The organism is Arthrobacter sp. cf158 (assembly GCF_900106835.1).
GTDB lineage: Bacteria > Actinomycetota > Actinomycetes > Actinomycetales > Micrococcaceae > Arthrobacter.
This window is the reverse complement of sequence record NZ_FNNR01000010.1, coordinates 1-55943: the sequence shown is the minus strand read 5'-3', so window position 1 is coordinate 55943 and position 55943 is coordinate 1. Positions and strand designations below refer to the sequence as shown.

Sequence of the window (55943 nt, the reverse complement as noted above, 5' to 3'; positions counted from 1 at the left end):
GTTGATGCCCCCCGGCACTCCCCGCCCGGACAAGCCCCCGATACTCCTCCAACTCGAACGACGGGAACACTTCCCCACCAATCTCCAACAACCGCCCACCCATCTTGAGTGAAGCCTCCCGAACCTCCCTGGCCAACAATTGCGCAGACAACACCCCATCCAACAAACCAACATCCACGCCCTCATACAGGAACCGCAGGGCCAACCCATCGGAATAAACCAACTGCTGCCCCACAAAAGCCCCCAACCACTCCCCAAAAGACCCCTCATCCCGAACAAGCCCACGCTCGATGTAGCTCTCAAACCCAAGAGAATGAGCAAAAGCCCCCGTAGGCAACGCGGAGTCGGTCAACTGTTGAAGAGCAAGCTGATAGGAGGTCATGAGTCGCTCCGAAAGGTGAGGTGAAAAGCCGGAGCCGCGCCGGATTTTTGGGCCGCGGTGTGGAGGGCCACGCGGGGGGCCCACTGCGGCGAGGGCCCCGACCTGAGCTTGCGAAGGTTGGGAGCGGCTGGGGACGGGCACGGCCCAAAATCCGGGGCGGCGCCCCAGCCACAGTCGCCCCCGGTACGCGACCTTGCCGCGGTATTAGTGCGAATGCTCAGCATGGCGGAAGGGCACCGGCATGACCCGCTCTTGCCTGTTGTAGGGGACGCCGACGCTCTTCAGATAGTCCTCGACAGTGTGGTCGTACTGGCACACCATGACCTCGGCCCCGTATTCGGATGATGCGTCGAAGAATTGTGCTTGCAGGTGCCGGTTGCCTAGTGAGTGTGCCACGACGCCCATTTCGTGGATGCTCCGCGGCCCTATGACCAGGACGTCGGTGGGCAGCACGGAGATGATGATGACGTTGTTGTCGTTGATGGCGAGGATGTCGCCGTCGCGGAGGTCTCCGGTGCCGGTGGGGAGTCGGATGCCGAGTTCTTTGCCGTGGTCGGTGGTGACTCGTTGGATGCGTTTGACCAGCAGGGAACTGGGGAGCACCACCTTTTCTTTGTGGTGGCCTGCGTAGTCGGCGGGTTGTTCGTGGAGGTTGCCCAGGATTTTTTCGATGATCAAGGTGGCTCCTAGAAGAGGAAGTAGCGCTGCGCCATGGGCAGTACTTCGGAGGGCTGGGAGGTGACTTCGGCGCCGTCGACCGTCACTTTGTACGTTTCGGGGTCGACGGCGATGTCCGGGGTTTCGCCGTTGTATTTCAGGTCCGCTTTGGTGAGGTTGCGAATGCCGGAGACGGGCTTGATGATGCGTTCGAGGCCCAGTTCGGCGGGCACTCCGGCGTCGATGGCGGCCTGGGACAGGAACGTGATGGATGTTTGCTGGAGCGCTTTGCCGTACGTGGCGAACATGGGCCGCATGGTGCGGGGTTGCGGTGTGGGGATGGAGGCGTTGGCGTCGCCCATGAGTGCGTAGGCGATCTGCCCTCCCTTGATGACCAGCTCGGGTTTAACGCCGAAGAAGGCGGGGTCCCAGAGCACCAGGTCGGCGAATTTGCCTTCTTCCACAGAGCCGATCACGTCTGCCATTCCTTGGGCGATGGCGGCATTGATGGTGTATTTGGCTACGTAGCGCTTGAGCCGGAAGTTGTCCGATTCGGCGGATCCGTGGGTGGTTCCGGAGGGATCCTTCAGGACGCCCCGCTGGCGTTTCATGGCGTCGGCAACCTGCCAGGTGCGGGTCACTACTTCGCCAACCCTGCCCATGGCTTGGGAGTCGGAGGACGTGATGGCGAAGATTCCGAGGTCGTGGAGGACGTCTTCCGCGGCGATGGTTTCAGCGCGGATGCGGGAGTCTGCAAAGGCCACGTCTTCGGGGATGTCCGGGTTGAGGTGGTGGCAGACCATGAGCATGTCCAGGTGCTCTTCGATGGTGTTTTTGGTGTACGGCAGCGTGGGGTTGGTGGATGCGGGAAGCACGTTGGGCAGCCCGGCGATCTTGATGATGTCCGGGGCATGGCCTCCGCCTGCGCCTTCGGTGTGGAAGGTGTGGATGACGCGGCCGTCGATCGCGCGGATGGTGTCTTCCACGAAGCCGCACTCGTTGAGGGTGTCGGTGTGGATGGCCACCTGAACGTCGAATTCGTCGGCAACCCGCAGGGACATGTCGATTGAGGAGGTGGTGGATCCCCAGTCCTCATGGACTTTCAGCCCCACCGCACCTGCGCGGATCTGCTCCGCGAGGGGCTCGACGGCGGAGGCGTGGCCTTTGCCGAACAGGCCGATGTTGACGGGGAGTCCCTCGGCGGCCTGGAGCATCCGCGAGATGTGCCAGGCTCCGGGCGTGATGGTGGTGGCTTTGGTTCCTTCGGCAGGGCCGGTGCCGCCGCCAACCATCGTGGTGATGCCATTGCAGAGCGCCGCGGGGACCTGCTCCGGGGAGATGAAGTGGATGTGGGTATCGATGCCGCCGGCTGTGAGGATCTTCCGTTCACCCGCGATGATTTCCGTGCTGGCGCCGATCACGATGTTCACGCCGTCGGTGATCTGCGGGTTGCCTGCCTTACCGATCTTGAAGACGTGGCCGTCCTTTAAGGCAACGTCCGCTTTGTAGATACCGGTGTAGTCCAGGACCACCACGTTGGTGATCACGGTGTCCGGGATGTCTTCCGCGCGGGTGAGTTGACCGTTTTGGCCCATGCCGTCCCGGATGACTTTGCCGCCGCCGAACACCACTTCTTCGCCGTACACCGTGTAGTCCCTCTCGATTTCGAGGAACAGTTCGGTGTCGGCAAGGCGGATGGCGTCACCGGTGGTCGGGCCGTACAGTTCGGCGTACTGCTTGCGGGGAATCTCGAAGCTCACTGGTGGTCCCTTTCCGCTGCGACGCCCGGGCGGGGTTCCCCGGCTACGGCAGTTCCGCCGTCGAGCTTTCCGTTGACTGCGTTACTGAGGCCGAAGACCTCGCGGGAACCCGCAAGGTCGATCAGCTGGACCGTTTTACGGTCGCCGGGTTCAAAGCGCGCAGCCGTGCCAGCGGGAATGTCCAGGCGGCGGCCGAAGGCAGCTTCGCGATCGAATTCCAAGGCCCTGTTGGCCTCGGCAAAGTGATAATGCGAACCAACCTGCACGGGCCGGTCACCGCGGTTCACAACCTCGACGGCGATTGCCTCACGGCCGCTGTTGCACGCGACGGATTCTGGCTGGAGCCTGTATTCACCGGGGATCATGGGGCTCCTATCGAATGGGGTTGTGGACGGTGACGAGCTTGGTGCCGTCAGGAAAAGTGGCCTCGATCTGGACGTCGTGGATCATCTCAGGAACGCCTTCCATCACATCTTCGCGGCGGAGGACGGTGGTTCCGTAGCTCATGAGTTCGGCAACGGACCGGCCGTCGCGGGCACCTTCAATGAGCTCGTAGCTGATGATGGCGACAGCCTCGGGGTAGTTGAGCTTCAGCCCGCGTCCCTGGCGGCGCCGGGCCAAGTCTGCGGCCACCACGATCATGAGTTTCTCCTGCTCGCGGGGCAAAAGATGCATCGATTCTCCTGAGACCTGGGCACATTAAGGACAGATGGTGATCAGCGTAAGGAGCGGAAGTTTCGGCCACGTTTCCACAGCGTCACAGGCGGGGGTCGGATTCCACCGAATTGACCTCAACATAAGTTGAGGTCCTAGCATCTATTCCGGTGTGCGCTCCAAGAACGGCGCCACCACCAGCCAGTCCCATCAGAGGTGTATTAATGACCCGTTCCCAGTCCCTGCCACCCGCACCGGTCGGCGAACTGTTCCGGGCTGCGTTCCGCGCCCATCCAGCGGGGGTTGCCGTTGTGACGGCGAGCGGGCCGGAAGGGGCGGTAGGGCTCACGGCATCCTCAGTGGCATCCGTGGCGGTGGATCCGGCCACCCTCGCATTCTCCGTAACGGGTGGTCGCTCAGCGTCCTTCATTGCAGCCGCGCAGGCAATTGTGGTCCACCTCGTCGGCGCCGATCAGCTGGATCTCGCGCGGGCCTTCGCGGACCCAACAGCCGAGCGCTTCACCGCCGCCATGGACTGGGAACTGCTGCCCACAGGAGAGCCCCTGCTCAGGGAGGCCCAGTGGGCGCTCCGCTGCGAAATCATTCACCGGGCACCGCTGGGCGGCTCAGTGCTACTGGCAGCGAGGGTATTGGACATCCGGCCCAACCCCACCGGTTCAGCTCCGCTGGTTTACCACAACCGGGAGTTCCACACCCTGTTCAACAGCGTGCAAACCGCGGTCTAGCTTCACGTAATGCTCCATGAGGTCCACAAACACCCGCCGGTTGGTTTCGAAAGCAACCTCGGCATGGTGGAGGATTTCCCGCTTCTCATCGTCTGAGAAAGCAGCCTCATCCAAGTGGCTGCGGTATGAGTCCTTATACGGTTTGATCTTCTCAATGCCTTCGAACGCGTAGAAGTTGAGACCTTCAGGACTGAGATCGTAGTGCCGCTGTACAAGTGCCGAGATGATCTGACCACCCGAAAGGTCACCAAGATAACGGACGTAGTGGTGAGCCAGGAGATATGTGGCCGAGCCCGGGCCGAGCGTTGCGAGCTCGGTAGCGTACGCCCTGGCACCAGGCGTCACATGCAGTTCGCCCGCTGCGAGCCTCGCCTCCCAGTCATCGCCGTAGTGCACCGCCAAGTCCTTTTCCAGAGCCTCAACCCGCATGAGGGCAGGGTCAGCGAAGGGTGCGAGGCGAGGGTCCGGATTGGTTTCCAGGGCCGATTCCAGCGCCCGGTAGATAACGTAGTTCTGCAGCAGCATGGCTGCCACCTGACCGGCTTCCAACTTGCCGTTCAGCAACTCCGTGACGAATCCAGCCTGCTCGGCATGCTCATGGGCTGCCGCCGTATGGCTTTTGAGTTCCTCGGAAAAAGCGGTCATGGGGTACTCCAGTCATCAAACGAAACGTACCAAAGGCTGTTTGATGACACTCTGTCACACGGTGTTTATTTGGTAAAGCTTTTGTGTGCTAATTCGGTGAGCGCCGTCCGGGTCTAGTTGTTCCGACCCCGAGCGGCCACGGCCCACTGCTCCACCACGGCCCCGTCTATCACTACCGTGACCTCATCCACCAAGTTCATGGTCAGGCACACATGGTTGGGGATCACCCGCAGCCGTGCGCCCAGGGGCGGCAACTCCGAGGCTTCCGGCCAAACAACCGTGGCGTGGTGCTCGGAGAGCGCAGTCACCGTGGCTTCGGGGTAGTCGGGAAGCCTTCCGTATCCGGTGGCCCAGTCCGGGCGGTCGCTGCCCAGGATCTTGCTGCCGGCATCCACCACGACCCGGCGCACGTTGCCGCCGCGGGCTTCGTGCCGGCTCACCACGGTGGCGGCGACGGTCAGGGCGATGTCCTCCCAGCCGCAGCGCTCCAATTCCAACTGCTGGGCGTCGCCGAACACGTAGACCCCGGGACGCAGTTCGGTTGCTGCGGAATCACCGGAGATCAGGGCAGTGGGCGTGGATCCCCCACTGATGGTCTTCACGTCAAAGCCGGCATGGGTCAAAGCCTCGGCGGCCTGGCCCAACGATTCATTCTCGTTGCCCGCCGCACCTGTGGGCATGCCGGGCTTGTAACTGTGGCCCGGGAACGTGAAAACACCAGAGACGGCCAGTCCCGCCGCGGAGGCTGCCCGGGCAACTTCCACCACCTCGTCCGGCAGGACGCCGCTGCGGTGATGCCCGCTGTCCACTTCGATCAGTACCTCAATACTTCCGGCGTCCGCGCCGAGGTGGCCACCCATCGCCGTCGCACTTTCCGCCGAGTCCACGCCGACCGCGAGCCGGCAATGTGCCGCCAAGGCGCGAAGACGTTCCGCGTGCGGCGCTTCAACCCAGAGCGGGTACGCGATGAAGATGTCTTTCACGCCGTCCGCGGCGAACACCTCGGCCTCGCCAATGGTGGCCACAGTGATGCCCACGGCTCCGGCCGCGAGCTGTTTCCGGGCAATTTCCAGCGTCTTGTGCGTCTTCACGTGCGGGCGAAGCCTGAGTCCCCGGCTGAGCATGCTCGATGCCATGCGTTCGATGTTCCGGTCCAGAACATCAACGTCGATCATGACGGCAGGGGTGACGACTTCAGCGGGAATCACGTTCATTCCTAAAACACTAACGGCCTACGGCGCGGACTGCCTGACCCGGAGTTCGAACGCTGCCTCCGGCTGCTGGACTTTCAGCACGGCATCTTTGCTTTCGATGCGTTCAATGAGGAGTTCGACGGCCCGCTCCGCGATTTCCGTGCGGCCGGGCGCCACAGTAGTCAACGACGGCGACGCGAACCGCGCCTCGTCGATGTCGTCGAAGCCCGCAACCGCCACCTCGCCGGGAACGTCCTTACCGCGCACCAGAAGCTCATGAAGTGCGCCCAAAGCAAGCGCATCGTTGAGCCCGAAGACAGCGTCAAAAGCCACCCCGCTGTCCAGCAAACGGGCGATGGCGTCAGCACCGCCGTCGCGCCGCCAATCGCATCCGACCACCAGCGCCGGGTCATACTCAACACCGGCGGCAGCGAGCGCGGCCCGATACCCGCTGAGGCGAAGGCCGTTGCTGCCGGTGGTATCGCCGTCGTTCGCACCAAGAACAGCTATCCGACGGCGGCCTGCCGCCAGCAGGTGGCTGGTCACCGCTGCAGCCGCTTGGTGGTTTTGGATCAGGACCATGTCCAGCCGCGGGTCCTGCACGAATTCGCCCAGGAGGACCAGCGGTTTGGCGCCCGCAGCCTGGATGATCTGCTCAGCGTCCAGGGCGAGGGGGATGAACAGGAGGCCATCGGTGAGGCTCCGGAATTGGCCCTGGAGTGCTGCGCGTTCATGGTCGGCCTCGTTGCCGGACTGCTCCACCAGCACCCGGTAGCCGCGGGCCCACGCCGCTTTCATGATGTCCGAGGCCAGCTCTGCGTAGAACGGAATGGAGAGGTCCGCCAGGACCAAACCGAGCATGCTGGTCTTGCCGGAGCGGAGGCTGCGGGCCGTCAGGTTTGTCTCGTAACCAAGCTCATCGATGGCGTCCAGGACACGTTGCTTGGTGGTTGGCCGGATGAACTCGTAATTGTTGATGACGTTGGAGACAGTCTTCAATGACACTCCGGCAGCGCGGGCGACGTCGTTCATGGTGACGGCCATCAAAGTGCTCCTTTCATGCGGGTGATGGAATACATCGTTGCAGATGAGGCGGCAGAAGAGGTCTTCCATCATCTCCAGGGGATGATCTCCATTCCTGAGCTTCCACCCGTCACACATCGCTCATCCACTTGCAACGCGCCCGCAACAAACATGCGGAATGCTGGGGCTATCGGACGGCGAGAGCTGAGGGGAGCAAACATGACCATCGCGAACAGGGACCTGTTCCAAGCATTGAAAACACAGGCCAGCCTGGCGCAGGCATTCGGCACGATGCCGGGGACCGCTGAGGCGCCGCATGCGCTGAGCACTGGTGAGTACATCGAGGCGTGGCACAACGGCCGCCTCTATCACCGGGGCACCGTGGTCAAGACCGTAGCGGGGACAGACCTTTTCTGGCTTCAGGACGACACCGGGAGCCGACGCCTCCTGGACATGGAATCCATGGAGATTGTCACCGTGGACCAACCCGCTCCGGCACCTGCCACGCAGACACCGGAGCCCACCCCTACGGCCACAGTCACACAGATCTCGCCGTACCCAATCTTCCGGGACGGTTCGCAGCAGATCGCCTAGTTGCCCCGGGCCTGTCCTAGGATTCCACTGCGAGCCGGATCATGCTCCAGCTCACGGCCGGAAGCTCAGCGGTGAGACCACCGCCGTCGAGCTTTACACTGACGTTTTCGGACGGCAGCACCGACGTCGAATCGTCGGCTGTCGCCTGCCAGTACGGATCCTTGTTCGTGTAGGTGACGGCCTCGATGATCCGCGCCGGGTTCAAGCTTCCGACGGCGGCATCCAGCGTCAGCACGTCGGTCGCCGAGCGGTTCACGGCGAAGACGACGGCCTCCTTGGCTTCTGCATTAAAGGTCGCCACTGCCGACAGAGACGTGAAGCCCGATGTCTTCCTGCTGTCCAAGCGCGGGGATTCGACGGCGAGGTTCAACACCGTGCCCGAGGCATTCTGCGAAGTGAGCGCAAACGGGTGGAACGTGGTCTGCTTCCGTGCCCGGCCGCCCGGCTCGGTCATGATGGGCGCGATCACGTTGACCAATTGGGCAAGGCTCGCTGAGTGCACCCGGTCCGTGTTGCGCAGCAGCGTGATGAGCAGGTCACCCACCACCACCGCGTCGGCCACGGTGTAGCGGTCCTCCAGCAGCACCGGCGCTACCGGCCAGTCATCCCCGGTGGGTGCCTTGGACTCGTCCCGGGACATGTGCCAGACGTTCCACTCATCGAACGAGATGTTGATCTGCTTCTCGGATTTTGTTGCCGACTTCACGTGGTCGATGTGGGACACCAAATCCTTAATGAAGGCCTCCATCCGATGCCCGGCAGACAGGTGCTCCTGGAGGCCGCCAAAGTCCTCGAAGTACTGGTGCGCCGAGATCAGGTCCACCAATTCATAGGTTTCGTGGAGGACCACGCGCTCCCATTCGCCGAATGTGGGCATGGAGGGCGCCGAACTTCCGCACGCCACCAGTTCCAAGTCCGGATTGACCATGCGCATGGCCCGCGCTGTTTCAGCGGCGACCCGCGCGTACTCCCCGGCCTTCTTGTGGCCGATCTGCCAGAAACCGTCCATTTCGTTGCCGAGGCACCACATTTTGATGTTGTGAGGCTCGACGGCGCCATTCGCCTTGCGCTTTTCGGATAGGGCGGTTCCACCCTTGATGTTGGAGTACTCCAGCAGGTCCAGGGCTTCCTGTGTTCCCCGAGTGCCCAGGTTCACGGCCATCATGGGCTCCACGCCGGCCTTCTCCGACCATTTGGCGAACTCGTCCACGCCTACCAGGTTGGGGTCGCTGGAGTGCCAGGCAAGATCCAGCCTTGTTGGGCGGTCTTCTTTGGGTCCCACTCCGTCTTCCCAGCGGTAGCCCGAAACGAAGTTGCCGCCCGGGTATCGGACTGTGGAGACGCCGAGTTCCTTGGTGAGCTCCAAGACGTCGGTGCGGAATCCGTCGTCGTCGGCTTTGGGGTGCCCGGGCTCGAAGATGCCCGTGTAGACGCAGCGGCCGAGGTGCTCAACGAAGGCGCCGAAGGTCTTCCTCCGGACGGGGCCCACGACGAACGCGGGGTCGATGGTGATTTTGGCCGTGGGGTTGTCTTGGTTTCCCAAAGGGTGGGTCCTTGTCTGCTGGTGCTGCCTGGTCTGCTTGCAAATTTACAACGTTATAGAAACCATGCTGGCGTGGTGCGGGTGCGAGAGTCAAGAGATTTCTTGCTGTGGCCAACTGATCCCTAGGCTGAGTTCCATGACGTCCGGAGTTGTGCGAACCGCCTATTCAGCCCGTGCAGCCGAGTACATCTCGCTGTTCGGCTCCATCAGCAGCACGCATCCGGTCGATAGGGAGTTGGTGTTGTCATGGGCTCGGGGATTGTCCGGGAAGGTTATCGACGCCGGCTGTGGGCCCGGACAATGGACAGCCTTCCTGCACTCCGGGGGCGTAGCCATCCAAGGCGTGGACTTGGTGCCGGAGTTCATTGAGACGGCCAAACAAAACTGCCCCGAGGCTCAATTCGCTGTCGGATCAATCGAACAGTTGCCGACGCCGGATCACTCATTGGCGGGAATCCTCGCCTGGTACTCACTGATCCACACTCCCCCGGCTGGGATCAGCCAGGTTTTGGACGAGTTCTCCCGGTGCCTCAAGCCCGACGGTGGCCTCCTGATTGGTTTCTTCGATGGCCCGGCGGGTGAGTCATTCCCGCATGCAGTGACTCCCGCCTACTTTTGGTCAGTGGAGGAAATGTCAGCACGGCTGCAGGATGCCGGCTTCGCCGTGATTGGCACGCACTCCCGCGCCGACCCCGGGGTGCGTCCCCACGCGGCCATCATTGCGCAACGGCTGCTCACTCCCAGTCGCGTTGGCTGAACGTACCTACTCGCATTGATAAATTTGCACCAGCCCAGAGTCAACAAGGGGCCGGGGCTCTTCAGCTCTACTTCGTGATTGGAGAGGGACTCGCGCTTGCTTCCTGCCTGTCCAACTCCTTGTAGATTTCGTGCTGATCCCCGGCGACGCAGGCACTGTCCATCTCCAGGCCGGAGCCTTTGACATTCGCGGTGAAGGATATGAGGTGTCCGCCGTTCTGATTGGCGTAGAGGCGGATGAGACCAGGGTCCAACGGGTTGGATTCGGTGCGGGTGGTGAAGCCCTTGGATTCCCACAACGTTTTGACCACGTCCGTTGAAGCTTCCAAGTCGAGGGTCTCCATGGTTTGGCTCATGACGCTGTAGTTCACACCCTCCCTGCCATCACCTGCATTGCAGGCGCTGTTTCTGAGGCCCTTATCGACCCATTTCTGGGGTCCGATGGCTTGCTGGGTTTCGGTTTTGAACGCGTGGAGATCCTTGAGGGCTTGTTTGAGCTCTTCTACCTGGGCCTTGACGGTCGCGGGATCGCTGGGATTGCTTGAGCCGGTCATGGGGTTCTCCGCGGTGGGCGTGCAGGCGCTCAGCGCAATGCCCGCGCCGACCAACACGGCGAGAATGCGGCTGGACTTTACCCGGGCTCTGGGTTCATAGGACATGGGGTTCACTCTTCCTGAGACTGTTCCACAGCCCACAAGCCAGCACGAGGCGACATAGGCAGCTCCTTTGGCGCGCCAGACAGCCTAGTTAGCAGACGGAGAGGAGCTGGGACTGGAAGGGGTCCCGTAAATTTCGGGATAAAGCTCCTTGTAGATTTCGTGCTGATCTCCGGCGATGCAGGCGCTGTTCATCTCCAGTCCGGAGCCTTTGATGTTTGCGAAGTAGGACACGAGGTGTCCGCCGTTCTCGTTGGCGTAGAGGCGGATGAGGCCCGGTTCCTTGGGGTTGGTTTCGGTACGGGTGGTGAAGCCCTTGGATTCCCAGAACGCTTTGACCACGCTTACTGATGCTTCCAGGTCCACGGGGTCAGGGGTTTGGGTCAGGATGCTGTAGTTCACGCCGTCTTGCCCGTCGGAGGTTCTGCAATCCATGTTACGAGTGCCCTTATCGACCCATTTCTGGGGTCCGATGGCTTGTTGGGTTTCGGTTTTGAACGCGTGGAGATCCTTGAGGGCTTGTTTGAGCTCTTCTACCTGGGCCTTGACGGTTGCGGGATCGCTGGGATTGGCTGTGCCGGTCATGGGGTTCTCCGTGGTGGGTGTGCAGGCGCTCAGTGCAACGGCCGCGCAGACCAACGCTGCGAGAATGCGGCTGGTCTTTAGACGGGCTCTGGGTTCATAGGACATGCGATTCACTCTTCCTGAGACTGTTCCACAGCCCACAAGCCAGCACGAGGCGACATAGGCAGCTCCTTTGGCGCACCAGACAGCCTAATTAACAGACGGAGAGGAGCTGGGACTGGAAGGGGTCCCGTAAATTTCGGGATAAAGCTCCTTGTAGATTTCGTGCTGATCCCCGGCGACGCAGGCACTGTCCATTTCCAGGCTGGAACCCTCGATGTTGGCGAAGTAGGACACGAGGTGTCCGCCGTTCTGATTGGCGTAGAGGCGGATGAGGCCTGGGTCCCTGGGGTTGGTTTCGACTCGGGTGGTAAAGCCCTTCGATTCCCAGAACGCTTTGACCACGCTTACTGACAATTCAAGGTCGACGGGGTCGGACGTGAGGGTGAGGACGCTGTAGTTCACACCCTCCCTGCCATCACCTGCATTGCAGGCGATGTTTCTGAGGCCCTCATCGGCCCATTTCTGGGGTCCGATGGCTTTCTGGGTTTCGGTTTTGAACGCGTGGAGATCTTTGAGGGCTTGTTTGAGTTCTTCGACCTGGGCTTTGACGGTTGCGGGGTCGCTGTTGTTTGAGCCAGTCATGGGGTTCTCCGTGGTGGGTGTGCAGGCGCTCAAGAAAGCTGCCCCGCAGAACAAAGCGATAGTCACGCGCAAGGTTTTCAGTCTCATCCGGAGCTCATGGGTCATGCGGTTCACTCTTTTCTGAAAAAGTTCCACAGGCCCCGCGCCAGCACGAGGCGACATAGGCAGTTCCTTTGGCGCGCCGAACTGCTTACTTCGCTGACGGAGAGGGGCTGGGACTGGAAGGGGGGCCGTAAATTTCGGGATACAGCTCTTTGTAGATTGCGGTTTGGTCTCCGGCGATGCAGACAGTGTCCATTTCCAGGCCGGAGCCTTTGACATTCGCGGTGAAGGATATGAGGTGTCCGCCGTTCTGATTGGCGTAGAGGCGGATGAGACCAGGGTCCAACGGGTTGGATTCGGTGCGGGTGGTGAAGGCCTTGGATTCCCACAACGTTTTGACGACTTTTGTTGAAGCCTCCAAGTCGAGGGTTTCCATGGTTTGGCTCATGACGCTGTAGTTCACGCCCTCCCTGCCATCACCTGCATTGCAGGCGCTGTTTCGAGTGCCCTTATCGACCCATTTCTGGGGCCCGATGGCTTTCTGGGTTTCGGTTTTGAACGCGTGGAGATCCTTGAGGGCTTGTTTGAGTTCTTCGACCTGGGCTTTGACGGTTGCGGGATCGCTGTTGTTTGAGCCGGTCATGGGGTTCTCCGTGGTGGGTGTGCAGGCGCTCAGCGCAACGGCCGCGCAGACTAACGCGGCGAGAATGCGGCTGGTCTTTAGACGGGCCTTGGGTTCATGGGGCATATGGTTCACTCTTTTCTGAAACCGTTCCACAGCCCACACGCCAGCACGAGGCGACATAGGCAGCTCCTTTGGCGCACCAGACAGCCTAATTAACAGACGGAGAGGAGCTGGGACTGGAAGGGGTCCCGTAAATTTCGGGATAAAGCTCTTTGTAGATTTCGTGCTGATCCCCGGCGATGCAGGCACTGTCCATCTCCAGGCCGGAACCCTCGATGTTTGCAAAGTAGGACACGAGGTGTCCGCCGTTCTGATTGGCGTAGAGGCGGATGAGACCAGGGTCCAACGGGTTGGTTTCGGTACGGGTACATTGTCAGCCGTATCGGGATTACCCGCAGAGACCTGCGCTTTCGGTGAGCCGTGGGTGAGGTCGAATCCGAGCAGGACAGCATCGCCCGCCACTCCAGCGTTGACAAGAGCCGCACGGATGCCGTTAAGAGCCTGCTGTTGCGTTTGCAGCTGCGTCCAGGCCGGGTTAGTTATCGACTCTCCGGTGCTGATGCGCAGGAGTTGAGGCGTCCTGGCCAGTTCGGCGTTGATGCGGTCCTGCTCGGTGATGAGACGGTTCCGGTTGGCGAGGTTCCGGGCCGTCGCGGTGACACCGTTCAGGTTCCCGATAACCCCGGGAAGGGCCTCGATCAGGAGCAACTGAGCCCCGCCGGGTTCAATTGCCCGGCCGACCATTTTGTGGCCGAGACCGGCCCACCACTTTGCTATCACGACGGGGTCCAGGCCAGGTTGTTGCAGGAGCCCTTGTAGTCGGTCTTTGTTTGCAGGCACGGCGAGCCACGCTTTTAGTTGATCGACGTTCAGTGCCCCGATGTCGTTCAAACCGACTTGCCCCGGTGGTGCGTACTGTATGAGGGCGCTGTTGAGCATGGTGTCAGCCATGGTGCCAGCGCCGGCTGTTTCGAAGGCCGCGGCGATCTGTTCAAGCCACGTCGCGTCAGCAGAGTTCTCCGTCAGCAGTTGCTCGAGTCCGGACACGAACGTGACACTGCCGCTGTTCACCCATGAACACGCTGAGGTGAAACCGCTCCACGCGTTCCGGATTCTGCCCAGCTCCGCTTCCGGGATGTTCGTGGAGGCGCGGGACTGGGCTACAAATTCGCGCAGCTTTCCAGGATCAGCCGAGCTGGTTGCGCCCCCCGATCCGCCGGCGAACCGGGCCCGGTCTCTCGCCGAGAACACCGCTGAAATCGTCGGCGCAACGACCGACCATTCCATGGGCATCGGATCGCTCGCCACGCTCTGGAAAAGCTGAGAGTGTTGTTCACGGATGTCGGCGCGTTGCTGCCAGGCAGAAAGTTCCTTCAGCCGGGCCTTCTCTTCCCGCGCTTTGAGCTTTGCCTGCCTGACGTCCTCCGCCAACGCCGCGAGGACACCGGCAAGACGGCCCCGGTCATCGGCCCGGACGGCCAAAGCGTTGGCGAACAAGGTCGCATAGCCGCCCTTGAAGTCCTCCATTGCATAATCCGTAGCGACACCCAGGAAGCCACCTTAGGACCGTAGAGTCTGATCGGCGGAATCAGCAGCGCTGATCAGAGCGTCGGCGGCGCTATCGTCGAAGGCAATCCCTGCCATCGCGCCGTCATCAATGAATCCCACGCCCCGAATCCCTTCGCCCATTAGTTAATCCATCGAATAGCATAACCCAGGCATGTCAGGGCGTGTGCCTTGACCGGGAAACAAAAAACAGGCCGGAGACTCAAGGTCTCCGGCCTGTCTTGGAGGGTGGGCCCTGTGGGGATCGAACCCACGACCCACGGATTAAAAGTCCGATGCTCTACCAACTGAGCTAAAGGCCCCTCCAGCTGTAGAAACAGCCATGAATACTGTACCCCAACGTCAACGCAGACAAGGAACTCGACGTGACGTGCGCCGTCGTCACCTTCTTTGGGTGAACGCTCGACGGCGGCGCGCGGCGCCAGCGGCGTGTCGGGTCCAGAGCGGGCGCAAAGCAGGTGCTGAAGGCACGCCGCCAGCAACAGCGCGGCCCGGCAACCGTTACTCGACCCCACCAGAGCACAGGAGTACGGTGAACTCATGAGCGAACAGCCAGGACCACCTGCGTACGGCGGAGCAAACAGACACCACAAGCCCAAGCCCTTCGCGCCCATCGATTTCGAACCGTTCGCAGGCGGGGCAGACCCCGCGCGCGTTTCCGAGGCCGCCCACCTCGCGGCACAGGCCTTGGTGCGCCGTGGCCGCGACAGCGACGACCCCAAGGTCACCCGCCGACTGGTGAAGCTGGCCGATGAACAGGGCCTCGAAGCGATCGCCGAGATGTGGGCCGAAAGCCCCGCCCGAAGCCTCCCCGGAGCGCTCTGGCGGCTTTACGCCCTCCGCGCCGCCACCATCCAGAACCCTGAGCGAATCTCCGTCTACTTCAGGGCCGGCCGCGACACGGCGCAGGTAGCCAACGTGGTTGCCGGTGCTGCCGAGCCGCCGGGAGCCGACGAAATGAAGACCATGGCTGACGCCATTCTGTCGGGAGCGTTCGACGGCGAGTTCGACGTCGCGCTGGAACGTTCCGCTGCTTTCTGCCGCGTCGTGGCGCTCGGCCAAGCTACTCTCGCAGATGGCGCGGAGCACAGCAACGAGGGCCACGCGAGCAAGCTCACGCGCAACTCACATCAGCTGGTGAAGACCGCCGAAGACCTTGAGCACGCCGCCAACGCGTGGCGTCTGGGCGAACTCGACTAAGCAGCAAAAGGGGCGAAACGTACCCACGTCGGCCACGGACTGTCAATGTTGACTTACCCAGCCGGACGGTGAAAACTAAAACTGGTGTCGAACCGCGAAACCCCCGGGCTTCAACTTATAGCCGCTTCGAGCGGCCTACCGCCGAGAGGCGTATCCGGTTCGGCACCATTTTTATGCCCGGACGCAGCAAGCCCGGGCCAGCACTAACGCAGACCCGGGCAACCGCGGGCGGGGAACTACTTCAGCGTGACAGTGGTGTTCGCTGATTGCTTCTTGTCGTGATCCAGCTTTCCATCCGCAGTCGCGGGAGTCATGGTTGCGGAGATCTCGGTTTCCTTACCGGACGCGTAGCCAAAGTTCTCAGCAACATTGAACGACTCACCCGGCTTGAGCACGAACGGGGCCTCTTCCTTAAGCTTGGTACCGGTGCTGCTCAGTCCGTGCTTCTTGTAACCGTCGCTGCTGGAGTCCGAGGGCATGCCGCCCAAGTACTTCCAGTCCGCGTATTTGGCGGAGGGCGTGATCAGCGAGTGGCTCAGCGGGATGTCTGCCGAGGAGGTATTGGTGACCACGTAGTTCAGGTACACGATCGGAGCACCCTTCTTCAACAGGTTCTCCTTGGTTTCCTTGTCCACGAACATGCTGTCCTTCGACGCTACGTCGGTGGCCACCTGGTAGATGTCCACACTGAAGCTTTCGCCCTTGATGGTGCCCAGCTTGTCCCCGGACTCGGAGATCGGCAGCGCCCAAGCGGCCACCGTGTACGAGCCCGACGAAGTACCGGCGCCCTCGGATGAGGTTGACGCCAACGGCGACGCCGAGGCTGACGGCGAGGCAGCCACGGAGGAGGACGACGACGGTTCGGAACCACCCGTCGTCGAGCCCGCCGTGGTTGCGCCGCAGGCGGTCAACGCCAGCAATCCGGCGGCTGCCAGGCCGGTGATTTTCACTACATTGTTGATGCGCACAATTCCCCCATTGATTGGATTAAATCGAAGACTTGCCAAGTCTCGCACGGATGCGCAGCAGCAGCGATGGGGACAACTGCCCGCCACGTTCCGGCAGGCTTCGCAGACGCCGCTCCCTGACCGGTAAAGTTGGGATCGAATGGGGCTGCGTCAAGTCAAGCCGCCCCCGCCCATCCGTCCCCAGCCCGGAAGCGACATGAAGCTGCGCCTTTTCCCCCAGGAACCTGCCGGGCTCGTACTGCTCGCGCAGATGGCCGGCGTCATTGTGGCCGCCACAGGAACGCTCTCCGAAATCCTCGGTGCCCCCGCAAGCGAACACCAGCGCCTGGCCGAAGAGCTGCACGAGCACGAGTCCAAGTCCTTGGACCTGCACTTCGCGCTGCTGACGCACATGCGGACGAGCTTCGTGAATCCACTCCCCCGCGAAGACATGTACACCCTGTCCCGCCACCTCAACGAGGCCATGGAGAAGCTCGATGCCGCCGGCGACCTCGTGGCCCTCTATAAACTTGATCGGCTGCCCAAGCGTGCAGCAGACCAATTGGAAATCATCAGCCGCCAGGCCGAGCTCACGGTGGATGCCATGCGGAAACTTGAGGACCTGGATGAGCTTGAGGACTACTGGATCGAAATCCTGCGGCTCGCCAAACGCGCTGAGCGGACCCATCGAATCTGGGTGGCCGAGATGCTCAAGGACATGAAGTCCACGCAGTACGCGCGGCACCGGGACATCGCCAACCAGTTGGTGGAAGTTACCAAGGACATGCGGAAGGTCGCTACGCAGGTAGGCAGCATCATCGTCAAGGAATCATGACGTGACCATCGCCATCCTGGTCCTGGTGGTTGGCTTGGCCTCGGGATTCGCATTCCTCAACGGCTTCCGCGATGTCTCCAACGCCGTCGCCCTTTCCACGCGCACCCGTGCCCTCACGCCATCCATTGCTGTGCTCCTGGCAGCGATCTTCAACTTTGTCGGCGCCATGCTGAGCGGCACCTTCGTTCTGGCCTTCACGCAGTCGTGGATCACTTTGCCCGATGGCACCAGTGGACTCACCATCCTCGCCTCGGCACTCACGGCATCCATTCTGTGGGGCGTCTACGCGTGGTGGCGGGGCATCCCGTTGTCCTCCACCAACTCACTGGTGGGCGGCCTGATCGGTGCAGGGGCCGCGAGCATCCTGGTGGGCGGAAACGCGGTGGGCGGCATGGACAACATCCTGTTTACCCAGGTGGCGCTGCCGCTGGTTCTTTCGCCCGTCATCGCGTTCGCTGCGGCGTACCTGCTTGTCTGGCCAGTAACGTGGGCCGCCCGGTACACACAGCCAAACGTGGTGAACCGGCGCTTCCGCCGCGCACAGGCCGTATCCACTGCTGCTGTGGCGTTCGGTCACGGCCTTCAGGATGGCCAGCGGACGGCTGCGGTGGTTGTGCTGGCCATGGTGGCCGCGGGGCTGTCCACCGGCGCCGATGTGCCGCTGTGGATCCTGTTACTCACCGCCATCATGCTGACCGCGGGAACCATGTTCGGTGGCTGGCGGATCTCACACACCCTCGGCCACAAACTCATCCGGGTGGACCCATTGAGGGGCTTCGTGGCACAGACCCTGACCTCCGTGATGCTCTTCATCGGCGCCATCGGATTCCACCTGCCGCTCTCCACCACGCACACGTTGACCGCTTCCGTGCTGGGAGCGGGCATCAACCAGCGGTTCCACGCCGTCAACAGGCAGCTGGTCCGGCGGATCCTGCTGTTCTGGGTGGCCACTCCCCTGATCACGGCAGCCATGGCCTTCATCCTGGAACTGGCATTCTCGCCCCTCGCGGACCTGTAACCCCACCCGGGCAACAAAAAACGACGGCGGCCGTACCCCCAAGGCGACGGCCGCCGTCGTTCTGTGCCGACTCCCCCCATAGAAGCCGGAACCTGCAGAACCCTTTATCCGAAGCGGCCGGAGACGTAGTCTTCCGTTGCCTTCTGGCCAGGGTTGTTGAAGATGCTGGTGGTGTCAGCGAACTCGATCAGCTTGCCTGGCTTGCCCGTGCCTGCGATGTTGAAGAACGCGGTCTTGTCGGACACACGAGCGGCCTGCTGCATGTTGTGGGTCACGATCACCACGGTGTACTGGTCCTTGAGCTCGTTGATGAGGTCCTCAACAGCCAGCGTGGAGATGGGGTCCAGGGCGGAGCACGGCTCGTCCATGAGGATCACCTGGGGCTCAACGGCGATGGCGCGGGCGATGCACAGACGCTGCTGCTGGCCACCGGAAAGACCCGAGCCAGGCTTGTCCAGACGGTCCTTGACCTCGTTCCAGAGGTTGGCGCCCACCAGGGACTTCTCCACCAGGGCGTCGGCTGCGCCCTTGGAGATCTTCTTGTTGTTCAGCTTCACGCCGGCCAGCACATTGTCGCGGATGGACATGGTGGGGAACGGGTTGGGGCGCTGGAAGACCATGCCCACCTGGGTGCGGACGGTCACGGGGTCCACGCCGGGGCCGTAAAGGTTGTCGCCGTCCAAGAGGACCTCTCCCTCGACGCGCGCGCCGGGAAGGACCTCGTGCATGCGGTTCAGCGTGCGGAGGAAGGTGGACTTGCCGCAGCCGGACGGGCCGATGAAAGCCGTAACGGACTTGGCCTGGATGTTGATGTTGACGTCCTCGACGGCCAGGAAGTTGCCGTAGTAGACATTCAGGTCTTTGACGTCGATGCGCTTGGACATGGTGTTCCTTTGTTCCTTGGGGGTGTGGAAGTTTGAAGGTGCCGCCGTCACAACCGGCGGCCGGCCCGGCTAGCGTCCCGTTTTGGGCGCGAACAGACGGGCTATGAGGCGGGCTCCGAGGTTCAGGAGCATCACCAGGATGATCAGCACCAGCGCCGCGCCCCAAGCACGCTGATCCGAGGGCTCAGGGTTGGACGGCGACGTCGGGTTGAGGATCTGCGTGTAAATGAACGTGGGCAGCGATGCCATCCAGCCGCCGAAGACGTTGTTGTTGATAGTGGTGGCGAAGCCTGCCGTCACCAGGATCGGCGCGGTTTCGCCAATAACCCGGGCGATCGCCAAGGTGACACCGGACGCGATGCCGGAGATCGCCGTCGGAATAACCACCTTGGTGATGGTCCGCCACTTGCGCACGCCCAGCGCGTACGAGGCCTCGCGGAGCTCGTTGGGGACGATCTTGAGCATTTCCTCGCTGGAGCGGACAACAACAGGGATCATCAGGACGGAAAGCGCGACGGCGGCTACCGCGCCGGTCTTGGTGCCGGGGCCAACGATGGCGAAGAAGAACGCTGCCGCGAAGAGGCCGGCCACGATCGAGGGGATGCCGGTCATGACATCCACGAAGAACGTGATGGCGCGGGCCAGCGGACGGTCGTTGCCGTATTCCACCAGGTAGATGGAGGTCAGGAGGCCCACGGGTACGGAGATGACAGTGGCAAGGAGCGTGATCTGGATGGTGCCCAGCAGTGCGTGGTAGATGCCGCCGAGTACCGGGGCGCCTTCCTCCACTGCCTTGTTGTCGAACGCGCCCGTGACACCGTTCATGGAGGTGCCCAGGAAGCCGGGAGTGATGAGGCCGGGGATGCCGTTGACCAGCACAGTGAAGATCACTGAGATCAGGGGCAGGAGTGCAATCAGGAACGAGCCCACCACCAGGCATGTGGCGAGCTTGTCCTTGGCCTTCCGTGAGCCTTCAACAGCACCGCTCCAGGAAACGAGGCCCACGGCAAACAGGATGGCGGACACGATGCCCCAGCCGAAGGCGTTGAAACCGATGAGCGCCATGATGGCCGCACCCACAATGAGCGCGACGGCCAGGACAATGTAGGGCGCGAACTTGGGCAGCTGGCCCTTGGTGAGCGCTGAGCGCTTGCGGACTACTGTGGCGGACATTTAGTTGGCTCCCGAGAATTCTTTGTGCCGGGTGATGATCCAGCGGGCGATCATGTTCACGCCCAAGGTGATGACGAACAGCACCAGGCCGGCGGCGATCAACGTGTTGACCTTGATACCGCTGGCTTCGGGGAAGTTCAGGGCAATTTCCGCGGCGATAGTCTGGTTGCCGGACTGGATGAGGCTCGCAGTGAGGACACCGGAGGAGAGCACCAGGGCAACGGCCATGGTCTCGCCGAGTGCCCGGCCGAGGCCCAGCATGATGGCGCTGATGATGCCGGGGCGACCGAAGGGCAGCACCGCCATTTTGATCATTTCCCAGCGGGTGGCTCCCAGTGCGAGCGCTGCTTCCTCGTGCAGCTTGGGGGTCTGCAGGAAGATTTCGCGGGACAGGGAGGTGATGATGGGCAGGACCATGACGGACAGGACGATGCCCGCGGTCAGGATGGTTTTTCCGGTGGCGGATGCCGGTCCTTCAAAGATGGGGATCCAGCCGAGGTAGGTGGCCAGCCAGTCGTAGGCGGGTGAGATTTCCTTGGCCAGGAAAGCCGCACCCCAGGCGCCGTAAACAACGGAGGGGATGGCTGCGAGCAGGTCCACCACGTAGCCCAGGCCGGCGGCGAGCCGGCGGGGGGCATAGTGGGAGATGAACAGTGCCACGCCGATTGCCACGGGGGTGGCGATGACGAGGGCGATCACGGCGGCAATCAGGGTTCCCACCACGATGGGGGCGATGTAGGCGAAGAAGCCGTTGCCGCCCTGGATGTCCTCTGCAGGGGCCGTCAGGGCCGGAATTGCCTGCACCACGAGGAACAGCGCGACTCCGAAGAGGACCGCAAGAATCAGGCACCCTGCGGCCATGGCGGCCCCGGAGAAAACCTTGTCCCCGGCGCGTCCTGCGCCTTGGGAGGTTGTCAGGGAGTTGGTGGTCACTTCACGTTCCTTCAGTCTGGAGTGAACTGGTCTTACATGGCTAAGTTCCCTGCCCCGCTCCAGCGGCTCTGCGGCCACTCGGCGCGGGACAGGGAACTTCAGTGTTCAGCCGGGTTCAGAAAACCCGCCGGGAAACCTTAGGACTTGGCCTTGATGGTTTCGATGGCGGCCTTGGCCTTGTCCTGCAGCGTCTTGGAGAGCGGTGCGGACTTCGCGGCGTCAGCTGCGGTCTTCTGTCCTTCGTCGGAAACGACGTACGTTTCGAAGCCCTTGACCAGGTCAGCAACTTCCTTGGTCTCGTAGGTGGTGCACACAACGTGGTAGGAGACGAGGACTACGGGGTAGGCGCCCGACACGGTGGTCTTGCGGTCCAGCTTGATGGCGACGTCGTTTGCGGCGCGGCCGTCAACTGCCTTGCCGGCTTCTACAGCCTTGGCTGCAGCGTCTGCGGAGATCTTGACGAACTCTTCGCCCACCTTGATGGAGGCGGTGCCCAGCTTGCCGGAGACAGCGGAGTCATCAGCGTAGGTCACGGCACCCGGGGTGTCGGTGACGGTCTTGACGACGCCGGAGGTGCCCTTGGCGTTCTCGCCCTTCAGGGTTGCGGGCCAGATGCCGGCAGCCTTGTCGGTCCAGACCTCGGGAGCAGCAGCTGCGAGGTAGTCGGTGAAGTTGGTGGTGGTACCGGAGTCATCGGAGCGGTTCACCGGGGTGACCTTGAGGTCCGGAAGGGTGACGCCGGCGTTGAGGGCGGCGATGGCGGGGTCGTTCCAGTTGGCAATCTCGCCACGGAAGATCTTGGCCACCGTTGCTGCGTCGAGCTTCAGTTCCTTGACGTCAGGAATGTTGAAGGCCACAGCGATCGGGGAGATGTAGACCGGGATGTTGATGGCGCCGTCGGGGCCGCACTTGGCCTTGGAGCTCTCCAGCTCTTCGTCCTTGAGGTAAGCGTCGGAGCCGGCGAACTGTGCCGAACCGTCGATGATGGCCTTGCGGCCTGCGCCGGAACCGTCCGGGGAGTACTGCACGGTGGCGCCCTGGTTGGCGCTGGCGAAGCCGGCCTTCCACGCATCCATGGCTGCGCCGGTGGAGGAGGCGCCGATGCCGGTCAGGGTGCCGGTGACTTTGGTGCCTGCTGCAGCGGACTGGGTGCCGCCAGTGGTGCCCGTTGCGTTGTCTGAACCGCAAGCGGTGAGCGCGAGTGCGCCTGCTGCGATGACCGCGATTGCCGCGTTGCGGCCGAAGCGAGTTGCCTTCACTTGGATGTACCCCTTCCAGGGATTTATCTGATGCGGGCCGAACGGAGATTTCGGCGTGCGCGAGCTATGGACCAATGTGTTCCTTTACTGAAGGTAAGGAGCGCAGGTAACGGGACCTGTTGTGGAAGGTGAACAGAAAGTGAACGACGGCGGACCATTGGGTGATGTGGCGCGCGCCACCTTGAGCGGCACTGCCGTTGCGGTCGGTGCCCTGCGTTGGAACGCACCGTGGGCAAATAGACTGGAAGACATGGCTTCCGCAAAGGGATTTTCTGCAAGCAAGAGGTTCCTGCGCGCCAGAGTCCGGACAGGTTTGGTCCGGAGCAGGAACTCGTTAACCCCTGCCATCCAGATGACTGTGTGCGCGGTGGGTGCCTACGCCTTCGCTGAATATGTGCTGGGCCACCAAGGGCCTCTGTTTGCCGCGACGTCTTCCCTGATCGCACTCGGATTCTCCCGCGATCCGCGCCTGCGCCGGGTCATAGAGGTGGGCCTTGGCTGCACACTGGGCATCGTTGTTGGTGACCTGCTGCTTCACTGGCTGGGCGCCGGGATCTGGCAGGCCGCCGTCGTACTTCTTTTCTCCATCCTCCTGGCCAGGTTCCTGGACAGCGGCACTATTTTCACCACGCAGCTGGGGCTGCAGTCCTTGCTGGTGGTGCTGCTGCCGGCGCCGGCCGGCGGGCCTTTTACGCGCAGCCTGGATGCGGTGGTTGGTGGTGTGTTCGCGTTGCTGGTGACCATCCTGGTGCCGAAGGATCCGCGGCGCGAACCCCGCAAGGACGTCCAGAAGATCCTGCATGAGCTCGCCGAAGTGCTGCGTGAGTGCGCCAAAGCCATGGTGGACAGCGATTCCACGCAGGCCTGGCACGCCCTGATCCGCGGCCGGAACTGTCAGCCTCTGGTGGACCGGATGCGGCAAACGCTGCGGGCTTCCGGTGAGGTGGCAACCCTGGCTCCAGCCCACCGGAGGCATCGCGACGAGCTGGCCGGCCTGGAACATTCCCTGGAGTACATCGACCTCGCGCTGCGTAACAGCCGGGTGTTTGCCCGCCGGCTCACCAGCGCCATCAACCATGCGGCCCTCTCCGATGAAGCGATCGACAGTATCTCCGAGGTCCTGCAGGAAACCGCAGCCGCGATCGATGAGATGACCATTGGCTTGTCCGAGCAGAGCGAAGGCACCCGCCGGGTACACCTGCGCCGCGCCCGGAACGACCTCTCTGACATCGCGGCCCGGCTGCACCCCAAGATGCTGGACGTCCAGAGGTTGGAGGGCGAAACCGTGGTGATGCTGTTCCGCCCGCTCATGGTGGATCTCTTGGAAGCGAGCGGGATGGAGCCGGAGGAAGCGCGGGCTGTGCTGCCGGCACTTTAGTCCTCGCAGACCTTCACAGTTGCCGCAGATGTTCACAGTTCCCGCAGACCTTCACAGAGAAGCTTCAGACCCGCTTGACAGAATGGTCCGATGATCCCTGCCTTTTCCACACGCTTTCGGGCTGCACCGGCGCTCCGGCAACGGCAGCGGCCCTTGTTCCTTTGGGCAGGTGGCTTGCTGGTGGCGGGCGACGCCATCTTCTGGCTGATGTTCGCTGCAGTGCTGTCCCAGACCGGGCTGGCCACCATGGACGGCACGGTCCACAGCTTCATGGTCGATTCACGGGGCCCTGCCCTCACCGCTGTCCTCACGGCCCTGACCACCGTGACCTCGCCTGTGTGGATGACAGGTATTGGTGTTGCGGTGGCAGTCATGTGGACGGTTTGGAAGCGGGAACTCTGGCGCCCGGCGGTGCTGATGGGCGCCATGCTGCTTGCCGTTGTCCTCTCCACTCTGATCAAACAGGATGTGGGCCGCTCCCGGCCGCCGTCGTCCGATTTTTTGCTGGGCCCGGACGACGCCCTCTCCTTCCCGTCCGGCCACACCCTCGGCGCAGGCATCTTCGCGCTGGTCCTCACCTACCTGATCGTGTCGCGTTCCGGCACTCGCACGACGGCGGTGCTCGCGTTTACCGGCGCTGCCTTGCTGACGCTGCTGGTTGGTTACAGCCGGATCTACCTTGGGTACCACTGGCTCACGGACGTCGTCGCTTCGCTCGGTGTCACCCTGGGCGTGACGGGCATAGCGGTGTTTGTGGACGCAGCCCGGCATGGTGGGCGGGCGGTGTAGGCGCCGCGTTGACGCCCGGTCCATTTCGACGACTCGCTGCGGTTTAGACCGTTCCTACCATCGAACGCGAAGCGCGGCATCGAATCGGGCGCCTGCGCACCGCGAACTGATGGTGCAGGTGGACTCTGCCTAATACTGTCAGTCCCCGCGACTAACCTTGAACCCATGGCCACCAAGACTACACGCGCATCCAAGACTCCCGCCTACAAGTGTGCCGAGTGCGGTTGGACCGCCATCAAGTGGGTGGGTCGCTGCGGCGAGTGCCAGGCTTGGGGCACCGTTGAGGAATACGGTGCCACTGTCGCGCGGACGACGGCGGCCGCCACCGTTCTGGAGCCGGCCCGCCGTATCGCTGAGGTGGATGGAACAACTGCGGCATTCCTGCCCACGGGCGTGGACGAGCTGGACCGCGTGCTGGGAGGAGGGCTTGTTCCTGGTGCCGTCATCCTGCTCGCCGGGGAGCCCGGCGTCGGAAAGTCCACGCTCCTGCTGGACGTCGCCGCCAAGTTCGCCCGCACCGGCCAGGACGTTTTGTACATCACGGGCGAGGAGTCTGCGGCCCAGGTGAAGCTGCGCGCTGAACGCATCGACGCCGTCGCACATACTCTCTATCTTTCTGCGGAAACCGATCTTGGGCAGGCACTGGGCCAGGTGGAGAAGCTGGAGCCTAAGTTGCTGATCGTGGATTCCGTCCAGACGCTGAGCAGCGCGGATGTTGAAGGCAGCGCCGGGGGCGTTTCCCAAGTCCGCGAGGTAGCCGCCTCCATCATTGCCGCAGCCAAGCGGCGGAACATGACCACGCTGCTGGTGGGCCACGTGACCAAAGAAGGCACCATCGCCGGTCCGCGGCTGCTGGAGCACCTGGTGGACGTGGTCTGTCAGTTCGAGGGCGAGCGCCACTCCCGGTTGCGTCTGCTCCGGGCCGTCAAGAACCGCTACGGTGCAACGGACGACGTCGGATGCTTTGATCTTAATGAGGCAGGCATCGAAGGCCTTGCGGATCCCAGCGGGCTGTTTGTTTCGCGGACGCGTGAGCCTGTCTCAGGGACCTGCATCACGGTGACCATGGAGGGTCGCAGGCCGTTGCTTGCCGAAGTCCAATCGCTGCTGGCGGAGAGCCCCAACTCGCAGCCACGCCGTGCCACCAGCGGCCTGGAGAGCTCCCGGGTTGCCATGCTCCTCGCGGTCCTTCAGCAGCGGGCCGGGTGCATGCTTCACAAAGACGATTCCTACGTGGCGACCGTGGGCGGCGTGAAGCTCACCGAGCCGGCTACGGACCTGGCGGTTGCGTTGGCTGTGGCATCGGCCAAATCCCGTAAGGCGCTTCCCCAGCGGCTCATTGCGTTTGGCGAGGTGGGCCTGGCAGGTGAAGTCCGTCCGGTTCCCGGTATCAACCAGCGCATCCAGGAAGCCCACCGGCTGGGCTTCACCCACGCGATTGTTCCGGCCAGCCCGGCAGGCGCAGGTGTCATCCCGGAGGGCTTCTCGGTGCGCGAAGTAGGCCACTTGGCGGAGGCCCTGGAACTGCTGATCACTTAACCCTTCCGGGGTGTCGCACACCTTCCGGGCTGCGGGTTCGGCAAGGATTGGCTCATGACCAAAAGAACTGTGCTTATCGGGGGACGCTTTTTCTTCGGCCTCTTGACCTTGGTGGCGGTGGGGACGCAACTGGCTGTCCACATTGGCTTGGGGTTCGACGTCTGGAACTTCTTCAGCTACTTCACCAACCTTTCGAATCTCTTCGCCGCCGCAGTGCTCCTTATCAGTGGCTACCGGGTTCTTATCCGCAAGCGGCCAACCGAAGCGGACGATGTCACCCGTGGCACGGCCACCATTGCCATGGCCATTGTGGGCATTGTCTTCGGCGCGCTCCTCACAGGGCAGGACCTGGGATCCATGGTTCCGTGGGTCAACTTCGTGGTCCACTACCTGATTCCCGTGGTGATGGTTGCCGACTGGCTGTTCCAACCCCCACGGGCGCGCCTTGAAGTCCGGCACATCTGGTACTGGCTCATCTACCCCGTGTTTTACCTGGCTTACAGCCTGATTCGTGGCGCGTTCGTCAACTGGTACCCGTACTGGTTCATCGATCCCGCACGGGCGGGCGGCTGGGGTGGCGTGGTGGTCTTCGCGTTGGCCATCACAGTAGGTTTCGTCGTAGTGAGCTTTGCGATGCTCTGGCTCGGGAATAAGCTCAAGCGCCAGGTGGATTACTAAACGCCGGCATCGCCCGGGTATCTACACCAATTTGTTATATTTGCCCACCTCAGGGGAGAAAGTTCCCAAAGTGCACCTGTAGGACAGGCTCGGGAAATGCACCTTCCAAGGCTCATGGAACATCACGAAATGACCCACTTTGGGGCTTGCTGGTGCGGTTAACAGTGCCCGGAAGCCCTATCATTGTGCTTGTCGTCATGTGGGCATTTTTGTTGAGCGCACTGACGCCGGATTCAGCTTGTCTGTGAGCCGTGGCTTACACCTTCGAAGGGAAACCCTATGGCCCGGAGCCCGGAAGAATCGCTCAAGGCGACTCTGGCCAGAGTCGCACCCGGAACTCCGTTACGCGATGGCCTCGAACGCATCCTCCGTGGGCGCACTGGGGCCTTGATTGTGCTGGGCTATGACCGCACCATCGACTCCATCTGTTCCGGTGGCTTCGATATCGGCATCGACTTCTCCCCCACCCGGCTCCGTGAGTTGGCCAAGATGGACGGCGCCATCATTTGCGACAAGGACGCCAGCAACATCGTGCGCGCGGCAGTCCAGCTGGTTCCGGACTCGAGCATCGAAACCCAGGAATCCGGCACCAGGCACCGCACCGCCGAGCGCGTGGCCATCCAGACCGGCGTTCCCGTCATTTCAGTCAGCCAATCCATGCAGATCATCGCTCTTTACGTGAACGGCCTGCGGCACGTGCTGGAGGGCTCCGAAAAGGTGCTGGCCAGGGCCAACCAGGCCCTGGCAACGCTGGAACGGTACAGCGCACGGTTGGACCAAGTCACCAGTTCCCTTTCTGCCTTGGAAATCGAAGCCCTGGTTACCGTCAGGGACGTCGCCGTGACACTCCAGCGCCAGGAAATGGTTCGCCGCATCTCCGAGGAAATCGCCCAATACGTCCTTGAACTGGGCGAGGACGGCCGGCTCCTTTCCCTCCAGGTGGAGGAGCTCACCATGGGCCGGGGCCCGGGCAGCGACGTCATCATCCGTGACTACTCTGACCCCGACGCCACCCCGGAAGAGATCGAGGAAGCCGTCCAGGCCCTCCTCAACCTGGGCCCGACTGAACTGATCGACCTCAGCCGCATCGCCCACATCATCGGGTTCGCTGGTGGGGTTGAGCAACTGGATGCCGTGGTTCAACCGCGCGGCTACCGGCTGCTGTCCGGTTTGAAGTCCGTCCCGAAGGCAGTGGCCGACCGCCTGGTGGACTACTTCGGAGGGCTCCAGAACCTCATGGCGGCCACCATCGATGACCTCATGACTGTTGACGGCATCGGCGATCAGCGTGCCCGTACAGTCCGCGAGGGCTTGAGCCGCATGGCGGAAGCCAGCTTGCTGGACCGCTTCCTTTAAGCCGGCTGCCGTCGTCGAACGCTGTTGGAGCGGCTAGTTCAGCTGGAAGACTGCCTTGGGGCTGGCTTTGTTTCCAAGGCGTGCCTCGAACGTGTAGTAGGCCCCACCGCCGCCGGGTTTGGCGTTGATGGCACCGCAGCCCTCCAATGTCCGGTTGCGCTGCCACGGGAAGTTCGCAGTTTCGCTCTTGCCCGGCTGGATGGTCTTGATGAGGTCCTCGCCGCCTGTTTGGCAGTCCTTGGATGAGAAGATGCGGTCCGAGCCGCTCATCACCAAGTACTCCATTTGCGACGTCCCCACATTGACCTCGCACGGGGCTGTGCCGCCGTTGGTGATGGTCATGGTGAGCAGAGGTTTCTCTTCACCGCCATAGGCGGCCTTGTCGGTTTTGGCGGCGACGGTCATGAGGTTGAAGTCGCACACAGGCGTGGGCGAGGCGGAGGGTGACGGCGTTCCTGAAGGGGCACTCCCCTGCGTCGGTGCCTGGGAAGCATCCGGCGTGCTGGCCGCCTGTGGTTCAGATTTACCGGTAACCGCACCAGTGATGGCGACGGCCGCTGCCACGAGCAAGACGATCACCAGCAGCAGGCCACCAAAAACAACCTGACGACGACGGCGGTACACGGCCGGGCTGGGCCGCCGCCTCGGGCCTGGGCTGCTTTTGCCCGTGGCTCCGGCGCGGGATGAGCCAAGGGCAGCACCCTTCGCCGGCGCTGTTGAGCGCGCGGTCGACTGCTGCTTACCCTTGTTGGCCATGGTTCTAGGCTAGGCTCGCGGCCGTCGGGCCACCTAACCTACACGCCGCAGCGGCCCAATCCGGGGCTGTGTGACGTCGGCCATGGGGGTGAACAAGCGTGGTTATGGAGAGCCACAAAAGAGCCAGGGAAAACCAAGTGCCGGCCCGTCCCCGGTGAGTATGCTGTGGCTATTGGCATTGAGCCTGTATTTGGGCTGCTTCGGGGGAGAGGGCTGGAGATCATGCAGGACACATCCGTTTTCATGCCATTGGACGATTTCTTTGGCAACATCGGCAGACGTAAGGCCATTTTCCTGTGCCAGCTGCCCCTGACGTTGGCAATGGGCTTGATCATCCTCTTTGTTCTTCTCTTCAGCCCCGAAACAATGGCCGATGCAGCCTTCCAGTTAACGCTGGCGGTTCATGTGCTGATGCTTGTTGCTTGTGTTGCTTTGCCGTGGAACAAACTTCCTCCCTGGAGTTTTGTCCTCATTCCGTTGGCAGACTTCCTGGTCCTCGGTCTGACCCGGGAGCTCGGGGGTCCCGTCCTCAGTGTGGTCACGCTTCTGATGGTTTTCCCGGTGATTTGGCTCGCCGTCAGTGCCAGTGTCACACGCTTGATCCTCGCCATCGCGGGACCTTTGGCCGGGATCATCGCATCTCCTTACACATTGGGACACCTGGTGGAGCGGGCCGAGCTCATTCGGATGATTGTGGTCCCGGTCATCCTGGCAGGGGTTGCCCTGACAGCCCATCTGGTGGCAGGCGTGGTGGTGAGGCACAGGGACATCCAGATCCGGAAAGACAGGGAGCTTGTCCGCCTTCACAAAGCCACCCAGGACCATCAACAGCTTCTTGACGCTGTGCTGGAAACTGTGAACGTCGGAGTGTGGGCAATGGACGCCAACGGCGACGATATTCTGACCAACCACCGTTTTCGAATGGACCGGAAGTCCGCCCAGCAGATCCCGGGCGATAACCCCTTCCTCACGTCGGATGGCATCACGGAACTCTCCGACAGCCCGGCAGGACTTGCCATGTCCGGGCGCAGTTTCACCAACAAACTGATACGCGTAGGCAATAACAACCCGCAGATGATCTTTTCCGTCGCTGCCAGGCAATTTCATGACGGCGACGGCCGGATCAAAGGTTCAGTCCTGGCCTTCACCGACGTCACAGCGTTGGTCACAGCGCTTGAAGCGAAGGACAAGTTCGTGGCAACTGTCTCGCACGAACTTCGAACCCCACTGACGTCCATGCTCGGCTACCTGCAGCTCCTGGACGATGAACCGAACCCCGCGTACCTGCGCGTTATCGAGCGAAACGCGCAACGCCTCCTGACTCTGATCAATGATCTCCTGCTGGTGGCCTCGGAGGACCTGGAAATTCGGCGGAAACCGGCCAATCTCTCCCAGCTGATGGACAGAGCCAGCCGAGCTGCCGAACAGGAGGCGAGCGCCAAAGGCATCGTCATTCATGAGCAGATCGATGCCGGGGTTGAGGCCGAGGTGGATGCGGGTCAGTTCACCCGGGCGGTTGAGCAATTGCTGTCCAATGCCATCAAGTTCTCGCCCCGGGGCAGTGAAGTCACTGTTGCCCTCAGAAGGCAAAACGGCGGGTTCATCTGCTCCATCAGCGATCAAGGCTTGGGTATGACCCCGGAAGAGCAAGAACAGGCATTCACAAAATTCTTCCGATCCGACCAAGCCATGAAGACCGCCATCCCGGGTGCCGGCTTGGGACTGTCCATCAGCAAAGCAATCGTTGAGGCTCACGGCGGACAGATAGACCTTGAAAGCAGCCCGGGAAAGGGCACCACGGTGACGCTGAACATGACGCACTAGCCGCCGGGCAAGGACCACACTCTGTTTTGTAGCCGGGCTGGGCTTTCCACCGATTCCCGCAGTGCCGGAATCCACTACAGTGGAGGGCAGCATGACACTTCCCGATTCAGGCCAACTGACAGGCCTCCATGAAGCCCTTGATCAGTGGTTCGCCGGGGCCGCCCGCGACCTGCCGTGGCGTGAGCCGGACTGTACTCCGTGGGGCATCCTGGTCAGCGAAGTGATGCTCCAACAGACGCCGGTGGTTAGGGTTCTCCCTGTGTGGCGTGACTGGATGGAGCGCTGGCCCACCCCCGCCCACCTTGCCGACGAACCGTCGGGCGCAGCTGTACGCCATTGGGGCCGGTTGGGCTATCCGCGCCGCGCCCTGCGACTGCACGCGGCCGCCGTCGCCATCCGCGAGCAGCACGGCGGCAGGGTTCCTGACAACCGCGCCGAGCTCCTGGGCCTCCCGGGCGTCGGCAGTTACACAGCTGCCGCCGTCGCCGCTTTTGCTTTCGGGCGCCGCGAGACCGTGGTGGACACCAACATCCGGCGCGTCCATGCGCGGCTCATCTCCGGCAGTGCGCTGCCAGCACCGGCCTTGACCGCCGCGGAGATGCGCTTGGCCGAGGCACTCCTGCCCCAGGATCAGGAATTATCCGTGCGGTGGAATGCGTCCGTCATGGAACTCGGCGCCATGATGTGTACGGCCCGCAATCCCAAGTGCGCTGACTGCCCCGTCCGTCCAAGCTGTGCCTGGCTCGCCGCCGGTGAGCCGCCGCCGTCGTACACGCCCAAGGGACAGTCCTGGCACGGCACCGACCGGCAGGTCAGGGGTGCCGTGATGGCCGTCCTGCGCGAGGCCGCCTCCCCCGTGCCCCGCGAGATGTTCGAGCAAGCGCCGGCCGACCTCGGATTCGCTCCGTCCGGCATCGGAATTCCCTTGGCTGCGCTGCACCGCCTCAACTCGGCCCCGGAGCAGCTGGAGCGGGCACTTGACGGCCTGTTGGTGGACGGTTTGGCAGAGATGCACGACGGCGGTTTGCGGCTTCCGGCGTAGTGGCCCCGGGATCGGTATCGGTTCCGCAACGGAGCATCCCGGCCCATAACGATGAAAGGTCCGATTTCGGATTGCCGGAGACACCATGTCCAGGCAGTCTTACCCTGAAGCATGGGCAGAATCGGATTGGCGTTGACCCTTGCCGGCACGGCGGCACTGCTTCCGGGCTGTTATCCGGAGGCTGTAGCGTGCCCGGCCATTGGTCATGTCGCCGGGGTATCCCTGACTGTTGCAGCAAGCTACGCGAACCAGGTTGGCTCGCTTCGGCTCAAGGCCTGCCAGGATGGTACGTGCACGGACAAAGAGCTGGTACTGCATCCGGGATCAGTTGCCGTGGACCAGGGTTGCTCGCCGGAGGGCGTGTGTTCAGCCACCCCGTCACTTGATGGGACGCTGCAGGGCTTCCTGGAAATGCCCTGGCTCTCCGAGTCACCCATCGAGGCAACCGTCAGCGGCACATCGCCGGCGGGCGCAGCCTTGCCCCTGCGCACGCTGACGTTTACGCCGAAGGGCGAGTACCCGTACGGAGAGCAATGCGGCCGCGTCATTTCTGCCGGCGCAGTGCTGAATGCGGCCGGCCTGAGCCAGACGTAGCCGTCACCTGCTGGAATCCACACCGCCTTTCCCTAGCGGCATGCGGCGCCTCCCGGTAGTCTCGTGTCACCCCGGGCGGACAGCGGGGGCTAATCCCTGGAGGCGAAGTGCGCAGCACAAACAGTCCACAGGCCACCCCGGCAGACTGGTCGCTGGCCCTGGACCTCAGCACCAGAATCAACAACAGGCACGGCGGGAGCCTCCACCAATTCCGCGAGGCCCTGACTCCATCCGCGCGGAGCCAGGACCTTGGGCATCGCGGCCGCCGCCAACACCGGCTGGGCCCTTTGCCGTCATTCGACGATGAGAACGTCAGCCTGACCATCGTTGCCGAGACGGTGGAGCTGGGGTGGTTCGCCGTAGGGCCCGCCCCGGAGGGAACATGCCTCACGGTGTCCATGGCCGCGCACCGCAAGGACACAGGACATCCAGCAGCCCTCCCCTTGGCCGAATGCGATGCCTGGATGCAGGCGTTGCTGGGCGGACCTTGGATGGCGCACGCCTACCGGTGCGAGTGTGCCACCGGAGCTGCAAGCGAGCGCGTGGTGTCCTACAGACTGTTTCTGGACCAAAACCACAAACCCGTCGCCAAGCCACAGGAGGTTCTGGCAGAGGCCTGCCACCCCCTGCAGGCATCATAGTTTTCCGCATGATGAAAACTTGATTCCGATATTAAACACAACGGGTCTCCGGAATTAGCAATTCGGAAACAAGGCCCTCATAGCGTCTTGTGTGATCCCGGCCGCAACCCACCGCGGCCACCGCACAGATAGGCGCCCACTTGAAGATCCCCGCATCCGCAGCACCCCCGGCAGCCCCGGCAGCGAAAAAGCCACTGTACAAATCCTTGTTCTTCCAAATCCTGGTGGCCGTGGTGTTGGGCATCGCCATTGGCTACCTGTGGCCGAGTGTTGGTTCCGCGCTTCGTCCACTGGGCGATGGCTTCATTCAGCTCATCAAAATGATCATCGCACCGCTGATCTTCCTGGTCATCGTCACGGGGATCTCTGCTGTGGGGGACGTGAAATCTGTCGGCCGGGTAGGCGTCAAGGCGTTGATCTACTTCACCGCGGCCACACTTTTTGCCCTGGCCTTTGGACTGGTGGTTGCCAACATCGTGCAGCCCGGCGCAGGCCTGAATATTGACCCTGCGTCCCTGTCCGAGGATGCCGTTAACGCCAAAACCACCACCGCGCCACCCAAGGATGCGGGACAGTTCCTGCTGGGCATCATCCCCACCAGCGTGGTGGGGGCGTTCGCATCGAACACCCTGCTGCAGGTCCTGTGCTTCGCAGTCTTCTTCGGCGCGGCCATCGTGGTGGTGGGCCGCGAGAAGTGCAAGCCCGTCATAGACCTCATGGAGACGACGCTGGAACTCTTCTTCAAGATCATGTCCTGGGTCATGCGTGTTGCTCCGGTGGGCGCCTTCGGTGCCATGGCCTTCATCATCGGCCAGTACGGGCTCAGTTCGCTGAGCACCTATGCCCTGCTGGTGGCAGCGTGCTACGGCTCGGCGTTGGTCTTCATTGGCTTGCTGTTTGTGGTGGCCTGGGTCTATCCGCGCGTTCCGCTGTGGCAGTTCATCAAATACTCCCGCGAAGAATTCATGCTTGCTTTGGGCACGGCCTCCACAGAATCCGTACTCCCCCGGATCATGACCAAACTGACCAACGCCGGCTGTTCGCGGGCAACCACGGGACTGGTGGTGCCCACCGGGTACTCATTCAACCTGGATGGCGCGGCACTCTACCTTTCCATCTCCCTCCTTTTCCTGGCCCAGGCCTTTGGCCACAACCTGGATCTGGGTCAGCAACTGGCAGCGCTCGGCATCCTGATGCTCACGTCCAAGGGCATGGCCGGCGTGCCCGGCTCCGCATTCCTTGCCCTCTCCGCCACAGCTGGGGCCCTGGGCATCTTCCCGGTGGCGGGAGTTGCCCTCCTGCTGGGAGCCGACCGCTTGATGGACTCAATGCGCGTTGTGGTCAACCTGCTCGGCAACTGCGTTGCCACCTTCGTGGTGTCCAAATGGGAGGGGCAATTCGATCGCGATGCCATGCTGGCAGCGTTTCGCGGGGAGGACCCGTCGCCGGACGTCACCGCAGCGGCAACCGAACCTTTGGTGCCGGCCGTCAGGGCTCCGCAGCCCCAGCTGACCTCCGATACGTACTCGGCGTAAAGCCCAAGTACTTCTGGAAGTCGTTCGTCAGGTGCGCATGGTCCGCGTAGCCAAGTTCGACGGCGATCGCGGCAAGGTCCGCTGTGGGCTCGGACCGGGCGCGCTCGGCCGCATCCTGGAGTCTTCGGCGCCGGATAAGGGCGGAGGGACTCAACCCGACATACTTCCTGGCGATCCGTTGCAATGTTCGCGGGGACACCGCAAGGCGTGACGCTGCGTCCTCGATCAGCACCACCTCCGGGCCTGATGCGATGACGTCCATCATCCGGTTGGCAAGCAAAGCCTCTTCGGAGAGCGCACCATCCAAGGAAGCCAGCCAGGCAGCGAAGGCCTCCACTGCCCGCCGGCGGTGAGTGCCGTCGTCGTGCGTTGCTTCGCCGCGACGCGTGGCCATGGCGCCCGCAACAGCCGCATGCAGTTCCCCCAACTCCACGCCCACTTCCGTGTCCCGAAGAGTTCCCGGAGCATCCGTGAAGAGCGGTACGGCTGCCGGACGCAGCAAGGCACCTACGGCCCAGCCTTTACCGGTCAGGTCACGGTAAGCGGCGCGGGTTGTGGGTCCGGAGAAGATCACATCAGCGGGCTGCACCACCAGATTGGACGTCGGGTATGGGATCACGTGCTGGCGGGACGAACGGCCGGGCTCGATGTCCCACTCGGGAATCCAGAACCATTCCACCAGGTCCGCCACTGCCCCGGGCGCGGGAAAGCGGTGGAAGGTGGGTAGCCGCGCGGGATAGAGGATGCCTTTGAACGAATCCTTCATTGGAGCCTCCCCAGGAAACCACCCATCGAGAAAATCCGTCGCGAATCTCCAAGCGCCGGACCCTGCCAGGTACGTAGCGTCATAACCATGACAGATACTACAAGCACTGAAGCAGCCACCGGCCAGTACACCACGCACGGCATCCCGAACGGACTGACCAGCCTCACACCGTTCCTTGCCGTGCCCAACGCCAAGGCAGCCATCGCCTTCTACCGTGACGTATTCGGGGCCCGGGTGGTCGGTGAGACCGAGATGGGCGGAGTGGTGGTCCACGCCGAACTGGACTTCGGCAACGGCCACCTTCAACTCGGGGAACCCAGCCCGGACTACCACCTGGTCCCGGCACCGTCGGGCGAGGACGACTGTTACTCGCTGGGCCTGTACTGCCCCGATGCGGACGGCCTTGTCCGGAAGGCAGAGCAAGCGGGCGCAACCATCCGGGAGCCTCTGACCACGTTCGTCTCAGGTGACCGCTACGCAAGCATCCGCGATCCGTTCGGTGTTCGCTGGTCCATCATGACCCGGGTTGAGGACCTCTCGGAGGAAGAGAGCAACCGCCGAGTGGAGGAGTGGGCTGCGCAGCAGGGCTAACTGAGGCAAAGGCAGAACGGGTGCCCGGCGGGGTCCAGGAATACCCTGAACGTTTCGCCGGGCTGGTGATCGGCCTTGGTGGCGCCCAGCGAGAGGGCAACTTCCTCACCCTTGTCCAGATCTTCCACCACCATGTCCAGGTGCATTTGCTGCGGGATGGTTTGCCCTGGCCACACGGGAGCCTGATACACCTCCACCTGCTGGAAGGAGATGCAGTTGCTGCCGTCGCCAGGACGAATGTCGAACCAGTCGCCCTTGTCCTCTACTTCCCAGCCGAAGAGTTCGCCATAGAAGGCGGCGAGCACAGCGGGATCGGGACAATCGATGACCACACTCGGAAATTTAGCTATTGCCATGTTCTTAGACCTCGTCTGCGGTTTTCTTCATGCGGGCCAGGGCACTCTTGGTGCCCCGCTGGGTGAGAACGTGAACGATTGCGCCAACGCCGGCGGATACAACCGCGAACACCAGGACACCGGGCAGGGAGTCGTTGAGATCGGTCCCGTCCTTGGGGGCGGGCTTGCCGGTCTTCTTCTCCCAAAGGCCCTCCAGCGTCTTGTTCGCGAGGGCACCTGCACCGAGGCTTACCGCAAGGCCGAAAAGTTTTACCAATATGTTCACGATAGTTCCTCCATCAGATAGCGCGCCTCGATACGAGGCCCCACATAACAAGACAGGGCCGCTGCATCCGCAGCGGCCCTGTCCACATCCCTAGTCCTTCTTGAAGGCGTCCTTCACCTTCTCGCCGGCGCCCTTGAGGTCTGCTTTCACCTGGTCGCCTTTGCCTTCAGCTTCGAGGCCCTTGTCGTCAGTCAACTTGCCTGCAGCTTCCTTGGCCTTGCCGCCAAGCTTCTCGCCGGCATTCTCCAACTTGTCGTCTGCACCCATGGTCGCACCTCTTTCGTCGTAGGAACCTTGTACCTCTACAACATCACTAATCAGCATACTTAGCAATATTTAACGGCAAATCAGCTTGCCTGGAGCTCGCCAAATCCGTCCTCCACCAAGCGCTTCACGTACTCAACGGCCTTCACTGCGTCCTTGCCGCCCGCCTCCACCCTGAGAATGGAGCCCTTGCCGGCGGCGAGCGCCATCAGCGCCATAATGGACATGCCGTCGACGCCGTTTACAGTCACCTCGGCGTCCAGCCCGGATAGCCCGCCCGCGATCTTCGCGGCCGGGCGCGCGTGCATGCCGAGGGGGTTGATGAGCTCGAACTCGCCGCTTGCCTCCGGCGCTCCTGCGCCAGGTGCCGCAGCTTGTCCGGCGGCCGGTGAACCTGCCAGCGTAGCGGCCCGGAAGCCCACGGCCTCAGCCGCCTGCCGCACATCGTCCACGCCGGCGCCGCCCTGGGCAGCCACCGCGGCGGCAACCAGCCCCTCAACCAGGGGTGCATCGGCAAGAAGTACGGCATCGGGGTCACTGGCGAACTCCATGGCGGATTCAGCTGTCATGACAGCGGACCCCAGATCAGTCAGCACCACCACGCCGTCGCCTCCCGAATCAACCAGGGACTGCTCGACGGCGGCCAGCACCTTCTCCAGGCTGGTTCCGATCCTGTCGTCGTCCGTACCTCCGGCGGCGACGAGGTCCACGTCGGGTGCCATTTGGGCGGCGAGTTCCACGGCACCCTCGGCGATCTTGCTGCTGTGAGAGACCACCACAATCCCAACGGTCATACGGCGTCGGTTCCCGCATCACCGGCAGAGCCGGCCGCCGCGGCCGCGGCGGCTCGAAGGAGCAGCGCGGTGGAGGCGGCGCCGGGGTCGCGATGACCTGCACTGCGCTCCCCCAAGTAGCTGGCCCTGCCTTTGCGTGCAATCAGCGGATCGGTGGCCGCGGCCCCGGTCTCCGCCGCTTCTGCAGCTGCCTCCAGGACGCCTACCGGATCTGCACCATCCGACGCCGCCTTCCGGGCTGCCTCCACGGCCGGCGTCCACGCGTCAATCATGGTCTTGTCGCCTAGTTCGGCCTTGCCCCTGGCCACTACACCATCACGGGCGGCCTCCAGCGCTGCTGCCAAGGCCTCGGAGTCCACGGTGGCGGCATCCCCCAACGAGGTGGCGGCCCGGAGATACGCGGTGCCATACAACGGCCCGGCGGCGCCGCCCACCTTGGACATGAGTGCCATCGCGGTAGCCTTGAGCGCCGCACCCGGGCTCTCCGGCGGCGTCTCGTCGAGCTTCTGGAGCACAGCTTGAAAACCTCGATCCATGTTTTCGCCGTGGTCCGAGTCGCCGATTGCCCGGTCCAGTTCAATCAGCTCCACGCGGTGTTCCGCCATGGCTTGGGCGGAGAGCTTCAACCAGTCCAAGGCCCAGTTAACGTCCAACGCCATGCTCAGGCACCCCACCGCAGCGCGGCGGTGTGGACGGGCGCATCCCAGAGCCGCGTCAGCTCGTCATCCAGGCGCAGCACGGACACGGAGCAACCCTGCATTTCCAGGGACGTGACGTAATTGCCCACCAGGGACCGTTCCACAGTGACCCCGCGCTCGGCCAGCACCTGCGCCGCACGCCTGTAGACGATGTACAACTCACTTTGGGGCGTGCCGCCCATACCGTTGACGAACAGCAGCACTTTGTCTCCGGACGCCACGGCGAGGTCCTCGAGGACGGGCTCCAGTAGCCGGTCCGTAATGGCGTCGGCACTCTCCATGGCGATCCTGTGCCGGCCAGGCTCACCATGGATGCCAATGCCAATCTCGATCTCGTCGTCCGCCAGCTCGAAGCTGGGCGTACCGGCATGCGGTACCGTGCATCCGGACAGGGCGACACCCATGGTCCGCACGTTGGCCACTACGCGCTCGGCAATGGCGGTGACCGTGTCAAGATCGTCGCCTCGCTGGGCGGAGGCACCCGCGATCTTCTCAACCATGACAGTCCCACCCACACCACGGCGACCGGCCGTGTACAGCGAATCCTCCACCGCGACGTCGTCATTCACCAGCACCGAACGCACATGCACGCCTTCGGCCTGCGCCATCTCGGCCGCGGTCTCGAAGTTCAGGACGTCGCCGGTGTAGTTCTTGACGATATGTACGACGCCGGCACCTGAGTCCACCGCGACGGTCGCCGGGATGATCTGGTCGGGCGTGGGCGAGGTGAAGACTGCGCCGGGGACGGCGGCGTCGAGCATTCCGAGCCCGACAAAACCTGCATGCAGTGGCTCGTGGCCACTTCCACCACCGGATACCAAGGCAACTTTGCCCGCTACCGGCGCACCTTTCCGGACGACGAATTTGGGCTCCGGATGGACGTCCACGATGTCGGCATGTGCCATGCCGAAACCTTCAACGGACTCGTCCACCACGGCGCGTGGATCATTGATGAGCTTTTTCATTGGATGCTCCTGGGCGTGCTGTGGCTGGTGCTCTGACCCTACTACCGGCGGGCCGGGACAGGGTAGGCCTTGTGGTGGCACGAAGGTACTTAAAGGGTGGAAGGGGCAGCCCATAGTGGCTGCCCCTTCCACCTGCTCGTTCTTTCGAAAAGCACTAGTCACCGGCAGGAGGCGGCGTCACCGCCTCAGCCTCGTCCCTGGCCCGGTATTCGGGCCAGAAGGCTGAATAGAGATCCGGATCAGAGTGGCGGTCACCCGTCCACGAGGCTTCATGGGGCCACGATCCGTGCGGAATGTCGATCTGAAAAGCGGAGAAGTCGGGAAACGTGACGCGACTGTTCATGGTCCGCACCGCTTAACTGTTCAGGACGGCGTCGCCGCCGGCGGTCACAACGTCTTCAAGCAGCACGGTCTGGTCAATCACCGGGAGCCCCACTACGTGGCCAAAGCTGAACATGTTCTTCGGATCCAGCTCCGCTTTCGCCTTCCGGAGACGCTCACGTGCGCTGGGCAGCCAAGGCCGTTCCCGGTCTTCGGCATCCACAAAGTGGCCGTGCAGGTTGACGAACGTGCCGGCATTCGCAGCGGGACGAAGATCTTCATGGACAGCGTTGAAGACTGCCGGCAGCACATCGAGCACCGGGGGAACAGCGATCGCACCCATGAAGAAACTGAACGCAGCATCGCGCCCACCCACAATGTCCTCGCCCTCTGAACTCTTGGCCAGCGCCCCACCCAGAAGACGGATCTCTGCCAGCAAAACAGGACTTTCCACACCGGGACCAAAGTGCCGCAGCAAGGTGTCTGCGGCTTGGTCGTCCAGCCGATCCAGCAGGAAGCCGTGCTCCCGCACCGGCACCGGCTGATCCGGATCCTGGTGGATCGTGTCGAATTGGGTGGCGTCCAAGGGTCCCGTGGCATCCATCATGAACGGAGCGCAGTGGCGCATGGGCTCAAGTAACTCCGCCGCGGTTGCCAGGTCTCCTTGGAAGGCGTAGCGGAGATGGATGACGAATTTTCCGCGCAAGGGTTCCGGAATCATCTCCATGTCCGGAAGACGGAGGAAGGCCATGGATGCCGACGCCTCTACGGGCAGCGATGGCACCCATTCCCTGAACGCCCCCAGTACTTCAGGGGCATACCCGCCGTCGAAGTAAACGCCACCCGCATAAAGATCGGCCGCCGGGAAGAGGTGGAATTCCATGGCGGTGACGATGCCAAGATTGCCCTTGCCGCCGCGCAAGAGGTAGAAAAGCTCCGGGTTCTCATCCTTGGTCACCCTACGGTGGGTGCCATCTGCCGTGACCAGCTCGAAGGCGATGACGTGGTCCGAGGCGAAGCCATACTTGCGGCCAAGGATCGGCAAGCCACCGCCCAGGGTGTAGCCCACCACGCCTACGTCAGTAGTGGAACCGCACAGCCCCATCAAACCGAAGGTCGCGGCGAGATCCACCACAGCCTTCCAGCGGACCCCCGCGCCAACCCGGGCTGTCTTCTCCAATGGATCAATACTGAGCTCCAGCATGCGGCGGGTGCTGATCAGCAGCCCACCTTCAATGGCGTTGGTGGCACCGTGGCCGGTGGATTGGACGGAAACGGGCATTCCACGTTCCGCTGCCCAGCGAACCGCCGCTGAGACGTCCTCTGCGTCGAGGGCGCCGAAGGCAAGATCCGGCTGGTGTTGCGTGGACAAATTGAAGGCCGCTACTTCGGCGGCGAAGCCGGGATCGGCAGGCGTGAACACTGGACCGCGCACGCTGAGTTGGAGTTCTGAAACATTTGAAAAGGACGCGTGGGACTGCATGATCTTCTCTCAATTGACCGATGTGGTGGAAGCTTCCCCAGCAAGCCTCCACCAGTTTATCCATCAACTGGATATAAGAGAAGGGGTATTAAATCACCCATAATCGGGCAGGGTTGAACAACACGCCAAGGCATGCAGTGAGAGGGTGTTCCTGGGCAGCCTTAGAGCTGCTTGATCATGCGGGTGTTACCCAAGGTGTTTGGCTTCACGCGGGCAAGATCCAGGAACTCCGCCACGCCCTCATCGTGCGAGCGCAGCAGTTCGGAATACACCTGCGGGTCTACGGCGGATTGGTCCGCCATCACTTCGAAGCCATGTCGCTTGAAGAAGTCCACCTCGAACGTCAGGCAGAAGACGCGGCTGACCCCGAGGGCACGTGCTTCTTCCAGCAGGTTCTCCACCAGGACATGTCCCACGCCGCGCCCTCGCCAGGAGTCGGCTGCAGCGAGCGTGCGTATTTCGGCCAGGTCTTCCCACATGACGTGCAAGGCACCGCAGCCGATCACCTCGCCATCCTCGGATTCGGCGATCCGGAATTCCTGCAGGCTTTCGTAATAAGCCACAGTCTCCTTGGCCATGAGGATCCGCTCCTCGGCCAAGGGAGCCACAAGCCTCTTGATGGCCGCCACATCGCTGGTGCGGGCAGGGCGGAGGCTGAAGGTCGGATTCACTCCCCCATCCTAACGAGGAAGCATCTTCTCCCCAGCCTCCGCCCCCGCGGTGTTACAGCCCCAGTTCCTCCGGTACCGGAAGTTCCTCGCCCAGCACCTGCTTGGCCAGGAAGTGCTCAACCACGCCGTACCAAACCTTCGCGTGCTGCGGTTGCAGGATCCAGTGGTTCTCGTCCGGGAAGTAGAGGAAGCGGTGCGGGCTCTGGCCGTTCTCATCTGCGGGCAGCTGCGAGGAGGACAGGAGTTCGTACCAGAGGCGCAGGCCCTCGCCGATGGGCACGCGATAGTCCTTATCGCCGTGGATCACCAGCATGGGTGTCTTGATGTTGCCCACGTTCAGGTGCGGCGAGTTCGCCATGGCCATCTCCACCGTCATTTCCTTCAGCCAATACTGGGCCGCGTCGGTGGTGGGACCAAACTGATCAAGCGCCCACAGGCTGGCGTGGGTCACGATTGCCTTGAAGCGGTCAGTCTGGCCAGCCACCCAGTTGGCCATGTAGCCGCCAAAGGAGCCACCCATGGCTGCCGTCCGGGATTCATCAATGTCCGGACGCTCCACCGCCGCATCCGTGATGGCCATGAGGTCGGTGAAGGGCTTTTTGCCCCACTCACCCCATCCGCGCTGGATGAATTCCTGGCCGTAGCCGGTGGAAAGGGCAGGATCGGGCAGCAACACGGCGTAGCCCTTGGCAACCAGCAGCCAGGGGTTCCACCGCCACGTCCACGCGTTCCACGAGCCCAACGGACCACCGTGGATCCAGAGCAGGAGCGGCGCCGGGCTTTCAGGGGCCGCATTTTCCGGGAGCGCCAGGTAGGCCGGCACGCGCGAGCCGTCTTCCGCAACGGTCTCAATCCGCTCCAGCCGACCCTTGTATTCGGGCCGCGCCGCCGGGGCCTGCAAGCGGACAGTCTCCCCGGTGGCGAGGTTGATCCGCACGGCTTCGGCGGGGAACTCGTACGAGCTCCGCAGGGCATAGGCGGTGGTTCCATCGGGAGAAAGCACGACGTCGGAGTAGGCGGCGGCATCTGCCGTCACCCGCGTAACGCCACCGTCAGTGACGTCAATCCGGAAAACCGGCGACGCGCCGTCGTCGTCCGCTTTGGCCAGGATGGCGCTGCCGTCCGGAAGCCAGGCGAGCGCAGTGGCCCAGCGGTCCCACTGGTGCGCCAGCCGTTCCAGGTCCGTGATCTCGCCGCTTGCAACGTTCAGTAGGTGCAGCTTCACTTGGGGAGCTTGCGTGGGCGTGGTGTCGCTCTCGCTCTCCACTACCAGCGTGCCGTTGTCCGGGCTGACGGGACCCGGGAAGTAGCTCATTCCCTCATGGTCCAAAAGCACCTTCACGGCGCCGGTGGCGACGTCGACGGCAGCCAGCACCTCGCGGCTGTCGGCTTTCGCGAGCGCCTTGGTCATACTCGTATAGATGGTCTTGCCGTCCGGGCTGACTACGGTTTTGGCCTCGCGCAGCGAGCCGCCGACGCCGGGCGTCAGGTTGCGCAGCTTGCGTGGCGCCGCGGCGTCCACCGTGGAAGGCTTTCCGGGCTCCCTCTCCTCGCCCTGCTCCACCGCGAAGAGCCGCGGCTCGGCCGGGCCAAGGTCGGCATCCCAATATCGCACCGGGTAGCCGCTGTGGAGGATGGCAGAAACCTTGTTGTCTTTGCGGGCCTTCCGGCGTTCCTCGTCGTTGTCCTCGTCCGCGGAGCCCGCCAGGACCTCGGCGTTGATGAAGGTGGCGTCTGCATCCTTCGCGGCCATGACAGCACTGATACCGCCGGCCCTTGAGTGCACAACGCGGGCTTCTCCCCCGTCGGCCGGGAGCAACCACAGCGCGTTGACGGGATCGGCGTCGGGGCTGTCCGGATCGGGACGCGCCGACGTGAAGTACAGGTCGCCGTTGGCGGCGAAGACGGCACCGGCCTCGCCCTTGGAACTGCGCGTGATGCGGCGTGCGTGGTTCTGGCCCGTGGGGTCGATCTCCCACAGCGCAGTAGCGAACCCGGTTCCCTTGCTGTTCAGCGTGGTCACGGTGGTAACCAGTCGTGTGCCATCGGGGCTCAGGGTGAGGCCACCAACCCGTGGGATGGAGAGATAGTGGTCAAGGTCGTGAAAAGGAGTTTCGGGCTGCTCGCCCTGGGTGTGAGTGTCAGCAGAGTCCATTCTCCGATTCAACACGGAATGTGCCGTCGATCACAGTAGGGTTCACTTACAGTGAAACAGTACTTTCACATATCCCGGATCCAGCCAAGAGCCAGCGCCCCCAAACCGCGCACGCACCCAACCACCCGCACCGGTCAGCACCCAAGCGGGCCAGCGCAGCGAGCGTTATGGCCGCTTGAAACACGCACTATTGCACCGTGGTTGGGAGATTCCGCAACGCGGCGACCACCGGAACAGTTCCGTCCTCCCTCGCGATGCCCGCTGCCACATGCTGCGCGTGGGCAGCATACGACCCCCTCGTGACGGCCGCCTTGATGGCATCACCCAATGATTCGGGACTGAGTTTCTTGTACGGGATGGGCGCAGGACCCGCACCCAACGACGCAACCCGGGAAGCCCAAAGCGGCTGGTCCGTGTACACAGGGACGCCAACCGTTGGCACGCCGGCCCGCAATCCGGCCGCCGTCGTTCCAGCTCCGGCATGGTGAACTACCGCCGCCACCCGCGGGAACAGCCACTCATGCGGAATACCTCCGACGCTGATCGCATCGTCGCCGAGGATGCCCCCCACACCACCGTTCGCACCTTGTACAACAGCCCGGACTCCCGCCCGGCGCGTAGCCTCCAGGATGAAGCCGGGATCAATATGGGCGCTGCTACCGAACCCCACAAAGACAGGCGCCGGACCGTCCGCAAGGAAGTCCACAAGGTCCGCGGGCGGTTGCCAGTCTGGACTGACAGCGGGCCACCAATATCCGGCCATTACCAGGCCGGGATGCCAGTCAGCGGGCCGGGGCAGAACCGTCGGGCTGATGCCGTGAAGAATTGCTGCCCCCGCCTTCCTCCGAGCGCGTTCTCCGGCAGCCCGGCTCAGCTTGCCGAGACCAAGTTCTTTTCGAAGACGCGCACTGGGGGCATCGTAGGGAGCCGGTCCGGCCGCCGCGCGCTCTCCGATAATTTTGTTTCCCCACGCACCGAGGCTTCTGGCCGAATTCATGATGACCGGCGGATATGCCGCGCTCGGCTCCGTTGGCTGCAAGTGGGCGCCCAGGGCAGGAATACCGAAGGCCTCGGCAATGTCGTACGCATAAGGGGCCACGGAATTGGCCAGGATGACGTCAGCGCCGGCTTCGGCAGCGGCCAGCGTTCCGGTAGCGGCACTCTCCATGTACTCGCCGAGCTTCCGCCAGAAGGTGAGCAGGCCGCCGGACGCCTTGGCGCCGGGGGCTGGTTGCTTGATCAGCTCTGTCAGGTCACCTGCCAGTGGCCGGAACTCACATCCGGAGTTCACAACCAACGGGGCGTAAGCGGGGTTGGCAGCAATCGCCACTTCGAAGCCCAGCCCCTGCAGGCGACTCCCGAGCCCGGCCATGGGCGCAACATCACCCCGAGTGCCTGGAGCCACCATGAGTACGCGCATGCCGTCCCACTTCCCTTCTTCGGAGTTTTTGTACAGATAACGCCCTTATGAAGCCACCTTATGGGCATTACCTGTACAAGAACCCGGCAAGCGTCAACGCAAAAGCCCCGCCTGCTCCATTGCTGGAGCGGGCGGGGCTTAGTGCTGTTGCGCTTACGCGGTGGGAGCGATCTCCGGGATCCGCGGCTTGGCGTTGCCTTCAAACGTGAACTTGGCTTCGTCGCCTTCACCATCGACGTCCACCACAACGATGTCGCCGGAGTGAAGTTCGCCGAACAGGATCTTCTCGGACAGTTGGTCCTCGATCTCGCGCTGGATGGTGCGGCGCAGAGGCCGCGCACCCATGGCGGGATCGTAGCCACGCGTGGCCAGAAGAACCTTGGCAGCGGGCGTGAGCTCGATGCCCATGTCCTTGTCCTTGAGGCGACGCTCCAGGCGGGTGACGAACAGGTCCACGATCTCGATGATCTCGTCCTGCGTCAGCTGCGGGAACACCACGACGTCGTCAACACGGTTGAGGAACTCGGGGCGGAAGTGCTGCTTGAGCTCCTCCGTGACCCGTGCCCGCATGCGGTTGTAGCCGGTCTGGGTGTCCGTGCCGGACTGGAAGCCCGTGGCCACGCTCTTGGAGATGTCGCGGGTACCAAGGTTGGTGGTCATGATGATCACCGTGTTCTTGAAGTCCACCACGCGGCCCTGGGAATCGGTCAGGCGGCCGTCTTCCAGAATCTGCAGCAGCGAGTTGAACAGGTCCGCGTGGGCCTTCTCAACTTCATCGAACAGGACCACGGAGAACGGACGACGACGGACCTTCTCGGTCAGCTGGCCGCCTTCCTCGTAACCGACGTAGCCCGGAGGCGCACCGAAGAGACGCGAAACCGTGTGCTTCTCGGAGTACTCGGACATGTCCAGCGTGATGAGGGCGTCCTCTTCACCGAACAGGAACTCGGCAAGTGCCTTGGCAAGCTCGGTCTTACCGACGCCTGTGGGGCCGGCGAAGATGAACGAGCCACCGGGACGCTTGGGGTCCTTCAAGCCGGCACGGGTACGGCGGATGGCCTGCGACAGCGCCTTGATGGCCTCGTTCTGGCCGACGACGCGCTTGTGCAGTTCGTCTTCCATCTTGAGCAGACGCGAGGATTCTTCCTCGGTGAGCTTGAAGACCGGGATGCCCGTGGAGTTCGCAAGAACTTCGGCAATCAGATCTTCGTCAACCTCGGAGATGTCGTCCATACCGCCGGACTTCCAGTTGCGTTCCTTCTCCGCGCGTTCGGCAATGAGCTTCTGCTCCTTGTCGCGCAGTGAGGCAGCACCCTCAAAGTCCTGGGCGTCGATGGCAGATTCCTTCTCCATCTTGACCTCGGCAATACGCTCATCCATGGCCTTGAGCTCCGGCGGAGCGGTCATGCGGCGGATGCGCAGGCGGGCGCCTGCCTCATCGATGAGGTCGATCGCCTTGTCCGGCAGGAAGCGGTCCGAGATGTAGCGTTCGGCCAGCTGCGCAGCGGAGGCGAGGGCGCCGTCGGTAATCGTTACGCGGTGGTGTGCCTCGTAGCGGTCACGCAGGCCCTTGAGGATCTCGATCGCGTGTGCGACGGAAGGTTCCTTGACCTGGATCGGCTGGAAGCGGCGCTCAAGAGCGGCGTCCTTCTCAATGTGCTTGCGGTACTCATCCAGCGTGGTGGCACCAATGGTCTGGAGTTCACCACGGGCAAGCATTGGCTTCAGGATGGACGCAGCGTCGATGGCGCCTTCGGCAGCACCTGCACCAACGAGGGTGTGGATCTCGTCGATGAAGAGGATGATGTCGCCGCGGGTGCGGATTTCCTTGAGGACCTTCTTTAGGCGCTCTTCGAAGTCACCGCGGTAACGGGAACCAGCCACCAGTGAGCCAAGGTCAAGCGTGTACAACTGCTTGTCCTTGATGGTCTCCGGGACATCGCCACGCACGATCGCCTGGGCAAGGCCTTCGACGACGGCAGTCTTACCGACGCCGGGCTCGCCAATCAGCACGGGGTTGTTCTTTGTACGGCGGGAGAGGACCTGCATGACGCGTTCCATCTCCTGCTCGCGTCCGATCACAGGATCGAGCTTGTTTTCCCGGGCAGCCTGGGTGAGGTTGCGGCCGAACTGGTCAAGCACCACCGAGCCGGCAGGGGTACCTTCCGGCTGTCCCTGACCGGAGCCGCTGCCTGCGGTCTCCTTGCCCTGGTAGCCGGAGAGCAGCTGGATGACCTGCTGGCGGACCCGGTTCAGGTCTGCACCAAGCTTCACCAGCACCTGGGCGGCCACGCCTTCGCCTTCGCGAATGAGGCCGAGCAGGATGTGCTCAGTACCGATGTAGTTGTGGCCGAGCTGCAGTGCTTCGCGGAGCGAGAGCTCCAGCACCTTCTTGGCGCGCGGCGTGAAGGGGATGTGACCGGACGGGGCTTGCTGGCCCTGGCCGATGATCTCCTGCACCTGCTCGCGAACGCCATCGAGCGAAATGCTCAGGGACTCGAGCGCCTTGGCAGCAACGCCTTCACCCTCGTGGATCAGACCCAAGAGGATGTGCTCGGTACCGATGTAATTGTGGTTGAGCATCCGTGCCTCTTCTTGGGCAAGGACGACCACGCGACGGGCACGGTCCGTAAATCTCTCAAACATTTCGCCACACTCCTAGCTACGACGTACTTTGATGCTACGTGCCGGAGGGGCACTTTTGGGGCGTGTTCGCCACAGGGGAAACATGACGCCGCGCAGGAATAAATTGGCCCGTTCCCCTTGACCCTGGCGGGCGACGATGACATCCTGCCAATCGCGCAAGTCCATCCCCACCCGGTTCCGGCCGGAAGCATTTGATGGAGCCCTCGATTCAAGGGGTGTGATATCCCTTATTGCGCAAGTTATCCGACCCTTCAAGGGCTGCACCGGCCCGTGAAATTTTTCCGCGCCACTGAAGAACGCCGCAGCCACCTTTGCACACACTTTAAACAACCAATGCCCCGGCAGAGACTGCCGGGGCATTGAAGCGGTGAATCAGGAATTGGCCTTTTGGTAGGCTTCCTGAATTTCAGCCTGAATACGTCCGCGACTGTTGACCGTGTAACCGTTATCGCGGGCCCACTGCCGGATCTGTGCTGAATCCTGGCTACGGGCAGCTGTAGCGCGGCCCCTAGTGGCTCGACCGGAAGACGTCTTCCGGGCCTTGGCGACGTAAGGTTCCAGGGCCTTCCGAAGTGACTCTGCGTTTGCCGTGGACAAGTCCATCTCGTAGCTCACGCCATCCAGGCCGAAGCGGACAGTTTCATCCGCAGCCCCTTCATCCAGGTCATCGACGAGGATGATTTTTACTTTCTGTGCCATGAGTTGCCTCTCTTTTGGAGGGTTGGATAATCAGAAATTCCCCGGATTCCTTTGTTGATTATCGTTCACGGCAAGCACGCACGTCAAAGCACAATTCGATTCCGTTAGCCGCGGAACCCATTTAGGGCCTATTTAGTGGCCGGGCCTTCGGGTGCCGGTCCGGAATTTTTCGAATTCGCTTCGGCCTGGGCGCGGGCTTCTGCCTGACGCTCGGATTTGTCCGCATTGAAGATCGACTTCATGGCAAACCAAAAGATCAATCCAACAACCACTGATGGCGCAAGGACGGCGATGTACTCCATGATCAGTGTCCTTCAGGCTTGAGCAACGGGAACAGGATGGTTTCACGGATACCAGCTCCGGTGAACAGCATGACCAAGCGATCGATGCCGAGCCCGATGCCACCCATGGGCGGTGCACCATACTCAAGGGCGCGGAGGAAGTCCTCATCCAACTGCATGGCTTCCTCGTCACCGGCGGCGGAGCGGCGGGACTGCTCAGTGAGGCGCTCACGCTGGATCACGGGGTCAATGAGCTCAGAGAATGCCGTGCCGCGCTCCATGCCACCGATGATCAGGTCCCAGGCCTCGATCAGCCGGCCATCTTCGCGGTGCGGACGTGCCAGGGGCTGCGCGGAGGGCGGGTAGTCGTAGACGAACGTGGGATTCAGCAAGGTAGGTTCCACAATCTCGCCGAACAGCTCAACCACAATCTTCTCGGCATCCCACTTGGGGTCCACCTTGACCTCGTGCTTGGCGGCGATCGCGAGCAATTCCTCCACGGTGGTGTCGGGAGTAATTTCCACGCCAACCGCTTCGGAAATACCCGGGTACACCGAAACCCAGGCCCATTCGCCGTCGAGGTTAATCTCGCCGGCATCCGTCTGGATAGTGCGGGTGCCCACGACGTCGGCCACGTTGAGAATGATTTCTTTCATCCGCTCGGCCATGACAAATTGATCTGCCCAGGCTTCGTAGCATTCAAGCGTGGTGAATTCGGGGCTGTGCGTGGAGTCCACGCCTTCGTTGCGGAAGACACGGCCCATGTCATAGACGCGGTCGATGCCGCCCACCACAGCGCGCTTGAGGAAGAGTTCGGTGGCGATGCGCAGGGTCATCTTTTGGTCGAACGCGTTCATGTGCGTTTCGAACGGACGGGCCGTGGCGCCGCCGTGGACCAGCTGCAGGATGGGGGTTTCCACCTCCACATAGCCATGGCGGTCCAGGGTATCGCGGACCGAGCGGGTGATGGCAGCACGCTTGTAAACCATCTCGCGGGCTTCGTCGCGCACCATGAGGTCCACGTAGCGCTGCCGAACGCGGGTTTCTTCATTCAGTTCCGCGTGCAGGACCGGCAGCGGACGCAGGGCCTTGGACGCCATGGACCACGAGTCGGCCATGACCGACAACTCGCCGCGACGGGAAGAGATGACCTCGCCCTTGATAAAGACGTGGTCGCCGAGGTCAACCAGGGCCTTCCAGTCTGCGAGCGCTTCCTCGCCAACGTTGGCCAGGCTCAGCATTGCCTGCAAGCGAACGCCCTTGCCATCCACGCCGCCCTCCTGAAGGGTGGCAAAGCACAGCTTTCCGGTGTTGCGCACGAACACGACGCGACCCGTGACACCAACGGTGTCTCCCGTGGTTTCGTCGGCTTCGAGGTGTGCGTACTTCTCACGGATTTCGCCGAGTGAGTGGGTCCGTTCGACACCCACCGGGTATGCCTCTGTGCCGCGTTCCATCAGCTTGGCGCGCTTCTCCATACGGATACGCATTTGCTCGCTGGCATCGATGGGCTCTGCGGAGGTGTTCAGGGCTGGGGTGTTTGCGGAAGTCACAGTCCTTAAGTTTACCGGTGATTACGGGCCTTTACTTCCGGACATAGACTCGGGGCTGTGGAGACCTGGACTGTTGAAACGGACGACGGCGGCGGGCAGCTTGAGGTGCACAGCTTCCGGCCTGCTTCGGGTGCTTCGATTCCCGGCTCGACGGCACCCGCTGAACCGGCCGGCGTCGTGCTTGTGCACGGCACTTTGGTCACCGATTCCCTGTACTGGCCGTTCGCGCGGACGCTGAGCGTCATGCTTGGCCGCCCGGTACACACCTACAACCGCCGGGGCCGCGGACATTCGGCCCCGCAGCCACCGGGCTATTCGGTGGAGACCGAGATCGCCGACCTCCAGTCCGTCATGGAAAAGAGCGGTTCCCTGGATGTGGTGGCCCACAGCTACGGCGGATTCGTAGCGTTGCAGGCCGCCCGTCGCTCCACGATCAACCGGCTCGTCACCTACGACGCCGCGGTTTCGCTCTCCGGCAACCTCAGTAGCCGGTGGCGGCCGGAGCTTGAGGAAGCGGTGACTGCCGGCCAGCTGGACAACGCGTGGGCACATCTGGTGCAGGGGTTGGGAACAGCCGGGCCTATTTCCTACCTGCCCATGGGCGCCCTGCGGACCCTCAGCGTCCTGTCTGCCCGGACGCGGCTGGGGTTGGAGATGCGTTCCCTGCTGCCCACGGCCGTTACGGAAATGCGTGCGGTGCTCGATGCCGACGCGCACCTGCACGACTTCATGAAACTCTCCACCCCTACCTTGATGCTCAGTGGCGGCTGGAGTCCGTCGTACTTTGCCGAGACTGGCCGGACCCTGGCTGGAGCGGTGCCCGCGATCGACTTCGCCATTGTGCCCCTGCAGTTCCATGAGGGTCCTTTGCGGCCCGGCAAGCGACTCGCGGCGCGCATCGCCCGTTTCCTTTCCGGGAGGCAGCTTCAAAGCCATGCCACTGATGCCACCTAGGATGTTCCCGTGAGGGAACGCGAAATCAAGACGCACGACGGCGGCAAGCTCGCCTTGTACAGCTACGGCACTGAAGACGCGCCAGGTGAGCGCCGTGTGATGGTCATTGGCGGTGCGTTCCTCACGGCCCTGATCTACCGCCCCTTCTCAATAGCTCTGTCCAAGGGACTCGGCGATGGCTGGGCCGTGGACGTCTACGACCGCCGGGGCCGGGGCAAGTCCACCGAACAGCCGCACAACTATTCCATGGCCACGGAAATCGAGGACGTCCGCACCATCATGGACGCCACCGGTGCACGGAATATCCTCGGTCACAGCCTGGGGGGATCAGTGGCACTGAATGCTGCTCAGGCCTTTGCCGGAACCCGCCACGAACCGGACAAGCTGGCCGTCTACGATGCCGCAGTGAATATTGACGGGAGCATGGACACTGACTGGCTCACCGGGTTCGCGGAGTCCGTAAATAAGGGTGATGTTGGCCGCGCACTGGCAAGGATGAAGCGGGGAATGAACCAGGGAACCGCCCTCGCGAAGGTGCCTGAACCAATCCTGGCGGGGCTGATGGCCGTAGTTTCGCGAACCAAGGTCAACAGGCTGTTCCGCGACCTCATGCCGTCGGGGGTTGGGGAGCTCAAAGCAGCATTCGAGGCCTCCGACACGCCACGGGATTTCTCGGTCCTTCCTCCCAGCACCCACTTCATGGTGGGCAAGAAGAGCCCACAGTTCTATAAGGTCACGGCCGCGCGACTGAACAGGGCTGTTCCAGGCAGCACCTTGGAAGTCTCGCCAAAGGGCTTCCATGGTTCCGTACCTGCGGCAGTCAAGGAACTGGTCTCGGATATCTCGGAGTACTTCAAACGCTGACTGCTTGTCCACATACAAGGCCCGCATGCTGCCTGCTGTCAGGTGCCTCGGTTAGGCTCAAGACATGACGCGCGACATCATCATGACCCACGACGGCGGACACCTCGAAGTACTCACCACAGGTGGTGACCTGGCAGCGGCAGGTTCCGGCGTCGTCGTCGTACCTGCCTCCATGGTGACCGCCTCCGATTACACGCGATTCGCCCAGAAACTCAGCGAGGCCCTTGGCCGTCCCGTCCATACTTTCAACCGGCGTGGGCGCGGCGACTCGTCCCCGCAGGCTGAGGATTACACCCTGGAAGCCGACATCAGGGACCTGGACGCCGTCATGAAACACACCTCCAGCACGGACGTGTTCGGGCACAGCTTTGGTGGCGCGGTGGCGCTCCATGCAGCACGCACTCTGCCTGTGGAGCGGCTTGCCGTGTACGACCCCGCGGTTTCGGTCAACCAGAGCGTCAAGGCAGACTGGACGCCGGACTACGAACGCGCCACTGCAGCAGGCGATTACGATCGCGCCCTCGCCGTGCTCATCAAGGGAGTCGAGACCGGCGGCGCCTTTGCGCGCATGCCGTTGTCCATGCTGACGCTGGCCACGAAACTGGCCGCCGGGACGCCGCTGGGCAAACAGATGCGTGAGCTGATGACGTGCGGCGTGCGGGAAATCAAGGCTGTGATCGCAGCCGACATGCCTGCTGAGCCGTTCCTTGAGCTGCCGTTGGAAACACTGATTGTGGTGGGCGAAAAGAGTCCGGCCTACTTCGGCGTTGCGTGCGGTCAGATCCACGACGTCCTGTCGGGATCGAGTTACACCATCCTTCCCGGGTTCGGACACGATGGACCCAACAAGGCCCCAGACAAGCTGATCGCGGAGCTGTCAGAGTTCTTCTCGGGCTAACCGAGCTGGATAGCAGCGATGCCGGCTACTGCCACTGCCGTCAGCGTGAGCCGCAAGCGGCTGAACCTCTCTTTGAAGAACACCGCGCCAATGATTCCTGCCAGCAGGACGCTGGTTTCCCGCAGGGCCGACACCAACGCAAGCGGCGCCAAGCTCTGCGCCCACACCACTATCCCGTAGGCAAGCATCGAAACCAGGCCGCCAATGAACCCCGGCCTCCAGTACCGCGCCACCCGTCGAGGGAACTGCCGTCGATCCGAGGCCATGCGCCAACAGACCACGGGAATCAGCAGGCCCTGAATGAGGAAGAGCCAGGAGATGTACGCGATCGGCTGCCCGGACATCCGGACGCCAACGCCGTCCACCAGGCTATATGCCGCAATGGCCGCGCCTGTCAGCACGGCGAACAGCGTGCCCTTACGGTTCCTGGCAGCTCCTTGCCCAGCGCGTGTTAAGGCGAGGCTGAGCAACGACCCCGCGACGACGGCCACTCCGGCCAGTTGCCAAAGGCTCAGCTTCTCTGCCAGAAAAGTGGTGGCGACTGCCGTGACCAGAAGGACGGCGAGGCCACGGGCCAACGGATAAACCTGGGAGAAATCGCCGTGCTTGTAAGACGTGGTGAGGAGTATCAGGTAGCACGTCTGAAGACCTGCCGAAGCCAGAACATAGGGCCACGATTCCTGCAGCGGAATACCGAAGATCGCCGCGCCCACCACGCCTGATGCCAAGTAGGCCAGGGCAATCATCGTCGAGGACGCCAACCGGTCCGGGATGGCCTTGGCTATGGCGTTCCAGACACTGTGCAGTACTGCTGCCAAAAGAACAGCTGCCGTAACTGTGAGCGTCAACGGGCGCCTGCCGGCAGCCGACTGCCTCGTTGCAGCGGATTCTGCCGGGCTGCCTGCCGGGTGCCGAAGGGAACGCCTTCAGAGCCAACCGCCGGTACGCCGAAGGTGGCGAGTACTTGGGCGTAGATGTCCGCGTGATCTACGTCCGCGATGCCGCGTTTCAGGCTTGCGCCGCTGGCTGCGATCCACGCCGTACGCTCAGCCTCACTCTCACCTCCATGGCCACCAGCGTCCAGGTGCCCGTGGTCGGTAACTGCGATGACGGTCCAATCCTCATCGCTGCGGTTGGGACGCGACTCGATGGCTTCAAGGAGTCTCTTCAAGCGATGGTCACAGCGCTGAATGGCCTTTACGTACCCGGCTCCGGTTCCGTGGTTGTGCGCTTCCACGTCGGCTTCCCCAAAGTACACAAAGGAAGCAGCCAGATCCTCATCCCGCAGGCGCACGGCCGCATAGTCAGCAACGGCGTCATCCGCGCTTATCCAACTGTCGGCGTCGTTCGCCTCTTCGGGGTCCGGCGTGGGCACCCAGCCTTGGGCCGAGAAGAGAGGGCCACACTCAGTTGCAATAGCGAGCGGATGCCAGCTGGCAGCGATCATGGTCCGCAGCTCCGGACGGGCAGCACGAAGTACCGCGGTGAAGTCCGGAAAGGAATCGAGTTCGGCCGGGTGGTGGCTGTTGCCGGCCACCCTATGCCGGTCGGCGTAGACGCCGGTCGCTACTGTGGCCCAGACGGGACCGGAGATGGTGGCATTCTTGTCATGGACGCGGACAGGGACCAGGAAACCCTGCTGGGCGATCCGGTCCAGGGCAGGGGTAGCAGCGGAGCTGAGCGAGTCGTAACGGACGCCATCAATGCCGACCACCAGGACATGGGGTTGATTCTTCACACCGACGACGGTACTTGTCCAAGTCCACAACGCATAGGGATAGCCACTCATATCTATAGGAGACTTAGGCTATGCCTATGAATCTCACTCACTTGAGGGCCTTCCACGACGTCGCCACCCACGGAAGCTATGTGGCGGCAGCAGCAGCGGCCAGCGTCAGCCAACCCACGCTCTCCGAACAGGTCCGCCTGCTGGAGCGCCACCACGAGGTCCGGTTGCTGCAACGTGCTGGTCGATCCGTGGAGCTCACGGCGTTGGGACACAAGCTGTTTGCCGTGACATCCAAGCTGTTCGCCGCGGAGATGGAGGCCGAGGCGGTACTCGCCAAGGCCCGTCACATCATGCACGGCGAATTGCGGTTCGGGACTGACGCCCCCATCAACGCTGTGGGCGTACTCAGCGCCTTCCGACGTCGAAATCCAGGGGTCAGCATCCAACTCGTCAGCGGCAACTCTGCAGAGATACGCAAACGTGTGTTGGCCGGAACGGTGGACGTGGGCATCATCGCGGACGAGACACCCCATCCGGATCTCGTTGGCCGCATTCTGGGAACCCAGGACCTGGTAGCGTTCGTGCGCCACGATCATGCGTTGGCGGGCCATAAGGCAATCCGGCTGCAGGACCTGATCCACCACCCGCTGATCATCCGGGAGATCGGCTCGGTGACGCGCCGGTCTATCGAGACGGCCCTCTCCACGGCCCAGCTCCAGCCTACCGAGCTGCTCGAGACGGACAGCAGGGAGGCCGTACATGCCGCCGTAATCGCCGGCCTAGGCGTTGGTGTGATCGCAGAGGACGAATTCAATGACGATCCGCGCCTGGTTCTGCTCGACTTCGTGGATCCCATTCCGCCCATCACCGAGTATCTGGTGTACCGGCAGGCCAACCCGCGCACCCATGTGGTGGATGCCGTATTGGAGTGTGTGGGTGGTTAAATGCGAAGAGCCCCGGCCGTGGTGGTCGGGGCTCTTCGTGAATGGTTGTCCGGCGGTGTCCTACTCTCCCACAC

At 62.7% G+C, this 55943-nt stretch carries 59 protein-coding genes and 1 tRNA gene (1 of these 60 running past the window's edge); 21 read left to right on the top strand and 39 right to left on the bottom strand.

All coding sequences use genetic code 11. The features are described from left to right. From BLW08_RS18765 to BLW08_RS18745, 5 genes are all read right to left on the bottom strand, one after another. Positions 1 to 382, bottom strand: the 5' portion of a protein-coding gene (locus tag BLW08_RS18765) for an urease accessory protein UreF (protein WP_090823948.1). The gene continues 287 nt to the left of window position 1, outside the view; 382 of the gene's 669 nt are visible here — the first part of the coding sequence; it begins with the start codon at positions 380 to 382; the stop codon falls past the left edge of the window. Between the two features lie 204 nt (positions 383 to 586). Next, complete coding sequence (gene ureE, locus BLW08_RS18760; protein ID WP_091327081.1) at positions 587 to 1060, bottom strand: urease accessory protein UreE; 474 nt, start codon at positions 1058 to 1060, stop codon at positions 587 to 589. Between the two features lie 8 nt (positions 1061 to 1068). After that, on the bottom strand, positions 1069 to 2799 hold the full coding sequence (gene ureC / locus BLW08_RS18755; protein ID WP_091327079.1) for an urease subunit alpha: 1731 nt from the start codon (positions 2797 to 2799) through the stop codon (positions 1069 to 1071). Next, positions 2796 to 3164: an urease subunit beta gene (locus BLW08_RS18750; protein ID WP_091327078.1), complete on the bottom strand. Its 369-nt coding sequence runs from the start codon at positions 3162 to 3164 to the stop codon at positions 2796 to 2798. The genes ureC and BLW08_RS18750 overlap by 4 nt, the downstream gene beginning before the upstream one ends. Before the next feature lie 7 nt (positions 3165 to 3171). After that, positions 3172 to 3474, bottom strand: a complete 303-nt coding sequence (locus BLW08_RS18745; RefSeq protein WP_091327075.1) for an urease subunit gamma — start codon at positions 3472 to 3474, stop codon at positions 3172 to 3174. 203 nt (positions 3475 to 3677) lie between these two features. Between BLW08_RS18745 and BLW08_RS18740 the strand changes: the two genes are divergently transcribed. Further along, positions 3678 to 4199: a flavin reductase family protein gene (locus BLW08_RS18740; protein WP_091327072.1), complete on the top strand. Its 522-nt coding sequence runs from the start codon at positions 3678 to 3680 to the stop codon at positions 4197 to 4199. On the opposite strand, the gene BLW08_RS18735 is transcribed toward BLW08_RS18740, so the two are convergent. The 3 genes from BLW08_RS18735 to BLW08_RS18725 form a co-directional block, all read right to left on the bottom strand. Next, on the bottom strand, positions 4131 to 4844 hold the full coding sequence (locus BLW08_RS18735) for a biliverdin-producing heme oxygenase (protein WP_091327069.1): 714 nt from the start codon (positions 4842 to 4844) through the stop codon (positions 4131 to 4133). The two genes, BLW08_RS18740 and BLW08_RS18735, sit on opposite strands and share 69 nt — an antisense overlap. A gap of 113 nt (positions 4845 to 4957) precedes the next feature. Further along, on the bottom strand, positions 4958 to 6058 hold the full coding sequence (locus BLW08_RS18730; RefSeq protein WP_091327067.1) for a D-TA family PLP-dependent enzyme: 1101 nt from the start codon (positions 6056 to 6058) through the stop codon (positions 4958 to 4960). Between the two features lie 18 nt (positions 6059 to 6076). Then, the gene (locus tag BLW08_RS18725) at positions 6077 to 7081 is read right to left on the bottom strand and encodes a LacI family DNA-binding transcriptional regulator (RefSeq protein WP_091327431.1); all 1005 of its coding nucleotides are present in this window, start codon (positions 7079 to 7081) and stop codon (positions 6077 to 6079) included. A 198-nt stretch (positions 7082 to 7279) separates the two neighbouring features. Here BLW08_RS18725 and BLW08_RS18720 point away from each other — a divergent pair, with 198 nt between their 5' ends. Continuing rightward, on the top strand, positions 7280 to 7654 hold the full coding sequence (locus tag BLW08_RS18720; protein WP_091327064.1) for a hypothetical protein: 375 nt from the start codon (positions 7280 to 7282) through the stop codon (positions 7652 to 7654). Between the two features lie 16 nt (positions 7655 to 7670). On the opposite strand, the gene BLW08_RS18715 is transcribed toward BLW08_RS18720, so the two are convergent. Then, complete coding sequence (locus tag BLW08_RS18715; protein WP_091327063.1) at positions 7671 to 9197, bottom strand: arabinosylfuranosidase ArfA; 1527 nt, start codon at positions 9195 to 9197, stop codon at positions 7671 to 7673. A 136-nt stretch (positions 9198 to 9333) separates the two neighbouring features. On the opposite strand from BLW08_RS18715, the gene BLW08_RS18710 reads away from it, so the two are divergent. Then, a complete protein-coding gene (locus BLW08_RS18710) occupies positions 9334 to 9954 on the top strand; it encodes a class I SAM-dependent methyltransferase (RefSeq protein WP_091327060.1) in 621 nt (206 codons plus the stop codon). 67 nt (positions 9955 to 10021) lie between these two features. Here the strand turns inward: BLW08_RS18710 and BLW08_RS18705 are convergent, their stop codons facing one another. The 6 genes from BLW08_RS18705 to BLW08_RS18685 all read right to left on the bottom strand — a co-directional run bounded on the left by BLW08_RS18705 (position 10022) and on the right by BLW08_RS18685 (position 14473). Further along, positions 10022 to 10612 (bottom strand): hypothetical protein, encoded by a 591-nt coding sequence (locus BLW08_RS18705; RefSeq protein WP_091327058.1) that lies wholly within the window; start codon positions 10610 to 10612, stop codon positions 10022 to 10024. A gap of 84 nt (positions 10613 to 10696) precedes the next feature. Next, the gene (locus tag BLW08_RS18700) at positions 10697 to 11299 is read right to left on the bottom strand and encodes a hypothetical protein (protein WP_091327055.1); all 603 of its coding nucleotides are present in this window, start codon (positions 11297 to 11299) and stop codon (positions 10697 to 10699) included. Between the two features lie 84 nt (positions 11300 to 11383). Continuing rightward, entirely contained in the window at positions 11384 to 11878 is a 495-nt protein-coding gene (locus BLW08_RS18695; protein ID WP_091327052.1) for a hypothetical protein, read from the bottom strand. 190 nt (positions 11879 to 12068) lie between these two features. Beyond that, positions 12069 to 14132: a hypothetical protein gene (locus BLW08_RS18690; protein ID WP_091327049.1), complete on the bottom strand. Its 2064-nt coding sequence runs from the start codon at positions 14130 to 14132 to the stop codon at positions 12069 to 12071. Between the two features lie 33 nt (positions 14133 to 14165). Beyond that, positions 14166 to 14294 carry a hypothetical protein gene (locus BLW08_RS24295; protein ID WP_302846919.1) on the bottom strand — a complete coding sequence of 43 codons (129 nt, stop codon included), beginning with the start codon at positions 14292 to 14294 and terminating at the stop codon, positions 14166 to 14168. A gap of 106 nt (positions 14295 to 14400) precedes the next feature. Continuing rightward, positions 14401 to 14473, bottom strand: a tRNA-Lys gene (locus BLW08_RS18685). Between the two features lie 238 nt (positions 14474 to 14711). On the opposite strand from BLW08_RS18685, the gene BLW08_RS18680 reads away from it, so the two are divergent. Next, positions 14712 to 15371 carry a hypothetical protein gene (locus BLW08_RS18680; RefSeq protein ID WP_090823979.1) on the top strand — a complete coding sequence of 220 codons (660 nt, stop codon included), beginning with the start codon at positions 14712 to 14714 and terminating at the stop codon, positions 15369 to 15371. 236 nt (positions 15372 to 15607) lie between these two features. Here BLW08_RS18680 and BLW08_RS18675 read toward each other — a convergent pair whose 3' ends face one another. Then, the gene (locus BLW08_RS18675) at positions 15608 to 16339 is read right to left on the bottom strand and encodes a hypothetical protein (protein WP_090823981.1); all 732 of its coding nucleotides are present in this window, start codon (positions 16337 to 16339) and stop codon (positions 15608 to 15610) included. Positions 16340 to 16535: 196 nt separating this feature from the next. On the opposite strand from BLW08_RS18675, the gene BLW08_RS18670 reads away from it, so the two are divergent. Beyond that, positions 16536 to 17153, top strand: coding sequence for a DUF47 domain-containing protein (locus BLW08_RS18670; protein WP_090823983.1), 618 nt, complete (start codon positions 16536 to 16538; stop codon positions 17151 to 17153). 1 nt (position 17154) lies between these two features. Continuing rightward, positions 17155 to 18171 (top strand): inorganic phosphate transporter, encoded by a 1017-nt coding sequence (locus BLW08_RS18665; protein ID WP_090823985.1) that lies wholly within the window; start codon positions 17155 to 17157, stop codon positions 18169 to 18171. A gap of 104 nt (positions 18172 to 18275) precedes the next feature. Here BLW08_RS18665 and pstB read toward each other — a convergent pair whose 3' ends face one another. The 4 genes from pstB to pstS all read right to left on the bottom strand — a co-directional run bounded on the left by pstB (position 18276) and on the right by pstS (position 22420). Further along, positions 18276 to 19055, bottom strand: a complete 780-nt coding sequence (gene pstB, locus BLW08_RS18660; protein WP_011772968.1) for a phosphate ABC transporter ATP-binding protein PstB — start codon at positions 19053 to 19055, stop codon at positions 18276 to 18278. A gap of 69 nt (positions 19056 to 19124) precedes the next feature. Beyond that, a complete protein-coding gene (gene pstA / locus BLW08_RS18655; RefSeq protein WP_091327046.1) occupies positions 19125 to 20228 on the bottom strand; it encodes a phosphate ABC transporter permease PstA in 1104 nt (367 codons plus the stop codon). Further along, positions 20229 to 21161, bottom strand: a complete 933-nt coding sequence (pstC, locus tag BLW08_RS18650; protein ID WP_024819033.1) for a phosphate ABC transporter permease subunit PstC — start codon at positions 21159 to 21161, stop codon at positions 20229 to 20231. Between the two features lie 137 nt (positions 21162 to 21298). Then, entirely contained in the window at positions 21299 to 22420 is a 1122-nt protein-coding gene (gene pstS / locus BLW08_RS18645; protein WP_091327044.1) for a phosphate ABC transporter substrate-binding protein PstS, read from the bottom strand. 250 nt (positions 22421 to 22670) lie between these two features. Between pstS and BLW08_RS18640 the strand changes: the two genes are divergently transcribed. From BLW08_RS18640 to disA, 5 genes are all read left to right on the top strand, one after another. Further along, on the top strand, positions 22671 to 23798 hold the full coding sequence (locus tag BLW08_RS18640; protein WP_090824097.1) for an FUSC family protein: 1128 nt from the start codon (positions 22671 to 22673) through the stop codon (positions 23796 to 23798). Positions 23799 to 23888: 90 nt separating this feature from the next. Next, positions 23889 to 24587, top strand: coding sequence for a phosphatase PAP2 family protein (locus BLW08_RS18635; RefSeq protein WP_090823993.1), 699 nt, complete (start codon positions 23889 to 23891; stop codon positions 24585 to 24587). A gap of 165 nt (positions 24588 to 24752) precedes the next feature. After that, entirely contained in the window at positions 24753 to 26126 is a 1374-nt protein-coding gene (gene radA / locus BLW08_RS18630) for a DNA repair protein RadA (protein ID WP_091327042.1), read from the top strand. 54 nt (positions 26127 to 26180) lie between these two features. After that, the gene (locus BLW08_RS18625; RefSeq protein ID WP_090823997.1) at positions 26181 to 26804 is read left to right on the top strand and encodes a Pr6Pr family membrane protein; all 624 of its coding nucleotides are present in this window, start codon (positions 26181 to 26183) and stop codon (positions 26802 to 26804) included. Between the two features lie 279 nt (positions 26805 to 27083). Continuing rightward, positions 27084 to 28160: a DNA integrity scanning diadenylate cyclase DisA gene (disA, locus tag BLW08_RS18620; RefSeq protein WP_024819020.1), complete on the top strand. Its 1077-nt coding sequence runs from the start codon at positions 27084 to 27086 to the stop codon at positions 28158 to 28160. 33 nt (positions 28161 to 28193) lie between these two features. Here disA and BLW08_RS18615 read toward each other — a convergent pair whose 3' ends face one another. Then, positions 28194 to 28916 carry a hypothetical protein gene (locus tag BLW08_RS18615; protein ID WP_091327039.1) on the bottom strand — a complete coding sequence of 241 codons (723 nt, stop codon included), beginning with the start codon at positions 28914 to 28916 and terminating at the stop codon, positions 28194 to 28196. Positions 28917 to 29138: 222 nt separating this feature from the next. Here BLW08_RS18615 and BLW08_RS18610 point away from each other — a divergent pair, with 222 nt between their 5' ends. The 5 genes from BLW08_RS18610 (at position 29139) to BLW08_RS18590 (ending at position 34552) form a co-directional block, all read left to right on the top strand. Further along, complete coding sequence (locus BLW08_RS18610; RefSeq protein WP_091327036.1) at positions 29139 to 30740, top strand: sensor histidine kinase; 1602 nt, start codon at positions 29139 to 29141, stop codon at positions 30738 to 30740. A 91-nt stretch (positions 30741 to 30831) separates the two neighbouring features. Further along, a complete protein-coding gene (locus tag BLW08_RS18605; RefSeq protein ID WP_091327033.1) occupies positions 30832 to 31782 on the top strand; it encodes an HhH-GPD family protein in 951 nt (316 codons plus the stop codon). A gap of 111 nt (positions 31783 to 31893) precedes the next feature. Next, a complete protein-coding gene (locus tag BLW08_RS18600) occupies positions 31894 to 32376 on the top strand; it encodes a hypothetical protein (RefSeq protein WP_091327032.1) in 483 nt (160 codons plus the stop codon). A gap of 107 nt (positions 32377 to 32483) precedes the next feature. Further along, positions 32484 to 33017 (top strand): hypothetical protein, encoded by a 534-nt coding sequence (locus BLW08_RS18595; RefSeq protein WP_091327029.1) that lies wholly within the window; start codon positions 32484 to 32486, stop codon positions 33015 to 33017. A 140-nt stretch (positions 33018 to 33157) separates the two neighbouring features. Then, positions 33158 to 34552, top strand: a complete 1395-nt coding sequence (locus tag BLW08_RS18590; RefSeq protein ID WP_254779967.1) for a cation:dicarboxylate symporter family transporter — start codon at positions 33158 to 33160, stop codon at positions 34550 to 34552. On the opposite strand, the gene BLW08_RS18585 is transcribed toward BLW08_RS18590, so the two are convergent. Beyond that, positions 34506 to 35318 (bottom strand): AraC family transcriptional regulator, encoded by an 813-nt coding sequence (locus BLW08_RS18585; RefSeq protein WP_090824009.1) that lies wholly within the window; start codon positions 35316 to 35318, stop codon positions 34506 to 34508. The two genes, BLW08_RS18590 and BLW08_RS18585, sit on opposite strands and share 47 nt — an antisense overlap. Positions 35319 to 35405: 87 nt before the next feature. Between BLW08_RS18585 and BLW08_RS18580 the strand changes: the two genes are divergently transcribed. Further along, positions 35406 to 35909: a VOC family protein gene (locus tag BLW08_RS18580; protein WP_091327027.1), complete on the top strand. Its 504-nt coding sequence runs from the start codon at positions 35406 to 35408 to the stop codon at positions 35907 to 35909. On the opposite strand, the gene BLW08_RS18575 is transcribed toward BLW08_RS18580, so the two are convergent. From BLW08_RS18575 to lysS, 15 genes are all read right to left on the bottom strand, one after another. Beyond that, on the bottom strand, positions 35906 to 36265 hold the full coding sequence (locus tag BLW08_RS18575) for a VOC family protein (protein ID WP_090824012.1): 360 nt from the start codon (positions 36263 to 36265) through the stop codon (positions 35906 to 35908). The genes BLW08_RS18580 and BLW08_RS18575 overlap by 4 nt on opposite strands. Before the next feature lie 4 nt (positions 36266 to 36269). Further along, positions 36270 to 36530: a DUF4235 domain-containing protein gene (locus BLW08_RS18570; protein WP_090824014.1), complete on the bottom strand. Its 261-nt coding sequence runs from the start codon at positions 36528 to 36530 to the stop codon at positions 36270 to 36272. Positions 36531 to 36620: 90 nt separating this feature from the next. After that, complete coding sequence (locus BLW08_RS18565) at positions 36621 to 36797, bottom strand: CsbD family protein (protein ID WP_090824015.1); 177 nt, start codon at positions 36795 to 36797, stop codon at positions 36621 to 36623. An 80-nt stretch (positions 36798 to 36877) separates the two neighbouring features. Further along, positions 36878 to 37588 (bottom strand): dihydroxyacetone kinase phosphoryl donor subunit DhaM, encoded by a 711-nt coding sequence (dhaM, locus tag BLW08_RS18560; RefSeq protein ID WP_091327023.1) that lies wholly within the window; start codon positions 37586 to 37588, stop codon positions 36878 to 36880. Beyond that, the gene (dhaL, locus tag BLW08_RS18555) at positions 37585 to 38247 is read right to left on the bottom strand and encodes a dihydroxyacetone kinase subunit DhaL (RefSeq protein ID WP_090824019.1); all 663 of its coding nucleotides are present in this window, start codon (positions 38245 to 38247) and stop codon (positions 37585 to 37587) included. The genes dhaM and dhaL overlap by 4 nt, the downstream gene beginning before the upstream one ends. Positions 38248 to 38249: 2 nt before the next feature. Then, positions 38250 to 39251 carry a dihydroxyacetone kinase subunit DhaK gene (gene dhaK, locus BLW08_RS18550; protein WP_090824021.1) on the bottom strand — a complete coding sequence of 334 codons (1002 nt, stop codon included), beginning with the start codon at positions 39249 to 39251 and terminating at the stop codon, positions 38250 to 38252. A gap of 154 nt (positions 39252 to 39405) precedes the next feature. Then, positions 39406 to 39594, bottom strand: coding sequence for a hypothetical protein (locus BLW08_RS18545; protein ID WP_090824101.1), 189 nt, complete (start codon positions 39592 to 39594; stop codon positions 39406 to 39408). 12 nt (positions 39595 to 39606) lie between these two features. Then, positions 39607 to 40995, bottom strand: coding sequence for an FAD-binding oxidoreductase (locus tag BLW08_RS18540; protein WP_254779966.1), 1389 nt, complete (start codon positions 40993 to 40995; stop codon positions 39607 to 39609). Between the two features lie 221 nt (positions 40996 to 41216). Beyond that, positions 41217 to 41726 carry an amino-acid N-acetyltransferase gene (locus BLW08_RS18535; protein WP_091327017.1) on the bottom strand — a complete coding sequence of 170 codons (510 nt, stop codon included), beginning with the start codon at positions 41724 to 41726 and terminating at the stop codon, positions 41217 to 41219. Between the two features lie 52 nt (positions 41727 to 41778). Then, entirely contained in the window at positions 41779 to 43881 is a 2103-nt protein-coding gene (locus tag BLW08_RS18530) for a S9 family peptidase (protein ID WP_175538764.1), read from the bottom strand. 187 nt (positions 43882 to 44068) lie between these two features. Continuing rightward, positions 44069 to 45301: a glycosyltransferase gene (locus tag BLW08_RS18525; protein WP_091327012.1), complete on the bottom strand. Its 1233-nt coding sequence runs from the start codon at positions 45299 to 45301 to the stop codon at positions 44069 to 44071. 153 nt (positions 45302 to 45454) lie between these two features. Continuing rightward, a complete protein-coding gene (locus BLW08_RS18520) occupies positions 45455 to 47947 on the bottom strand; it encodes an ATP-dependent Clp protease ATP-binding subunit (protein ID WP_090824030.1) in 2493 nt (830 codons plus the stop codon). Positions 47948 to 48319: 372 nt separating this feature from the next. Then, on the bottom strand, positions 48320 to 48646 hold the full coding sequence (locus BLW08_RS18515; protein WP_090824033.1) for a histone-like nucleoid-structuring protein Lsr2: 327 nt from the start codon (positions 48644 to 48646) through the stop codon (positions 48320 to 48322). A 128-nt stretch (positions 48647 to 48774) separates the two neighbouring features. Next, positions 48775 to 48948 carry a hypothetical protein gene (locus BLW08_RS23945; protein WP_175538763.1) on the bottom strand — a complete coding sequence of 58 codons (174 nt, stop codon included), beginning with the start codon at positions 48946 to 48948 and terminating at the stop codon, positions 48775 to 48777. A 2-nt stretch (positions 48949 to 48950) separates the two neighbouring features. Continuing rightward, positions 48951 to 50480 carry a lysine--tRNA ligase gene (gene lysS, locus BLW08_RS18510; protein ID WP_090824035.1) on the bottom strand — a complete coding sequence of 510 codons (1530 nt, stop codon included), beginning with the start codon at positions 50478 to 50480 and terminating at the stop codon, positions 48951 to 48953. Between the two features lie 57 nt (positions 50481 to 50537). Between lysS and BLW08_RS18505 the strand changes: the two genes are divergently transcribed. From BLW08_RS18505 to BLW08_RS18495, 3 genes are all read left to right on the top strand, one after another. After that, complete coding sequence (locus BLW08_RS18505; RefSeq protein ID WP_090824036.1) at positions 50538 to 51434, top strand: alpha/beta fold hydrolase; 897 nt, start codon at positions 50538 to 50540, stop codon at positions 51432 to 51434. A 9-nt stretch (positions 51435 to 51443) separates the two neighbouring features. Then, positions 51444 to 52298, top strand: a complete 855-nt coding sequence (locus BLW08_RS18500) for an alpha/beta fold hydrolase (protein ID WP_090824038.1) — start codon at positions 51444 to 51446, stop codon at positions 52296 to 52298. A gap of 64 nt (positions 52299 to 52362) precedes the next feature. Further along, positions 52363 to 53196: an alpha/beta fold hydrolase gene (locus tag BLW08_RS18495; RefSeq protein ID WP_090824040.1), complete on the top strand. Its 834-nt coding sequence runs from the start codon at positions 52363 to 52365 to the stop codon at positions 53194 to 53196. On the opposite strand, the gene BLW08_RS18490 is transcribed toward BLW08_RS18495, so the two are convergent. Next, positions 53193 to 54044, bottom strand: coding sequence for an EamA family transporter (locus BLW08_RS18490; RefSeq protein ID WP_254779965.1), 852 nt, complete (start codon positions 54042 to 54044; stop codon positions 53193 to 53195). The genes BLW08_RS18495 and BLW08_RS18490 overlap by 4 nt on opposite strands. After that, a complete protein-coding gene (locus BLW08_RS18485) occupies positions 54041 to 54934 on the bottom strand; it encodes an alkaline phosphatase family protein (RefSeq protein WP_254779964.1) in 894 nt (297 codons plus the stop codon). The genes BLW08_RS18490 and BLW08_RS18485 overlap by 4 nt, the downstream gene beginning before the upstream one ends. A gap of 77 nt (positions 54935 to 55011) precedes the next feature. Here BLW08_RS18485 and BLW08_RS18480 point away from each other — a divergent pair, with 77 nt between their 5' ends. Continuing rightward, positions 55012 to 55869, top strand: coding sequence for a LysR substrate-binding domain-containing protein (locus tag BLW08_RS18480; RefSeq protein ID WP_091327006.1), 858 nt, complete (start codon positions 55012 to 55014; stop codon positions 55867 to 55869). Positions 55870 to 55943 lie beyond the last annotated feature (74 nt).

Excerpts from the sequence above, each read along its gene's own strand:
- BLW08_RS18580 (WP_091327027.1), top strand. The coding sequence starts at position 35,406 with ATGACAGATACTACAAGCACTGAAGCAGCCACCGGCCAGTACACCACG.
- BLW08_RS18735 (WP_091327069.1), bottom strand. The coding sequence starts at position 4,844 with ATGACCGCTTTTTCCGAGGAACTCAAAAGCCATACGGCGGCAGCCCAT.
- dhaK (WP_090824021.1), bottom strand. The coding sequence starts at position 39,251 with ATGAAAAAGCTCATCAATGATCCACGCGCCGTGGTGGACGAGTCCGTT.
- BLW08_RS18530 (WP_175538764.1), bottom strand. The coding sequence starts at position 43,881 with ATGGACTCTGCTGACACTCACACCCAGGGCGAGCAGCCCGAAACTCCT.
- BLW08_RS18740 (WP_091327072.1), top strand. The coding sequence starts at position 3,678 with ATGACCCGTTCCCAGTCCCTGCCACCCGCACCGGTCGGCGAACTGTTC.
- BLW08_RS18640 (WP_090824097.1), top strand. The coding sequence starts at position 22,671 with ATGGCTTCCGCAAAGGGATTTTCTGCAAGCAAGAGGTTCCTGCGCGCC.
- BLW08_RS18690 (WP_091327049.1), bottom strand. The coding sequence starts at position 14,132 with ATGGAGGACTTCAAGGGCGGCTATGCGACCTTGTTCGCCAACGCTTTG.
- BLW08_RS18730 (WP_091327067.1), bottom strand. The coding sequence starts at position 6,058 with ATGAACGTGATTCCCGCTGAAGTCGTCACCCCTGCCGTCATGATCGAC.
- dhaM (WP_091327023.1), bottom strand. The coding sequence starts at position 37,588 with ATGACCGTTGGGATTGTGGTGGTCTCTCACAGCAGCAAGATCGCCGAG.
- BLW08_RS18635 (WP_090823993.1), top strand. The coding sequence starts at position 23,889 with ATGATCCCTGCCTTTTCCACACGCTTTCGGGCTGCACCGGCGCTCCGG.
- BLW08_RS18520 (WP_090824030.1), bottom strand. The coding sequence starts at position 47,947 with ATGTTTGAGAGATTTACGGACCGTGCCCGTCGCGTGGTCGTCCTTGCC.
- BLW08_RS18625 (WP_090823997.1), top strand. The coding sequence starts at position 26,181 with ATGACCAAAAGAACTGTGCTTATCGGGGGACGCTTTTTCTTCGGCCTC.
- BLW08_RS18575 (WP_090824012.1), bottom strand. The coding sequence starts at position 36,265 with ATGGCAATAGCTAAATTTCCGAGTGTGGTCATCGATTGTCCCGATCCC.
- BLW08_RS18585 (WP_090824009.1), bottom strand. The coding sequence starts at position 35,318 with ATGAAGGATTCGTTCAAAGGCATCCTCTATCCCGCGCGGCTACCCACC.
- dhaL (WP_090824019.1), bottom strand. The coding sequence starts at position 38,247 with ATGGCGTTGGACGTTAACTGGGCCTTGGACTGGTTGAAGCTCTCCGCC.
- BLW08_RS18600 (WP_091327032.1), top strand. The coding sequence starts at position 31,894 with ATGGGCAGAATCGGATTGGCGTTGACCCTTGCCGGCACGGCGGCACTG.
- BLW08_RS18495 (WP_090824040.1), top strand. The coding sequence starts at position 52,363 with ATGACGCGCGACATCATCATGACCCACGACGGCGGACACCTCGAAGTA.
- BLW08_RS18700 (WP_091327055.1), bottom strand. The coding sequence starts at position 11,299 with ATGTCCTATGAACCCAGAGCCCGTCTAAAGACCAGCCGCATTCTCGCA.
- BLW08_RS18610 (WP_091327036.1), top strand. The coding sequence starts at position 29,139 with ATGCAGGACACATCCGTTTTCATGCCATTGGACGATTTCTTTGGCAAC.
- BLW08_RS18480 (WP_091327006.1), top strand. The coding sequence starts at position 55,012 with ATGAATCTCACTCACTTGAGGGCCTTCCACGACGTCGCCACCCACGGA.
- radA (WP_091327042.1), top strand. The coding sequence starts at position 24,753 with ATGGCCACCAAGACTACACGCGCATCCAAGACTCCCGCCTACAAGTGT.
- BLW08_RS18725 (WP_091327431.1), bottom strand. The coding sequence starts at position 7,081 with ATGGCCGTCACCATGAACGACGTCGCCCGCGCTGCCGGAGTGTCATTG.
- BLW08_RS18565 (WP_090824015.1), bottom strand. The coding sequence starts at position 36,797 with ATGGGTGCAGACGACAAGTTGGAGAATGCCGGCGAGAAGCTTGGCGGC.
- BLW08_RS18695 (WP_091327052.1), bottom strand. The coding sequence starts at position 11,878 with ATGACTGGCTCAAACAACAGCGACCCCGCAACCGTCAAAGCCCAGGTC.
- BLW08_RS18705 (WP_091327058.1), bottom strand. The coding sequence starts at position 10,612 with ATGTCCTATGAACCCAGAGCCCGGGTAAAGTCCAGCCGCATTCTCGCC.
- BLW08_RS18750 (WP_091327078.1), bottom strand. The coding sequence starts at position 3,164 with ATGATCCCCGGTGAATACAGGCTCCAGCCAGAATCCGTCGCGTGCAAC.
- BLW08_RS18745 (WP_091327075.1), bottom strand. The coding sequence starts at position 3,474 with ATGCATCTTTTGCCCCGCGAGCAGGAGAAACTCATGATCGTGGTGGCC.
- BLW08_RS18710 (WP_091327060.1), top strand. The coding sequence starts at position 9,334 with ATGACGTCCGGAGTTGTGCGAACCGCCTATTCAGCCCGTGCAGCCGAG.
- pstA (WP_091327046.1), bottom strand. The coding sequence starts at position 20,228 with ATGTCCGCCACAGTAGTCCGCAAGCGCTCAGCGCTCACCAAGGGCCAG.
- BLW08_RS18615 (WP_091327039.1), bottom strand. The coding sequence starts at position 28,916 with ATGGCCAACAAGGGTAAGCAGCAGTCGACCGCGCGCTCAACAGCGCCG.
- BLW08_RS18670 (WP_090823983.1), top strand. The coding sequence starts at position 16,536 with ATGAAGCTGCGCCTTTTCCCCCAGGAACCTGCCGGGCTCGTACTGCTC.
- disA (WP_024819020.1), top strand. The coding sequence starts at position 27,084 with ATGGCCCGGAGCCCGGAAGAATCGCTCAAGGCGACTCTGGCCAGAGTC.
- BLW08_RS18515 (WP_090824033.1), bottom strand. The coding sequence starts at position 48,646 with ATGGCACAGAAAGTAAAAATCATCCTCGTCGATGACCTGGATGAAGGG.
- BLW08_RS23945 (WP_175538763.1), bottom strand. The coding sequence starts at position 48,948 with ATGGAGTACATCGCCGTCCTTGCGCCATCAGTGGTTGTTGGATTGATC.
- BLW08_RS24295 (WP_302846919.1), bottom strand. The coding sequence starts at position 14,294 with ATGGGCGAAGGGATTCGGGGCGTGGGATTCATTGATGACGGCGCGATG.
- BLW08_RS18605 (WP_091327033.1), top strand. The coding sequence starts at position 30,832 with ATGACACTTCCCGATTCAGGCCAACTGACAGGCCTCCATGAAGCCCTT.
- BLW08_RS18680 (WP_090823979.1), top strand. The coding sequence starts at position 14,712 with ATGAGCGAACAGCCAGGACCACCTGCGTACGGCGGAGCAAACAGACAC.
- pstB (WP_011772968.1), bottom strand. The coding sequence starts at position 19,055 with ATGTCCAAGCGCATCGACGTCAAAGACCTGAATGTCTACTACGGCAAC.
- BLW08_RS18525 (WP_091327012.1), bottom strand. The coding sequence starts at position 45,301 with ATGCGCGTACTCATGGTGGCTCCAGGCACTCGGGGTGATGTTGCGCCC.
- BLW08_RS18545 (WP_090824101.1), bottom strand. The coding sequence starts at position 39,594 with ATGAACAGTCGCGTCACGTTTCCCGACTTCTCCGCTTTTCAGATCGAC.
- BLW08_RS18720 (WP_091327064.1), top strand. The coding sequence starts at position 7,280 with ATGACCATCGCGAACAGGGACCTGTTCCAAGCATTGAAAACACAGGCC.